Genomic DNA, 56,384 nt, shown 5'->3' on the forward strand with positions numbered 1-56,384 from the left:
GCGGGCGTCCAGTAGTCGCTCACCAAGACATTCAACCGTCCCCATAGCACGCGTGCCAGCGACAATCTACGCCGTCAACCACCAACTGAGATGACCTCTAAAGCAGTGGAGCAGCCCGGCCACACGAGCCGACAAGCTAGCCATCGCCTACCAGGCCGCACTCCACCTCGCCGGCACCCTTATCTGGACCGGACGCTGACCCAAAAGACAGAACCTAGGTCTGGGCCATGTCGACGAAGCGGGAGTAGTGGCCCTGGAAGGCGACCGTGATGGTCGCGGTGGGCCCGTGGCGATGCTTGGCGACAATGAAGTCGGCCTCGCCGGCTCGGGGCGATTCCTTCTCGTAGGCGTCTTCTCGGTGTAGGAGGATCACCACGTCGGCGTTGTCCTCGAGGGCGCCTGAGTCCCGGAGGTCGTTGATCATCGGCTTCTTGTCGGTGCGCTGCTCGGGGCTGCGGTTGAGTGTGGAGATCGCGACGATCGGCAGACGGAGTTCCTTGGCCAGGAGCTTCAGGCATCGGGCGATCTCGGAGATCTCCTCGTAGCGGGAGCCGAGCGGCCTGGTGCCGTAGGTGAGCAGGTGAACGGCGTCCACGACAATGAGCTGTACGCCTGCCCGGGCCTGCAGGTAGCGGCAGTGGGCGCGAAGGTCGTGGACGTTGGAGTAGGCGCCGTCCTGAATGTAGATCGGGGCAGCGCTGATGTCGGGTAATCGTCGGGCGAGGCGGGTCCAGTCCTCGTCGGTCATGGTGCCGGAGCGCATGTGGTGCAGGGCGACGCGGGCCTCGGCGGACAGCAGGCGCATGCCGATCTCGTTGCGGTCGGCCTCGAGCGAGAACACGGCGCTGGGCAGGGCGTGCTTGATGCTGGCGCAGCGGATGAAGTCAAGGGCGAGGGTGGACTTGCCCATGGCGGGGCGGGCGGCGACGACGATAAGTTGGCCAGGGTGGAGCCCGCCGGTGAGGGAGTCCAGGTCGGTGAAGCCGGTGGGCACCCCGGGCAGGGTTGCGTTGCGGCCGCCGGTCGCCTCGATCCAGTCGAGGGTGTCCTCCATGACATCGCCGAGCGGGCTGGCCGGTGGAAGCAGAGGGCGCCGGGTGGTGGCGGCGAAGATCTCCGCCTGTGCCTGGTCGGCAATGCGGTCGACGGCGTCCGGATCGGCGTCGGAGGCCAGATTCTCGATGTGGATGGCGGCGATCTTGGTGCGGCGCAGCATGGCCGCGTTCTGTACGCGGTCGGCGTTGGTCTGCCAGCTTCGGGCAGAGGAAGGCCCATTGACCAGGGCGCTGATGTAGGCGGATCCGCCAACCTTGTCGAGGTTGCCTTGCTGGGTGAGCCGGGCGGCTACCGCGAGCGGGTCGGTGGTCTCGCCTCGCCCGTATAGGTCGAGGATCGTCGTATAGATCAGATCGTGGGCGGGGCGGTAGAAGTCGTGCCCGTGGAGGGTGCCGACGATGTCGGCGATCGCGTCCTTGGACAGGAGCATCGCCCTCAGCACCCCCTTCTCCGCTTCAAGATCGTGCGGATGGTGCAGTGCAGCGTCGTTGTCGTCGCTGGTCACCCTGGTTTCCCCCCGAGTCCTTTTCCCAGATCCTGCTGCGCAGTACGCAGCATCGGGTCAGCGTAGCCGCGGCCCGGCACGCCTGATCACGGATTCGCCGTGCTCACTCGGCGAGGGTGATTTGCTCTGCTTCGCGTGGTAGCTGGCGTGCCTGACGGTTTAGGGCCGCCTCGATGGCGGGGTCGGGTGTCCCAGTTGTCGGCTCCGGTCGTGGTGTGCGTGGGCTGTCTGGCATCGGGGGCAGCGGCTGGAGCGTGGATGGGTCCCTCCGAACCAGATGAATTTGGCGTACGGTGCCCGCACCGAGCATGTCGTTGAGCTCTTGCATCAGACGGTCAGCCAGGAATCGGGTGTTGGTCAGCCAGGCCACAGAGGCACTCGCGAGGGTGAGCGTCCCGGTTTCGGAGTCGAAGGCGGTGGGGGTCACGTACTTGTCCAGAGGGCCGGCCACAGCATGCCAGGCCGGAAGCGGCGAGACTTCGGCCACGGCGAACAGGTCAAGCAGGACTCGTGCGAGGAGGACTGCTGAGGTTCGTCCCCGCACACGAGGGCGGCGTACGGTAGGGGTGCGTTCGGTGAAGCGGCCCCGCCGGGCGTCCTCGCGAGCACGGCTCAGGGCCACCAGCGCCAGATCGACGCGCGCCTCGATGCCCGGGTACTGCTGGTCGGTCAAAGTTCGACCCGGTAAGGCGTCGGGGCACCCCAGACCCGGACGACGTCGTGGTCGGTGAAGGCATACACCAGGCGGTAGGCCGCGGCTGCGTCCGGACTACGACGCAGCTGCTCGAGGTACTGCTCAGCGTCCCGCTCGCTCTGGCGGGGCGTGCCGCATAGCTGCCAGGACTGCCCGTTCCACATTTCGGGGATCCAGCGCTCCCGCGGCTGTGGCTGGTCGGCCCGGATGCGGTGCTGGGACTGCGTGCGCTTGGGGGACGCTTCGTCGTCCGTGCCGACGGAGTGCGGGGATGGTGTCAACGGCCCTGACCGTCGGCGGGTCTCACAGAGGAGACAGCCATCGAAGGCGTCCGGGTCGACGGGCCCGTTCGGGTGCTCGGGGCAGCGGGTAGTTGGCTTCGGGGTGCTTACCGCCTCCTCCAGCAGAGCGAAGGCCCGTTCGAGGTCTTGGCGGATCTCCTCCGTGTTCATGGCAGCGGCGTTGTCGTCGAGCCGTTGCCCGTGTTCACCAGCGACGCGGAGGGCCCGGCCCAGGGCGATGAGCTGGGCGTGGTTCACGGCGTCTCTCCTTCATGTCCGGTGCCGGACCGGCCTGGTCGGCGTTGTCTAACAGTGGGTCGGCTTCTGCGGGCTTGTCTCAGTCGTATGGCGCGCCAGAGTTCGCTCGCGCCATGGCTGGTGACCGGCTGAGTGTGGTGCAGGCCTGGGCAGCAGGCGTCGTGGACGATCTTGGCGTTTCCGTAGTCGCGGTGGTGCGGGCCTGGCCAGGCGATCCCGCCGGCGAGGTGGTAGACCTCGTCGGCGGCGAAGAACCGGGCCGGGTAGTCTCCCGGGATCAGCGCGATCCACGCCACCTCCGCTTCCGGTTCCCCGCTACCGACTACACGAGCGGGGTCCGGGCCGGCCTGAGGCCGGTAGACGTTCACGCCGTCGTAGTGCATGGTCCGGTAACGGTGCGTGGCCACCCCGCAGGCCGGGCACACCACGGTCAGCTTGCGCCCCCAAGGGGGAATGCCGTCATCGCCGAGTCCGGGCTGGGAAGAAACACTCACGCCCGATCAGCCTCCGATCCGTGAAGAAGCACCGGCTTAGCGGTATCGCCGAGTGAAGGCGGCCGAGCTGCGGTGCACCAAATGACAGGCTAGCGACCGCAGCTGACACCACGGCACTCGATCAACCAACCCGCTTCGGTGCCCGTCCGGCCTGCATCCGCGCCCGCTGGGCCCGCAGCAGCCCGAGTTTGCGCTCCAGCAAGTAGTGCGCAGTGCGCCGGCGGGCTTCCTCTGCCGCTTCCCCCGCGGCCCGATGACCGAGGGGGCGGCGGCGGAGCATGGTGTCGTACACGGCTTCGGCCTCGGCGTCGGCTTCCTCGCTCCGCAGCAGTCGGCTGTGCGCGCTCGCCCGGCGCTCGTCACGAATCCGTTCAGCCACCTCCCGGGCGGTGAAGGCCAGCAGCCTCTGATCGGTTGCGACTTGGCGTCGGCACACGTCATCGAGCAGCGCACGGGTGTCGGCTTCGCAGCGCTCCGACAGCGCGGCGATCTGTGCCGGGTCATCCAAATCCGCCCGCACGGCGACCGCCAGGTCGACCGCCTCTTGGACCAGATCGTCCGTACACCGCCGGCAGGTGCACTCCGGGCACAACCCCGCCGCACCCGGCAGACCGCACTCTACGCACGCGGCCGCCTGCCGCTGCAGCGCGGCAGCCTCCTCTGCTGCCCGGCGACGGGCGGCGGCCCTCCGCCGCATCTCCACCTCGGCCACCACTTGGTCGTGCCGCGCGCCTGCCTGCTCTGCCTCACGCTGGGTGTGCTCCCGCAGCCGCTCCTCGAGGACCTGGCGGCGCTCGCGCCCACCGAGTCCGGGCAGCTCCCGGTCGACCTCCGCCGCGATCTTCGCCCGCTGGGCACGCCGGATGTGGAGCACGTTGTTGCAGTTCTCGCACTCGGCGCCGGTGTCCAGCCGGATCCCGTCGTCGCATCGGGGGTCCGAGCATGCCTGACGCTGCGCAAGGCCCCGCCGGATCAGCCACGGGAACGGGCGGTCGACCAGGGCATTGCCGCCGGTTTCCTCCAGCCGGTCGGTGAGCCGGTCTGCCAGCAGCTGCGGCGACCTCTCCGGCCGTTCCAGCATGCCCGCCAGCCGCTTCACTTCCGCCTTCACGGCCGCCTCGACCTGGTCCTGCTGCCAGCCCGACAGCCGCTCCCACAGCCCCGCGACCGGCCCCAGAGCCACCCGCAGACCAAGATCAGCCGGAAGACCAATCCTCCGCTGCTGAGCCTTTCCACCACTCACGGCCTTCAACCGACCACCGGCTACAGCCCCGGCAGCACACCGCCCAGCACGCTGATTGACCGGGGACTCTTGCGGCTTTTCCCCGCGCAGCGGGCCGTCCTCGGCTACCGGCGCCGCCGACTTGCCAACGGCGGCCTGGTCGTCGGCGGCCTGGTCCTCGCGCACGCACGCGCGCTCCGGCCGACGGCCTTCAGCCCCACGGCCTTCGCCGGAAAAGCCACCAGAGAGCGCGAGAGAACCACCGGGAGTAACCCCAGAAGCGTGGGAAGCGTGGTGCTGTGCAGTTGCGGCGAGGTCTGTCGATCCGGCCATCTCGCCCTGCCCGGCGCCCTCGATCCCCGTCGTTACAAGGGCCTCGCCCGTCTCGCGGGACTCAGAATCTCCGGATGCAGTACCGGCGAGGTCTGAAATCAGAGCCTTGGCGACCCGGCGAGCCTCCCGCACGGCCACGCCGTGGGCCTCGGCAACCGGCACCAGGCGCACCCGCGACTGCGCGTTCAGGCCCGAGCCGGTCTCTTTGCGCACCACCTCTGCGACGCCGTGCTCCTGAAGACGCTTGAGCACCTTCGCCCCGGCCGCCGCCGTACAGCCCAACAGCCGCCCGACCGTTGCCGCCGGACGTCCCCGGGAGGTGTCCACCGACCCGGGACACAGCTGCAGCCAGCCCGCCGAACCCGTCGTCAGCACCATCAGCAGCAGCCCGAGCCGGTCCGTCGCAGCCGCCCGGCCTGTACGGCTGGCGAGCAGCCCGGCCGGGACCGGCGCCTTGTCTTTCGGCGCCCACCCCGGACCGAACAGCACCTCGATGAGGCTCAGCAGCACCGCCAGCTCCGAGCGCGACAGCGCCAGCGGGTGACGCCGGTCGCCGGCCTTCTGCGCCCGGTACATCGGGATCACCCAGCACTTCAGGCCCGTCGCGTGCCCGAAGCTGTTGGTCGCGACGTTCGAGCCGAGGATCCCGGCAGCGCGCAGCTCGGGCAGCACGGTGTGGGCGACCGTCGACTGCGACACCCCCAGCCACCGCCCGAGCTCCGCCGCCCAGATCGACGTCTCGAAGTCCTTGCGCACGTCCGCCTTCGCGGTCAGCACCACCGACGCCAGCCGCGCGCCGTCTGACGCACCGGCCAGTGCCGGGGACGTCACCAACGCGCGTACCGCCGCGAGCAGCCGGGCCCGCATCGTCTTCGATAGCTGGAGCGGGTTACCCAGCTCCAGCCGCGCGACCGGACCGGCCTGCGCCGGAACCGACCGCAGCCGACGACGCGATGCCCCGCCGGCGGACTTCGTACGCGGGCGGGGGAACGAGGCGGCCGACGCCGCCACGGCGCTCACCGGCCCACCCGGACGGACGAGAAAGAGATCATCTCGGCAGCCTCGCGCGGACCGCCTGTGGACAGATTCCGAGCAGTGGCGAAACCCCTGCTCGCTCCCGCCCGACGGGCAGGAACTTCGGATCGCGTCCCGTCCCACGGGACGGAGCCCCGGAGCGCTGCGGCGGCCGGCGCCGTCAGGAGAACATGGGCCCCCCTCTCGGTATAGGTGTCTCGGACCGGGGTCCGTGTGACACTCCGACCCCAAGAATCTTCGTGATCAATGCCGCGAACATGGCAAACAGGGTGAGCCAATCCCGTCACGCGGGAAGGGCGAAGGGCTCGAACCAGGCTGAATCGGACATGGTCGAGCTGACAGGGAACACCGATCTCGTGCACTATGGCGGGGACACCAACCTTCAATGGATCGCCCCGACCGCGACCAAGCCCCCGCCAAGGGGCCCGACCACGGCCGAGCGATCTGTACGGACGGAGCCCCGAGCACCGAACGGCCTGCCAAAGCCGCCGGAACCCGGGGTGACGCTGGTGGCTCAACAGAGGCCCCCTGCCAAAGGGGCTCCTAGAGAGCCGAGGTGGCCCGCTTGCCAAAGCGGACCGGGTGGACCCGCTTGCCAAAGCGGGGTTTTGCGAGAGATGAACCAGCTCCATGAGCTGGAGCCCAGAACCGGCGCCAACCGGGGACTGGGCGGCCGACCTGACGGTCGGCGAGACGGGCCGCGCGGGGCCACAGTGGATTGCAGTCCACCTCATTGGCGCGCGGCCGATGGCCGCTAGGTCATCCCGACCCCCTTTCGGAGGCCGGCGTCGTGCTGCTTGCATTCAGCTCAGCGACCTCGGGGAACCGCTCCGCGAGCCCCTTGAGTAGGTGGATGTAGACGGCGCGATGGGGCCGCCTGGGGTGGGTCTGGCCTAGCTCCCAGCGGGCTACGGCCAGGCGTTTCACACCTACGGCGTCCGCGACTTCCTGCTGAGTGAGCCCTGCGGCGAGGCGCAGCTGTTGACGCACGCGCGGCGTCGGCAGGACGTCGTCGAGGAGAGCGTTGACCCGCTGCATGGGATCCGCGTCGGACATGCCCCAACCTCTCATGATCACCGAATTCCTGAAAGATACACCACGGGATCGATCACGGGTAGCACGCATCGATACGCCGACAGGACGGTGAGCACTGGACCTCAACATGGCTTCAGGACCGAGGAGTAATAGGAGGCGAGCACAGCTTCCGCCCCAGAACCCTGCGCCGTCGTGACGCGTTGGAACTGGGCCGCCCGCAAGTCACCGGCGACCTGGACCCGAGGGTGCTGTTTGCCGGGAGGACAGTAGCCGTCCTCGCTCGAGATGAGACCGTCCAGGCCCGCTGGTGCGTTGCCCAGGTTATTCAGCACAGTCTTGGCGACGTAGGACTTGCGCTCTCCCTGCCGGTCCTTGACCTGCAAGCCCCACTCGTCTCCGTAGGCCATCGGCGACAGGGCGACGTGAGAGACAGGTACGACGCGCACGCGCTCGTCCCCCGCCACCTCGGCGATCTTGTAGTCATCCGCCGGCGGACAAAGGACGTGAAGCGTCGTTGAGGAGTGCGGATGGGTGCGGAGCCACGTTCCGAGGGGACGGTTACCTCCGAGGACGTAGGTCCGACCCGCCAGGTCTGCAGGCTTGGTGCGCCACAGCGGAGGAACTGACAAATGTGCAGGAGCGCTGATCCAGTCGGCATCGGGCGGAGCCAGGGCGGCCACGCCGGTAGCGACTACGATTACTTGTGCGCTCAGTGTGCGCCCGTCCTCGAGTACGAGCTCCGCCCGGTCGTCGTAGCCGCTGACGCTCGCCGCACGGGCCTGCATGACGGAGCATCGGGCACCCTGCTGTAGGCGATTCAGGTCGGCGGCAAGGGCTTCAGCAAGCTGGGAACCGGTCGACCAGTTGCCAGGGACGTTTTCCAGCGCCCCGATAGCATGCAGCTTGCCGCCTACTGCACCAGCCTCCACGACGACCGTTCGAAGATTCAGGCTGGCTGCCATCACCGCGGCCGCCACGCCGGACGGCCCCGCGCCGACTACCAGCACATCTGTCTTATATGGTTTGTTCATGTGTGGGCTCCCTGCGTTCCACTGATGCGGGACAAGGCAACCTCGCTCGTGACTAGTTGCTCAGCGCCGATGTTTCGGGAGGCGAGCAGGAGCGCGGCGTCGTGGTAGCGAACTCCGCCGGTGGAGGCACAAGCATCGGTGACGATCCACGGGCGGTATCCGGCCTGATAGGCGGCGACAGCGGAGTCGTATACGCATGCGTCTGTGTCGATGCCGCACAGCACCAGATCGGTCCAGCTCGCCTCGTGGATGGTCCGGGCGGCCTCAGGGGTGAACACCGATGACTGGTGCTTGTCGATGATTGCGGCAGCGCTGGCAGCAAAGGGGACCAGGTCAGCGACGAGGGCTTGTTCTTCAGGAGTACGCAATCGCGTCCATCCCGTGATCGTCTCGTACGGTGAACCGGGCTCGTTGTGGAACCGCGACAGCACCACGGGAGCGCCAGCTGCTTGCCAGCCTTCCACCAGCCGAACAACCGCAGGGATGATTCCGCGACTGTGCTGGTTGACAAAGCCCTGCTGCACATCAATGACCAGCAGCGCCGTCGATCGAGGGTCCACCCACTCCGCCTTCCACATCGCCATCACGGATTGCTGTCTCGGAGAGCGTCCTGGGCGGCGCGCAGCCGATCAGGAAGTTCGCTGGTGGCCAGAATGGCCTCGCGCATCACACGGTGTTGAGCGGTCTCAGTGGGGCGCGCGGTAGTGAGCCGGAAGTAGGCGCTGCGCAGAAAGCGCCAGCCGTAGGCAGCCGGCATCACCGGATCCCGGCCGTCTTCGATCGTGTGCAGGATGTGCGACGAGAGGGCCCAAAGGGCCTGCACGTCGAGTTCAAGAGCCACGACCTGACTCATGGTCAGAGCTCGCTCGTCCGGCTGCGGGTGATAGACGACACCGGACCAGCTGACGACGCCGCGGGAGACCCCGCCGTCGAACGTCACGGCCTCGGGGTGAGCCCAGCCTTCACGGAACTTCGCTTCCTCTACCCCCGGCCCGAGCGGCACCACATCTGCTGGATTCTGCCGATTGACCAGCACCGATGGCGTCGCGAGCAGCTGGAGAGCCGTATCCAGGCCAGCCCTTGACCAGGAATGTGTGCGCAGTTCGTAGGCCGACAGCACGTACTGCGGAGCGAGCGACTGGGCGCTCTGGCCCTTGTCGGCGCCGTGGCGGATCAGCAGGCGAGCCATCCACTCACCCACCCAGCCCGGCTCCTTCAGGTACGTGCGGTAACGCCACAACGCCAGCTCGGTCAACGACTTGAGACGGTGGTGCTCCTCGAGATGCACCACAGCGACACCGCAGGCGTATATGTGAACCGTCGACGACTGCGCGGAGTGATGGTCAACCGGCAGGACTCGCTGGTCCAAGCCGCCTGGTCCAGGCTCGCTTGGCGAACCCGCAGCGTAGAGAGGTGTACTGCACTCACCGAGGTACACCGGCAAGAACTTGTGGGAAACGACTGCGCATGGTGCCGGACGTGCTGCTGACTCCCCGTTGGGGGGAGCTGGCGTTCCACGCAGCGCTGCCAAACGGAGGCTGAACGCCTCCTGCTCAGCCGGGGTGCACTGGAGGAGAGCCGTGTCCAGGATCTGCGCCATCTGGGGACGACAGACGCTCGTCTTGTTCCGCTGCCAGTTCGAGACGGTCCGGGGGCTGATGCCGAGGCGACCGGCGAACTCGCGCACAGACGCTCGCATCACCGACCGCAACAGCAGCGCCTCCTCGCCTGTCCACCTGTCCACAGCGATCACTACACACCCCCTTGGTGGTCACCTTCCAGGTATCAACGGCGCTATTGCCACGCTGTTGCTACACCACTTCCACGGCCGGACATCTCGCTCAAGGCCCCTGCTGCGGATGCTGTTTCTTGTTGATTCACACCCGCAATCCCGGCCGGAGGAACCATGGCGATCCCGGGCACACCCCAGTGCCGTGCCCGCATCGACTCCTGCTTGCCGTCAGGCATCGAACTCGTAGTCCAGGACGTACGAGGCGGAGTCGAGGGTCATCTCGTTGACCTCAACAACTCGCTGGTGGGCGTCGAAGGCTGTCCGACAAATCTTCAGGACAGGGCGCTCAGGGGACATGCTCAAGGTGGCCGCTTCCTCAGCAGTGGGCAGCCGTCCGCGGATCTCCTCTCGGAAGCGAACCGGGCCGTGTCCGAGGTCAGCGAGGCGAGCGTAGGTTCCTCCCGGCCCGGTGTCGGCCTGGGTGATCGCAGATCCTTCCACCAGGGCATAGGGCAAGTACGAGGTGGCGAGCATGACCGGCCGGCCATCGAGGACGAAGCGCCGGGACCTGGCGCAAGCGGTCTCTCCAGCGTCCAGGTTGAGTATCTCGGCAATGTGCGCTGGCGGAACGACCTCCTGTACGGACACCTGGTCGACCGTCAGGGGCCGGTCTTCGTCAGCCGACCAGATCGACTTCCCGGCGCCCCATTGGTCGTGTGCCAGACGCTGGATGCCGCGTCGCCGGATAGGGCGGAAAGCCTGGACGAACACCCCCGCGCCCTTCCGAGCCTCGGCGAGTCCTTCGTTGGTGAGTGCGCGCAGCGCTCGCCGAGCGGTCATCACAGCGACGCCGTACTGCGGCGCAAGGGCGTTCTCCCCCGGCAGTCGATCACCGGGTCGGTAGTCCCCTCGCTCGATCGCGGCCTTCAGCTCGTCAGCGATCTGGAGGTATCTGGGCTGTTCAGAGCCTTTTCCGCCTGCCATGTGTCTCCTAACTTCGCTAGCGATCCTAAGGGCTTCGATGCTTAGCGTCAGCTACGGCTCGCGACTTACATAGCGCGGGGGGACATCTCTATCGAAGTGCTTGACATCGATAGAGAGATCGCGCACCATCGTACTGCAACTTCGATATCGAAGTTGCCCAGGTAGTCGTCCGCCCTTCGGGGCGGCCGGGGTTGAGAGCACCATCGAACTCCCCCGGAGCCTGACGGCCGCGACCACTGTGTGCACGTCGCAGCGCTGTGCGCTGTCTGTCCTGCGGGACGCCGGCCTTGTGCCGTGCGGCCCGGAGGGCGGAGAGAGCATCGCGACCCGCGCCCCAGCCACTCCGCCCGTGAGGAGTTCCGATGTCTACTTCGACCCTTGAGCGCACCGCCCGTCCCCGCCGGAGCCGGACTCGTTCCCGCACCGTCAACAGCCGCCCGGCGCTCGCCCTGTCCACCCTCCGACCTCACCAGTACGACCTGCGCCCCGCCTGCGCATCGCTGATCTGCCCCGACTGCAAGACGTGGGTGCCAATCACCGGCTTCCAGACCAAGAGCCCCAAGGTCGTGCCGCACGACACCGGCCGCGCGGGCAAGGACGCTTCCGCCCGCTGCCGCCTGGGCAGCAACCGCCTGGTCACCGTCGACGTCACGGTCAAGAAGTGGCAGGAGCGCCTGGAGGACGGCCACGCGGAGACCGGCCACCGCCGCCCGACCACCGTGCTGCGCAAGCCCAAGGCCGCGGTCGCCCCGGCCGTCAGCCAGATCGCGGCGCAGAAGCAGACGCCGGCAAATGGCGAGCACGGCAGCGACCGGCCCCTGTGGCTGCTGCGCGAGATGAAGTGGGCGGCGACCGAGTCCGCGGTTCGCGACGCCGACAACCGCCGCGCGCAGCTGCCCGACGGGGACGCGCCGCTGGGCGCGCCGCCGGTGCCGCTCAAGACGCTGCACCCCGAGCGCCGCGCGAGCTGACCCGCTCCAGACGAACGACGAAGGCCCCGGCCACCCCGCAAGAAGGGTGGCCGGGGCCTTGGCTGCTCGTACGAACAGCCTGAACAGCGCGACAGCCCCGGTGACTTGGAACCCCCCAGGGCTGTCCAGGACCTGATTCGGAGGACCTGATGGAGAACAGCATGGCATGCACCGCGCCGCAGCCGCAGGCCGGGATCATCGACGACATCGAGCGCGAGGACGACGCCAAGGGCTACGAGCCCGAGGACGCCGCCCGCGTCGACGTTGCTTTGGTCCTCGTTCTCAACACCGCGTCGGCGGCGACCGACTGGGAGGTGGCGGAGTGATCACCAGCCTCACCGACGCCGAACGCGAGGCGCTCTCGCAGAAGAACCGGGAGCAGAACAAGAGGTCGGAGGCCAACCGCCGATGAGCGCCCGGCCGACCGACGACCTGTTCGTCCGCTACATGCGCGCGTTTCAGGACTCCACCGAGCACACCGCCGCCTGTCCGACCTGCCAGGGCGAGACGCCGTGTGCGGAGGGGGCGCCGATCCACGAGCGGTTCGCCCGCCTCCAGGACGCCTACACCGCACGCCAGAAGCAGCAGCGCTGACCCCGGCCCTGCCCGTCGTCCCCGCGCCTTCCCAGCCGGGGCCGGCGGAGAGCGCCGGGAGCTCCCGCCCGCTCCGGCCGTCCGGCCGCCACAACACGCAACAGCCCCGGGGCGGCCACCCCGGGGCTGACTTCTTGCTCTGGACCTTCTGAGAGGCCCTGATGAATCGCGACTCCATCGTACGCACCAGCTACGCCCCCGACGCCGACTTGCCGGTCAACACCAACTGGCGTGAGGCCGGCGCCTGCACGCGGGAGGACCCCGAGCTGTTCTTCCCCATCGGCGACACCGGCCCGGCACTCCTGCAGATCGAGGAGGCCAAGTCGGTATGCCGCAGGTGCCCGGTCCTCGAGCGCTGCGCCTCCTGGGCCCTGGAGATGGGTGAGACCCACGGCGTGTGGGGCGGCATGAGTGAAGACGAGCGCCGCCACTTGAGGCGCCGGGCCGCCCGCGAGCGCGCCGCTACCTGATCCGCCCTGGCGGTTGCCTGATCCGCCCGCACCGACCGCTGAACCACGGCGGCGGGGGCGGGCGGTGAAGGGGAGCCGGACAGACCGGACCGACAGCCCAGGGAGGCACTGATGGGCACGACGACCGCCCAGCTCGACACCGTGACGACTGCCACCGGAACCCGGCTGCCGGGCTCGCTGTGTCGGCACACGCCGACCTGCCCGAGTGCCGACAGCCCGGACCGGGAGGCCGCACACATCATCGCCAGCCACCCGGAGCAGGGCTGGAGCCTGCTGTGCAACGCCGTGGTGGTCTTCGACGACACCGGCGACCTGCTCCCTGACGGCCGGGTCATCGCCCCTCACCGTCCCCTCGCGGGCACGGCCTGACGGCTGCCTGATCCGCCCGCACCGGCCGCCAGCAACAGCGCAGCCGGGTCGGGCGGTGACGGGGAGTCGGACAGTCCCGTTTCGCTCCCGCCCGGCGGGAGCCCCGGACAGTTTCGAGCCCGCCCCCAGCACTCCCCCGGCCCCGCCACCCGCACCGCGGGCGGCCGGCCTTTTCGTGTGCCCGGAGCGGGTAGGGCCGGTGCCAGTTTCGTGATCAACCGACCGCACCGACCGCCGTTTCGGGAACGCGCCGCCGCGTTTCGGGAGCAGCCCCCGCCGTTTCGCGCACGCCCTGCACGACCCCCTCTGGAGGCCCTCATGACCATCACTGACTGGCCGCGAACCGCGGCCGAACCCGACCCCGAGACGGGCGCACCGGCCGCCGTTTCGGGAACGCCTCAGCCGGTTTCGCGGACGACCGGCACCGTTTCGGATGCGCCGGAGTTCGTTTCGGAGACGGAAAGTGGAACCGGAACGGACCGCTCCCCGGCGAAGCTGACCGGTACCCAGAAGTGGACGGCCGGAGCGATCGTCGTTGCCGCGCTCGCCCTCGCGGGCATCGGCCTGTACCTGTCCTTCGAGCACGTTGCCCAGTTCGCCTTCAAGGAGCTGCGCTTCGGGTCGCTGGGCAAGGGCCAGCTGTTCGCGGTCGGTGTCGACGTCGGCATCATGGTGATGATCGCGGTCGACCTGCTGATGGCCTGGCTCAAGCGCCCCATCAGCTGGATCCGCTATCCGGTGTGGCTGCTGACGGCCGCGACCGTTGTCCTCAACGCCGCGTCCGGCGCCCCAGAGGGGGCCTGGAAGCTGCTGGACTACGTCGCGGCCGGCGCCCACGGCGTCGTGCCGGTCCTCTTCATCATGGTGGTGGAGCTGGGCCGTACCTCGATCGACCGCGTTGTCCGGCCTGACCAGGACGAACGCGACTCGATCCCGTGGCTGCGCTGGGTGCTCGCCCCGGTGGCCACCGCCCGGATCTTCCGCCGGATGCGGCTGTGGGGCGTCACCTCCTACCCGGAGATGATCCGCCGTGACCAGGAGCTCATCGCCTACGAGCAGTGGCTCAAGCGCAAGTACGAGGGCGACATCTCCGAAGCCAGCGAGGATGAGCTGCTGCCCATGAAGATGGCCCCGTACGGCTACACCGTCGCCCAGGCCCTGGCCATGCCCGACGAACAGGAGCAGGCGGCCCAGGAGCGGGAGGAGGAAGCCGAGCGCCGGCGCCTGGACGCGGAGACGCGCAGCGAGGTCGCCAAGGCGGAGTCGGAAGCCGAGCGGCTGCGCGCCAAGGGCAAGGTCGAGGCGGTCCGCGCGGAGGTCGATGGCCAGACCGGGCAGGCCCGCGCGCACGCCCGAGCCCAGGTTACCGCCGCTGAGCGGGCCGCCGCCCTGGAGCAGGAGGCCCTGGACAGCGCGGTGGCCGCCGAAGCGCGAGCCCGCGAGGCGGAGGCGGAGCGCAAGGAGGCCCAGGAGCGCGAGGCGAAGGCGCAAGCGGATCTCCGCGCGGCGGAGCTGGAGCGCCAGGCAGCCGAGAAGCGGAAGGAAGCGGCGGAGGCCGACAGGGTCGCCGCGGCGGAGGCACAGGCGATCGAGACCCAGGCCATCGTCGAAGCCCGCAAGGCCGCTGCCGAAGCGAACCGGCGTGCTGCCGAAACGGAGCGGGCCGCTGCCGAAACGCAACGCGCCGCTGCCGAAGCCGCCCGGAAGAAGGCTGAGGAGGAGCGCCTCGCGAAGGTCGCTCTCGCTGATGCTGCGCGTGCCGAGAAGGAAGCCGCCGAAGCCGAGCGGGCTGCTGCCGAAACGCGGCGGGCCGCTGCCGAAATCGAGCGGCGCGCGGTCGAAGCCGAGGACGTCGCGAAGCTCAAGCCGCGCGAGCGAGCGATCCGCCGGGTCGCCCGGATGATCCTCGCGGCCGGCGGCGACGCCGACCGGCTGCCGCTGGCCGACATCCAGCACGAGCTGGCGGTCACCTCGCCCGGCACCGCGTCGGAGTACCGCCAGGAGGCAGCCGAGCTGCTCGCCGGCGGCTACCGCCCCTGATCCACCGTCCGGCACACACCAGTGAGGGCCAGCCCGCTCGAATCGGGCTGGCCCTCGCTGCGACTGCCGGAAGCAGTCGACAGCCCCACCAGTACACCAGGAGGGAATCCCCGCCGTGAACAGCAACAACGACCCGAACTACTCCCCTCTGCGCGACGTCGCGCAGAGCCCGGAGGCAACCGCCCGGTACCTGGCCGACGTTCAGCGGGTCCTGCTGGACATCGGCAAGAACTTCGAAACCCTTGCGCACGAGACCCGTGTGCACCTGCGCGACACGCACGTGGAGGGCGACCGCTGGTACCACGCCAGGCTGCGCGCGATGCCCGTCGAAAAGGCCCTCGGGAACGTGCTCAAGAACCTGAACAACCTCACCGAGGGCCTGGAAAAGAGCGCCTATAAGCGCCGCGCTCACGACGAGGCCGTGGTGAATACGGCAAAGGAAAGGAAGGAAAAGGAGCTGGAAAGGCAGCGCAAGAAGAACCCGCAGCCGCTCCAGGCCGCACCGAATCCGCCGCAGCAGGGTGCACAGAGGCAGAATCTCGGCTATGGTGGCCCCACGTCGATTTACGACATGGGTCGGGAGTCGGCGTGAACCGCCCCCTCAGCAGCGCCGAACGCTCCGCACGGCGGCGCCAGAACTGGCTGAAGGAAGAGGCGACGAAAGCCCGCGAATCTCGCGGCGAGGCAGGGCAGATGGAATTCTGGCTCCGCCTGGCACGATCCCGATTGGCCAAGGACGTCAAAGCCGGTCGCGGCGACGTCTACTCCGGATTCGCGTTGATCTGCCGCCTGTTCATCACGGCGATGGACCAGCGCGTGGAGGGCAACGGACGGATCTGGAACGACCTGCTGCAGTACGCGGAGCAGGTCGTGGCGAAGCACCCCCCGCGTCACTGAACGTCACCAGCGAAGGCCCCGCCGGGCTCCGGCGGGGCCTCGCGCGCGTAAAGCGTGCACACGTGCACGTGCACACGCGTGCACACAAGAGCCCACGCTCTGTCAAGTCCCAGGAGGGAGGCGCACCATGTCCGATGAGGACGGCACAGGGACCTTGGTCCAAGGCCCCTGGAGCGGTGATTCCACGTACGTGCCACCGCCGATCCCGGATTACAGCGACACTATTCCGCCGCCGGAAGACATTCCCCCGGCACCCCCGGAATCGCCGGAAGAGACGACCATGGAACTTCCGGCGATTCCGGCCGCCCCGGACCCGTCGACGGCCCTGCGCTCCGAAGGAATTACGGCACCGGAAATCACCGAAGAAGACGGCGAATACGAGGAAGGCGAATACGAACAGCCTCGTTCTCTCGCTGACCGCCTCGGTGACTGGCTGGAATTCCGGCTCGAAAGGGCGCGGGCGCTCCATGAGAGCGAAGCGCCTTTCCGTGAGGCCGAGATAGCGCGGAAGGCTGCGCTGCTGGAGGGCCGCACCGCGCAGGAAGTCGCGCTGATGGAGCAGAACGGAAGGCTCCACGCCGCGATGATGAAAGCGAAGAGCGACAAAGCGGCGGCGCGCGGAAAAGCGGATGCCGACCGCGCGAAGTCGTCCGCTTCCGGCCTGGGGTCGGACAAGGGCCGTTCGAAGGCCGGCGGCGGGGGCGGGTCCTCGCGCGGCGGTGGCGGCACCGGGCCGTCCCGCACCAACTCCGGCTCAGGACCGAACCGGCTTGGGGCGTCGCGCGGCTCCAACTCCGGAAGCTCCAGCGGCCGTTCCGGCTCCGGATCGACCGGAGGCGGCGGAGGCGGCAAGGGCGGAACAAAGGGCCCTGACCGGCCCTCTGGCAGCCGTACACCCAGCTCGAGGCGAAACGGGTCATCCGGCGGCTCGAAAGGCTCTCAGACGGGCTCTGGCGGCTCCAGCAAGAACGGCAACTCCAAGGGCGACGGCGGCCGGGGCCAGAACGGCCCGGCGTCCAACGCCCGTGCCGAGCGGGCCCGCGGCCGCCAGGAGCGCGCCGGGATCCGGCAGTCCGGACGGCAGGAGCGGCGCAGCGCCGGGCACGCCGCCGACATCGCCGACCGGAGCAAGGACCGCGACCAGGCCCGCGCCAACCGGCAGCAGGCATGGGAGGACCGCCGGGCCAAGATGGCGGCGCGGAAGGCGAAGCGAGAAGCCGCCGCGTCGGCCACGCCGGGCCGCACCACGTTGGGCCAGGCCGTCGCGGAGGAAGCCCAGCGGCGCTTCGACAAGCGCCGCGCCGACGCGAAGGACGCGAAGGCGGGCACCGAGAAGGTCAGCCTGACCAAGGACAAGGACAGCGAGGACAAGAACACCAAGGACAAGGGCAAGGGCACCGACGGCAAGGGCGAGAAGAGCGCCAAGGACGGCCCTGACGGGGCCTCCAGCGCGACAAAAGGCGCCAGGTCGTCCGATGAGCCGGGCAAGGCATCAGAGGCCGGTGACGAGCCGTCTGACGGCTCGAAGAAGCGGCGCCGATTCCGGCGTCGTCGCACCGGTGCGACGGGACCGGCCGGATGGCGTGGACGCGCCCGCCGCACTGGCCGCACCGGTCGTACGGGCCGGGCCGGTCGGCGCGGCCGTCCGGCGGACGGCCCGTTCGGCGAGGAGGACTCCACCCCGACGGTGGAGTGGCCCGAGCACGACAGCCGCCCGCCCAAGTCTGCCGCGAAGGGCGCGGACGACATCGTCGACGCGGACATCGTCCCCGACGCGCCCGCGGCCGTGACCACCGGCGTCAAGGGCCTGCCGCCCGCTCCGGAGAAGCACACCGCACGGCCCGGCACCAGCCGACCCACCAGCACGGAAGGGAGCAGCGTGAGCAGCTCGGAGGTCAGCAGGCCGTCCGGCGGGGGCGCCTTGGGCGCCCAGCACCGGACGGACATCACGTTCGACCAGTACCTGATGGAGATGGCGAACATCGCCATCAAGGCCGCCTCCGACCAGGAGCGCGCCGAAGCCCTGATGGAGGCCCTCGCCAAGGTCGCCGACGCCCTGCGGGACATGGCCGCCGACCTGGTCGGCGACCACAACATCGACACCGCGGTGACCGACCTGATCGCCGATCTGGCCGACTCCGCGACCACCATGAAGGCGCAGGCCGAACGGTGTGCCGAGCAGTGCGGCATCGCCAAGGAGGCCGCCAAGCTCGCGGCCGTGATGGTCGCCCGGATCTACGGCGAGGACATGGCCGCCAAGGAAGACGCCGGCCGCAAGCACGCGTCGGCCGCCGCCCACCACGACTGAGCACGGGAGGAACCCCGCTTTGAGCAGCGACCTCGCACCCCGCAACACCAGCACGGCGCCCGCCGTGGCCGACGACGACAACCGGTACAAGGCAGTCCAGGCCAAGCTGGACAAGCTCGGCAAGGCCCTGGATGACGCCACCCTCGACCTTCTCGGACTGTGGCGCAGCATGCAGGAAAACGCCAAGCACACCGATGGCGTCGCCACGGACATCGAGAACGCCGACCTGGACCCGAAGTTCGTCGGCCTCACCGCCAACGTGGCCACCGCTCTGGACGGCGCCGCCCGGGAGGTGAGGAAGCTGTCCGACACCGCCCAGGAGACCGTCGACCTCACTCACGAGACCCGGCGCACCCACGCCAAGCTCTACGGCGCGCTGGACGACATCCGCTCCAACCGGCGCGAGAAGACGCCCAGGCCGGGCTTCTTCGACCGCTGACCCCGCTCCCTACCCAAACCCCCGCCACGGGCGGCCCCGCAGCTTTCGCGGGGCCGCCCGTGCTCGTTCCCGAAGGAGAAGCCGGTGACCACGCCGCGCAGTGTCGCGCTTGAGCGCCTGGCCTACACCCTTGCCGCGCCCGTGCTGGCCGTGGCCCCGAACCTCTACCCCGACAGCCCCGTCAACTCGGTGGTGCAGCTGGCTGGCGCCGCCGGGATCGGCGGGATCTTCCTGGCCGCCAAGAGTGATGAGACCGGTGCCGGACGCAAGATCCTGCGCTGGACCCCGCTGGTCCTGGCGGCCGCCGTCGACGTCGCCGCCGGGCACACAGGCGGCTTCGGCCCGTACTGGCTGGACGGGCTGCTCGCCGCCGGATGGGCGGCGGCCGGTTCCTTCGTGCTGCCGTTCTCCCGGCACACCCGCCGCCGTCACCGCCCCGCGCTCGCCGCCCCGGCCCCGCAGCCGGCGCCCGCCCCGGCCGCGGAGCCGACCGTGGCGCAGCCGGAGGACGGAGCCGACCAGCTCACCCGCGAGGCGCGGATGCTGTGGGAGCGCGCCGGGATGCCCGCCCGCACCCACGTCGTCAAGGCCACACGGCACACCGCCATGCGGCACGACCTCACCCTGCTGCTGCGTGCCTCGGAGACCGGGCGGCCGATCACCGGCCTCTCCCCCGAGATCGTCGGAGCCGCGTTCGGCGTGTCCGCGGCCGACGTCACCCTCAAGGACGTCGCCATCCAGCCCGGCCGCCAGGGCGGACCCGGCTGGATGGAGGCCCTCATCACCCCTGAGGCCAACGCCCGGCGGCGCACCAAGCCGACCGACCAGGAGCGCTGGATCGACCGGGTCGCTGGCCCCAAGGGCGGCGCCCCCGGCTCCGAGCTGGTCCACAAGACCCGCGACAACGAGCGCGGGGTGACCTTCTACCGGGCGAAGATGAGCGACTCCAACGAGTCGCCGCGCATTGACCTGCCCAAGGTCTGCCGTGCGCTGGACCTGCCCGAGGACGACTCCTGCGTGTTCGTCCTCATCGACGGCTCGGAGTTCCTGATCAGCGCGTTCGACACCCCGCCACTGTCCGCGATCTTCCCCGCCACCCGCGAGCTGCTCACCCCCGACGCCAAGGGCATGTACGTGTGCGGGTTCACCATCACCGGCCAGCCGGTGAAGACCATGGTGTACCAGCACGACAAGAACGCCCCCGCCCACGGCCTCACCCTCGGGGTCTCCCGCTCCGGCAAGACGCAGTTCTTCGCGATCAACATGGCCGCCCAGTCCCTCGACGGCCAGGTGGTGTGGCTGTCCACCGTCCGCAAGGACGAAAAGACCACCGTGCTCGGGAAGTACATCGACCGGCAGGGCTCCAACGCCCTGTGGATGGCCCGCTCCCTGCGGGCGGCCAAAGCCTTGTGTGAGATAAGGGCGGAGATGCCCTGGCCGCACGACGGCCAGCCGCACGACTACAAGCCGGGCGACACGCGCTGCCCCTACCGGCAGCTCAACGTGTACGCGGATGAGTTCATGACCGCCGCCCAGGACTCGGACTTCGGCGAGTCCATCCAAAAGGACGGCGAGGACCTCACGGTCACCGGACTGAAGTACGGCATCGGCTTCAACCCGGCCGGCCAGTCGCCGTTCGCGCACAACGGCTTCTCCACCGAGATGAAGGACAACCTGCGGCAAAACAGCCGCCCGGTCATCTTCAACATGGGCTCGCCCGGCGCCACCCGCAAGGCGGCGGAGGGCACCATGGAGAACGCCTACGACGTGCCGACCATCCCGGCCCGCTACTCCCGCAGCGAAGGCTCCGCGATCGAGCGGGCCATGCGCGGCGAGGCCGACCCGGAGAACGGCGTCTCCACCGGCGGCGTCGCGGTCATCGTCCTCGACAACGGCCGCGCCGTGCTCATGCGGTCGCTGTACGCCGACTTCGACACCGACCTCTCCCGGCTGTTCCCCGACGAGGTCAACCGGCTCACCGACTACGAGATCAGCGAGCTGGACAAGCGCGGCCTGTGGTTCGACTGGAACGAGCCCGTCAGGCCCGGCGAGTTCTGGCCCGAGCCCGACGAGGACGGCGACGACGGCGAGGGCCGCTCCCGCCGGCGCGGCGGCGGAGGCGGCGGCAAGGGCGGCAGCGGGCGCGGCTCCAAGAGCGGCAGCCGCCGCTCCGAACAGGTCGCCTCCCCCCGCCAGGCGCTGGAGGCCATCAAGAGCCTCACCGACGCCTGATCACACCCCCATCCCCCGGGGCCGGCCTGCCCGAGCGCCGCGCCGGCCCCACCCGACCCCTGTGAAGGAGCACCACCACCGTGGCCCTGTCCATCTCCGCCGCCGTGCTGCTGGGCATCATCGTCGTCGTCCTGATCAAGGGCGGCTACCTCCGCGTCGGCTCCGCGCTGGCCTGCACCCTGTTCGGGTTCACCCTCGCCGCGACCGGCCTGGCCCCGACCATCAACAGCGGCCTCGCCTCGCTCGCCGGACTGCTCTCCAGCCTCTGACTACGCCTCCGTCCACGGCGGGTCCGGGGTGTCGTTGAGTCCCTCGCAGTTCCAGCAGTCCCACTCAGAGGGGAGTTCCCACTTGTCGACCCAGAAGCCGACCTGCTTGCCCACCAAGTAGTTGTCCTCGCCGCACCACCCGCACTCGAAGACGAACTCCACCCCAGCCCCTTCCCCCGCGCTTGTTGGTCCGAGGATGCCCGGGGCGCGGATGCGGTGACACCTGAACGCCCAAACCCCCGCTACACAACGCCGAAGGGCGCCGCCGGACACCAACCGGCGGCGCCCTTCGGCGCCCCCTGCCTGGAGCCCCGATGTCCCATGCCTCGCTCTCCCCCGCCATAGACCACCCCGCCCCGCCGCCGGCAGAACTTTCCCTCGAGGAACGCCTCACTCTGGTGAACGCGGCGATGACCGCGCGCCTGGACGAAGCGGCCGTCGCCTACGAGGTCAACACCGCGCACATCCCCACCGAGCCCGTGGACCTGGCCGACATCGTCACCGTCCCGTTGACCCCGACACTCCAGGCGCCACCGGAGCCCTACCCGACCCCGGTCACCGCCCTTCTGCAGCGAGCCCACCACCGGCTGCTCACCGGCGGCTGGTGCTCCGGCGCCCTGGTCGACGAGGACGGCGCCCGCTGCATGCTCGGAGCCATCCGAGCCGAGGCCCGCGGCGACAGAGGCCTGGAAGCCAGCGCCGCCTCCGTGCTCCTGGACGCGATCCGCCGCGAGTTCGGCGACGACGTGGACTCCGTGCCGTCCTTCAACGACGCCCACGGATCGGCCCGCGTCCCCCTCCGCATGGTCGACCAGGCCGCCATCCTCGCCGACGCCCGCGGCCTCTAACCGCTCCGGGTCCCCTGCCTCGCGCCCGAACCCCGCCTGCCCGGGGGCCGGACGCGGGGGCAGGCCACCCGGCCGGACACCCACCAAGCGCACCACCGACTTCCCAGCCGAAGGAGCGAGGGCACCATGTCCCACAACGGCAGGCAGATGAACGGCCAGCACCGCCCGAACAGCATCCTCGACCAGTTCGAACTACCGCCGGCCAAGAAGAGCAAGCAGCGCCTGGCGCGGCTGCGCACCGCGTGGCGGGAGTCCTGGGAGGAGGGCGGCTTCCTCCACCAGCGGTGGGAGGAGATCGGCCAGGCCCGGCACGCCAGCTGGCACGAGGTCGCTGTCTGGATCAAAACGGCCGCGCTGTTCGGCGGACTCAGCCTCATCGTGCTGATGCTGGACGCCGCCGGCGACATCACCTCCGCCACGCTCAAGGGCCTGTCCAACGTCCCGGCCACCAGCCGCCAGCGACGGCAGCGGCCTGTGGGGCACGGTCGACCACCCCGTCCGCGTGTTCCTCGCCGACCAGGCCACGCACCTCGCCGTCGCCCCGGCCGCCCTGTATGCGTTCTGGCAGCTGACCGGGCTGCTCGGGCTGGTCGGCGGGTTCTTCGGTAACGCAGGCGCCCGCATCGCCTGGCTGCTGTTCGGGATCGGCAGCCTCGCCATGATCTCGTCCACCGCACCGGCCGGAGGCCGCGCCGCCGCCACCGGGCTCGCCGCCCTCATGTGGGCACTGGCCAGCATCTTCGCCCTGCGCGGCCTGACCCTGCGGCCCATCGTCCACAACCACCCGCCGCAGTACCAGGCCAACCCCGCGCTCCACCTGCACGCCACCATCCCCGCCCCCACTCCGGCGGGTGACGACCACGGCGACAACATCCACCCGCTCCAGCGCTGACCGGCGCGGTCGTGGGCCGCCGCATCTTCCGCACCGCCCGCTGACCTGACGCCCTGCCTGGTCCTCGCCCGCCCCGCTCTGGGGCCGGGCGAGGACCGGCCAGGCCGCCCGGCCGCACGTGGCGCCCCGCCGACACCAGCACGACGTCTGCGGGGCGCAGCGCTGTCCACCAACTACCTGGAGGAACCGCTCGTGCTCATTCCCCGCCCGCGCCGCCGGATCGGCCGGCCCCGCCCGCAGCGTCTCGGCCCCCGCTACCCGCACCGCCCCGACCGGCTGCCCGGCGCCTGGAGGGCGTGATGGTGTGCGTCGACGAGGCCGACCTGGTCGACGTCGACCTGTACGACGACGGAAGCTTCCCGGACTTCGGCTTCAAGCAGGCCCCCGGCGCCGTGGCAGTGCTCGCCGCGCTGCAGGGAGCTGGCCCCATACCGATGACCGGTCTCGCCACCCGCCGCCAGTTGCGGTCCATGGGCCTGAGCCCCGGCGGCCAGGAGCCCGTTGCCCGGCTCATCTGGCGCAAGGGCGGGCGCTGGGCGTGGCTGTACCGCGTCGACCTCGCCAAGCCGAAGCGGAAACCGACTCTGGCCCAGGAGCTCGCGCTCGACAAGGCCATGGCAGCTCGCCAGACATGTCCGCTGTGCAAGCGCCGGTACTTCGCGTGCCTGAAACGGGCGGTATTGCGTTGGATGCAACATACGGCGTCGGCGATGAAGAGCCTGCTGCCAGGTCGGATGGCACCCTATCCGGCGCTCATCGGGTAGCGGAGCAAGTCTGACCTGCCTGTCAGTCAGATTCAACGATGTTGCATTATAAGCAACATGAGTGATGCGCAGGGGATGCCGGGTGCCGCCCATCTGGTCCTGGCTCAAGGGGTGGTCCACCTCGATCCGGAGCCAGCTGTGTTCAACGCGATGCTGGAAGGATGGGCGAGGCAACAGCGGTCGCGGTTCTTGAACTTCGATGCCACGGTCAAGCCACGCCTGGCGCTGCTGAAGCGGTTCGCGGAGTACTCCAACCTCTATCCCTGGCAGTGGCAGCCGGGTGAGGTCGAAGCCTTTCTGGACTACTTGCGGGCGCGACGGCCGACCTTCGCGGTGTCGACAGCGCGCAACTACCAGAACGCCATACGGATGTTCTGCGACTACATCACTGACGAGCGCTACGACTGGCCCAAGGTCTGTTACGACTCCTTCGGACAGCAGCCCGTGCAGATTCTTCACGAGTGGAACACCATCACGCACAGCAGTGAGTACGAGGGTGGTCCAGGGCGACGGCCGCTGACTTACGACGAAGTGCAGCAACTCTTCGACGCTGCCGACGGCAGGGTCGACTCGATCCGCAAGCGGCGCCGCAAAGGAGCGCTTGCTGCGTTGCGAGACGCGATGGTCTTGAAGATCGTCTATGCGTACGGACTGCGTCGCCAGGAGACCTGCGGTCTTGACCTTGCTGACATGCGCCGCAACGCAAAAGTGCCGTCCTACGGCCGCTTCGGCGGAGTGTTCGTGCGCTACGGCAAGGCATCCAAGGGAGGACCGCCCAAGCGCCGCTTGGTGCTGACCGTGCCGGAGATGGACTGGTCCGTCGACGTTCTCGAGCAGTACTGGCACGAGGTGCGACCGTCGTTCTCGCCCGGCCGGCACCCCGCCCTGTGGGTCACTGAACGGCGGGGACGGCTGTCGCTCAGACGTCTGAACGAGGCCTTCGACACTGCTCGGCAGGAAGCCGACCTGCCGGAAGAACTCGACCTGCACTCGCTGCGGCACAGCTACGTGACGCACCTCATCGAGTTCGGCTATCCGGAGAGGTTCGTCCAGGATCAGGTAGGTCACGCCTACGCCAGCACCACGGCCATCTACACCGGCGTCTCGGACGACTACCGCAACCGGCTCCTGGAGCGCTCGCTCAAGGAACGCCACAGCGACCTGTGGGAGGAACCCGCATGATCCGCAAGATGGGCATCACCTGGCACCTGCGCCTCCGCATGGCCGAGAAGGGCATGTTCCAGACCACGGCCCTGCAGCCCCTGCTGGCCGAGCGCGGTATTCACCTCTCGCGTGAGCAGGTCTTCCGCCTGGTCACCGGGACGCCTCAGCGGCTCTCCACCGACACCCTCGCAGCTCTCTGCGACATCCTGGAATGCCAGCCCAACGACTTGATCGAGGTCAAGGCGGTCAACGCTGAGGTCCGCAAAGCCGCAGGTGAGACCAGCACCTCGCAGCCGCGTCCGCGCAGAACGACCGTCCGGCGGCCCGATCAGACGTGAAACCGCCGACCAAGACGGCCGCCGCCCTGAGCCGCATCCGACAGCACCTCCTGACAGCAGCCCCCGAACTGTCTGACGAGTCGCTCCACCAAATACTTGAGGACGCAGTGGTGCGCGGCAGTGCCGCTCTCCTCCTCGACGAGCATCTCCGTCAGCACCCCACGGCCCTCGCGGCGCCCGGAGGCCGGATGCCCGGTGTCTTGGTGCGGCTTGCCGACACGTTGATCAGCCACGGCATCCAGGGCGTCGTTGCGCCCACCTGCAGCTTCTGCGGCCGGGCCTCACGTCCCCTGGACCACAAACTTGAAGAGGGCAACGTCTGCAGCGGCTGCTATGCCCGTGCGAAGGCACCGCGTGCCGAGTGCTCGCAGTGCGGACGGCACATGCGGCTCGCGCTCCGACGTGGGGACGCTCAGCTGTGCGGAAGCTGCTACGGCAAATCCCAGCACGCGGAGTGCAGCCGCTGCGGCAGGCAAAGACGACCGACCGCCCGGATCACCGACGGGACGGTCCTCTGCCAGGGATGTGCACCCCGGCCGCTCCACCGATGCCACTCGTGCGGCGAGGACAGACCCGCCCAGGCCCTCACTCCCGACGGCCCGGTCTGCCGGCGCTGCTACCGGCCGCCTACACGCGTGTGCGGCATCTGCGGCCAGCAACGCAAGATCATCAGACGTGGCCGGGGAAAGACTCCCGACGTCTGCGTGAGCTGTTACCGGCTTCCGACCGCTACCTGCTCGCAGTGCGGCCGCACGCGGCCGTGTCTGAGGTCGTCTACGGACGCTCCGATCTGCGGACCGTGTCTTCCGAGGCAACCGCACCCCTGCGCTCTATGCAAGCGGCTCCTCCCGGTCCAGGCGCAGTGGCCACTGGGCCCCGTCTGCAACACCTGTTACACCCGGGTACGCCGCACGCCGAGTGCTTGCTCCAGTTGCGCCGCCGTACGGCCGCTCATCGGCCGTAGTCCTGATGGAGTGACGCTCTGCGGGCCGTGCGCTGGCACCGAACTCACCTACAGCTGCCGGGGATGCGGCACCAGCGGCCTGTTCTCCCGACAGGGCTACTGCACCCGTTGCGTCCTCGACCAGCGGTTGAACGAACTCCTCAGCACGTCCCCGAAGGGGATCCCCCCCCAGGTACGAGCTATTCACACGGCCCTCCACGGCGCCGACCGCCCCATACGGATCCTTCACTGGCTCAACCACCAGGGTGTCCCCGAACTCCTGACCCGCCTCGCGCGAACTGGTGCCGAGCTCCGGCATCACGACCTCGACGAACTGCCCGACACTCCGACCACCTCCTATGCCAGAGACCTGCTGTCGACCGCAGGGGTGCTGCCACAACGAAACGAGGCGGTCGAGCGCCTGCCTCGCTGGGCAGACGCCGTTCTCCGGGAGGTACCCGCTCATCACCGCCAGATAGTGAGCCCCTTCGCCCACTGGCACCTGATCCATCGCCACCGGCGCATGGCACGCGGACATGCTGGCCAGGCCGTCAGGGACGGTCACCGGCGCTCGCAGATCAGACGCGCATTGGAGCTGCTGACCTGGCTCGACGAACAAGGCATCGCGCTGCCGGACCTCAAGCAGACGAACCTCGAACAATGGCTGGTCAGCGGCCCTCCGAACCGCAGGGACGTCAGAGTTTTCGTCCTTTGGACCAACGAGCGCGGCCTCACCTCAAGCCTCGAAGTGCCGACCCGTTCCCCCGAAGACCCCGCAACCTTCATCGAGGATGACGACCGCGTCGAACAGCTCAGGCGCTGCGTCAACGACGCCACGCTCCCCCTCGACGTCCGTGTTATCGGCAGCCTTGTCCTGCTCATGGGACTGCAGGTCACACGCATTCTTGAACTGACCGTCGACGACGTCGTCATGCAGGATTCGGCTGTCCAACTGAAACTCGATGGAGGCTTCCTGACACTGCCACCACGGCTGGCTCACCTGGTCCGGCAGCAGCTCCATCACGCCGAGGACGCCTGGGAATCCAACCGTGCTGCCAGCACAATTCCGTGGTTGTTCGCCGGGTTGAACCCGGCCCGCCCCATCCAGTCGCAGTACATCTACCTGAAGCTCAGGCGGCTCGGACTGGGCGGCCTTGCGGGCCGCAACACCGCCCGTCTCGCGCTGGCAGCCGACGTTCCTGCCTCAATCCTTGCCGTTCTCACCGGGACCAGCATCGACAACGCGACGGACTGGGCGAACTTCGTCAAACGCAACTGGACTGACTACATCGCCAGACGCGCGCAGGACCGCCCATGAAGCACGCCTCCTTGCATCGTCTGCCTGTTCAGCGCATCCCGGGCAGACGACGCAACTCGTTGACCTTCATCAGCCGGGCGAGAAGGAGATACCCCACGGCTGTCGCCAGCGCCCCGGTAGCCAGTGCGACGGCCGTAGGCCACGTTCCACTTCCCAGGCCCGCACACGCACGCGCCGCAGCCCAACCCACCCCAGCAGCCGGGCCCGCGGCGCAGAACAGTTTCACGTAGGTGCGGCGCAGGCCGCCGTCGTCGATACGACCCCCAAGCCTCCTACGAAGCAGATGCGCGGTGAGTGCGAGCCCGGCCACGTAGGAGAGGGTGTAGGCGCCGGCCATGCCGACGACCGCCCAGCGGGCGGGCAGGAGCAAATGACACGCGGTGGCCAGGGCGATGTTCACGCCCGCGATCCACGCCGCCATGAAGAACGGAGTCCGGGTGTCCTCGAAGGCGTAGAAGCCGCGCAACAGCAGGTACTGGGCGGAGAACGGGATGAGCCCGAGTCCGAACGCCTGCAGCATGTACCCCAGCGGGCGGGCCGAGGCGGCGTCCGCCGCCCCGTGGGCGAACAGCAGCGAGGAGATCTGCGGGCCCAGGGCGAGGAAGAGGAACGCGGCGGGCACAATGACCACGCCGCTGATCCGCAGCACCCGGGACAGATCCGCGCGTAGATCCGGGATGCGCCCCTCAGCGACGGCCCGGCTCATACGCGGCAGCAAGGCCGTCACCAGGGACACCGTCACGATCGACTGCGGCAGCATCCAGATGGTCTGCGCGTAGGTGTAGGCCGAGTAGCCTGCGCCGGCCTGCGGCAGCTCCTGGTCGGCGGCATTGGCGTAGTTCGTGACCACCGTCAGCGCCACTTGATTGGCCAGGACGAACAGCAGCGTCCACTTCGCCGCATGGACGCTCTTGCCCAAGCCTGTGCCCCGCCAGTCGAACCGCGGGCGGAAACGGAAACCGGCTGCCCGCGCGAACGGAATCAGGGCCACGGCCTGCAGGGCGATTCCTGCCGTTGTCCCGATCCCCAGCAACTGCACTTGGTCGGCGGTGATGTCCTCCACCCGGTCGGGAACCGTCATCAGCCCCAGATAGGCGGCGAACATGCCGATCAGCACGACGTTGTTCAGCACCGGGGTCCACATCATCGCGCCGAACTTCTCTCGAGCGTTCAGCACCTGCCCGTAGATGCTGAACAGCCCATAGAAGAAGATCTGCGGCAACAGGAACCGCGCGAACGTCACCGTCAGCTCGAACGCCTCGTGACTGTCCGGGGTGTCTCGCATGTACAGGCCCACGATCTGCGGCGCCGCCCACACCGCCAGCGCCGTCCCCACACCCAGTACACAGACCACAAGCGTGACCAGACGCTGCTCGTAAGCGCGTCCGCCATCGGGCTGCGTTGCCCTGGCTCGGACCAGCTGCGGCACCAACACGGCGTTGAGCGCCCCACCGATCAATAGCGTGTACAGGCTCGTCGGCACTGTGTTCGCCGTGTTGTACGTACTGGCCAGCAAGCCCGTACCCAGCGCTGCGGCCTGCAGCACTTGGCGGATCAGTCCCGTCGCCCGTGACACCACCGTGCCAACAGCCATCAGCAAGGACGAACGAGCCAGTCCGCCCTTGTCCTTCTTCCGCCGGGCGGCATGCCGCCCCCTTGTCTGCTGCTCCTGCGGCATGGTCTGAGCCGCGGAGTTCGCCCCCTCCACCATGCCGTCAACCTATGCCCCAAGGTTCCCCGGCCCCAATTCGGCCGTCTGACCGCAGAGTTCAGCGAACCTTCCCCGGCCCGTGACCGTGGCCGCAGGAATACGACAGCCACGGAACAAGTGCTCTGCGCCAGTACCTCTCAAAACCTCGGCAGCTGCCTCGAATGCCACGACGGAACGCCAGCGGACCCCGGCAGCTACATCGCGCCCCCGGCCGCGCACCAGCTGGCCGCCTGATCAACCCCGACAAGGAGAACCCCGCACATGACGACCTCCACGGCTCCGCCCTCCGCCGTAGACAAGAACCTGGACACCGCCTGTACCTCGGTCGCCAGTGAGATCGGACGCACGGACGGCAAGGCGTCCTTACTGCTCGCCTTCAACGGCGCCGTGCTCGCCGGCCTCGCGTCCGTCGCCGACAAGGACCTGCCACCGGCCACCAAGGTGTTCGGCTCGCTCGCCGTGCTTGCCCTGGGCGCGGCCGCTGTGCTGCTGCTCCTGGTCGTCCGGCCCCGCCTGCGCGGCGACGACAAGGCGTCCTTCCCCTACTGGGCACGCCTGGACGAAGACGAGATCAGGGCCTGCATGGACGGCGACACCCGAGCCGCCCGCATCCGGGTCCTGTCCGTCCTGGCCGTCGCCAAGTTCACCCAGCTGCGGCGCGCGGTCGACCTGTCCCTGGCCGCTCTGGCCCTGCTCGCCCTGGCCGCCGCAGGCCTGGCGCTGTGACGGCGGCCGCGATGGCCCGCACCCGCCTGGAACGCGTCCGCGCCTCGGTCAACATCGCCGCCCTGGCCCTCCAGCAGATCCAGGACGACCTCACCGCCGACGACATCGACGCCCCCGAACTCGCCGCGATCCTGCGCGAACTGAGCGAGGACACCGACCCGCCCGGCGGGTTCCTGGCCTCCGTCGCGCAGCTGCTCACCACCGCCGCGCAGCGAGCCGAACGCATCGAGCCCGACCGCGACGGCGACGCCTCCTGCCCGCTGCACGAGGCCGCCGCCCTCATCACCGACAACGCCGGGCAGCTCCTGATCTGGGCCGCCCGCTCCCTCGACCCGCAAGGAGAACCCGTATGACCGCGCCGACGCCCCTGTACCCGGACTTGCCCAAGAACAGCCTGGTGGTACTGATCGGCGCCGCCGGGGCGGGCAAGTCGACGCTGGCCGGCACCTGGCCCGCTAGCCAGGTCCTCTCACTCGACGCCATGAGGTGTGCAGTCAGCGACGACGCCGGCTGCCAAGAGGCAACGGGCGACGCGGTGGACGTCCTGCACCTGATCCTGGAGCGCCGGATGGCCCGGCGGCTGTTCACGGTCGTCGACGCCACGAACGTATCCCGCGAATCCAGGCAGCCGCTGGTCGCCGCCGCCAAGCGGCACAACATGCCTGCCATCGCGGTCATCGTGGTCACCCCGGCTGACGTCTGTGTCGCACGGCAGGGACCGCGCCCGGCCAACCGCACCGTCCCGGAGGACACCGTCCGCGCGCAGCACCAGGCGATGGTCCACTCCCACCAGTCGCTGCGTGCGGAGGGCTTCAACGAGGCCCTGTTAGCCGACTCCCTGTACCGCCTGGAGCCGTTCCTGCAGCGGCTCTCGCAGGCCCGGGAGGCCGACCTCGGGAGCGACGGCAGCACCGGCTTGGGTGATCTGCTGCTGGTCCGCCGCTTCTTCGGCCCGGAGATCCTGCCGCTGTGGCGGTGGAAGCCCGGCTCGGACCTGGTGACCGGCCGGGACCGCGTCGCGGAGATCCGCCTCGGACAGCAGTACCTCACCCTGGCCTACCGCGACGACGTCGACGGTGAAGGCGACTTCGGCTTCGACGTCCTGCTGCCCTGCCCCTTCGACCCGGAGTGCGCCGGGCAGGCGTGGGCGCCGGTCTACTCGGTCACCGACCTGCACAAGGCGCTGACCGGAGCCATGGACAGCGACCCGGACATCGTCTGCACCGTCCACGGCGACGGCGTCGACCAGGAGGCCGCCGACCAGGACGACGACCCCCAGGGCCGCGCCGACCTGGAAGCGCAGTACGCCGACGCGGTCCGCGCGTGAGCCGCGCCGCCGACGCTTCGCCGCACAACCCCAACCCACAGGGCGCCGGCCGCACCCGGCGCCCGCCGTTATCCCAGGAAGGGCGTCCCGCCATGGGCATCACGATCACCTACACGTACGGCACCGCGCACAACGTCAGCGACACCAACCCGGCCCACGTCACCAGCTGCGACCGCTACCGGTTACCGCTGGTCGGCACCATCGCCCCGGGGAACCCCGGCTACGAGGACATGGTCGAGATGCTGCGGGAAAACGGCCACGACACCCGCCCCGAGGGGTACGGGCTGATCTTCCTGGAGTCCGAGGAATTCTCCGCGACGTATTTCGGGTCGATCGAGCAGATCGAGCAGTACAAGCGCGAGAACGTCGACGGCAAGGCGACCTTCGACGCTTCGCAGGGCGTCATACGCCCAGTGGCCCCACGGCAAGGGCTGGGATGACTTCCTCCCCCGCGTCTTCTGGAACCAGGCGCAGCGCGGTGGGATCGCGGACGGCGTCGGCCTCGTCACCGCCTTCGCGCACACCGAGACCCCAGGCGCTGAGGTCATCGTCTACGAGTTCGAAGGCACGTGGCTTCCCGGCGGCAACCCGGAGCAACTGGTCACCTACCACTGCACCGCCTGCCACATGGACACCTTCCACGACTGCGGGCACGTCCACGAAAACACCGGCCCCGACAGCCGCCGCTGGGCCGCCCGCCAGGCCCGCCAGCACATCATCAGCGCCCACCGGCACGGCGTCGGCCACGAGAACAGCGCCTGCCGCCCCAACAACGGCGAGATGCTCCGCGCCGTGAACGCGGTCGCCCGCGACATGTGGGGCACCACAGCCAACGCCCTCCCCGACACCGACGACGCATACTGCGCCACCAAGGGCCCCTGCTCGATCATCCGCGAACTCCGCGCCGGAGTCCGCCCGCCCGTCTACCGCGCCTGACCGCCGACGTGCGCACACCGACCAACACCCGGTTATCGAGCGGCCCCAGCCGCCAACACCCCTCCGTGGAGGACCGCATGGCCCACAAACCTGTCACCTGGTACATCACCACCCCCGCCGACGGCATCATCGAGATGTCCCGGCACGCCGGCACCCCGGTGAACCTAGCCGCCAACGTCGGCCAGTTCGTCGACCACCCCCAGCCCTGCACCAACCTGTGGTTCGACGAGAGCCCCTTCTCGTACTTCCGCATGGTCAACCGCGTCGGCGAGGCGCTGGAGGACACCGGCATCTGGCCCATCACCTGGCCCGTGCGGCTGTGGATCGTCCAGCCGCTGGGCGAGACTGGCAACTGGGGCCAGCGCCACTACCCCTACCGGCTGCTCTCCCACCGGATCCGCGTCCTCGAGGAGACCGACGCCCACCGCGCGCTCGGCGCCGCCGGCCGCGACGTCCTGGACGTCGTCCAGCAGCAGATCCCCGAGCAGGCCGTCCGCTGGGCTGCGGACTGGGACGCCGAGCCTGAGGGCATGCGCCAGCGGCAGTGGAACTGGGCGCAGTGCGGCGGCCGCGCCTGCGGCAGCGGACGGTGGGCGGAGTCGGTGGCCCTCACGACGTCGCACGCCCGCCGCGAGTCCGCCGCGCAGACCTGGATCGAGCACCTCGCGCGCCGCGCCGTCGACCAGGCCCTCGCCGACACCGACGCCAGCATGTACGCGTACAGCTACGCCTACGGCCGTGCCACCGGCCATGCGGTCGCTGCCCAGCACCAGGCCCGCTTCGACGCGTACGTCCTGGACGCACTCCGCGGCGTAGGCCTCGACTCCCCCGCCGCCGTCGCTGCCTGACGGGCTCTCCGTGCCGCCCCGGCCTTCCGCACCACGGAGGCGGGGCGGTCGCGGTGACCCCTCAAGCACTGGCACGGAGAGGAGATGGGCGTCATGCCGCGCACCGAGTTCTATGAGGTCGACGTCCCGATACACGACACCACCAACCCGGCCCGCAAGGGCGTGCACGTCTTCACCGGCGTCGCCGACTCCCCCGCCGCGGCCCTACGCCGCGCCCACGAGGTGTACGACGCCGCGCTCGCCGCGCACACGGCCGGACTCGAGATCCCCGGCAAACAGCCGGACAGCTGGGGAGCGCGCGGGCTTCGGCCCGGCTGGCAGATGGAGTGGCCCGCCGCGAAGGCCAGCCTCTGGCACAACCCCGTCAGCTGGACCAGCCGCAGCGACTTCGCGCTGTAGCTCCGCCCCGGGACAGCCGCACTTGCTTGGCGGCTTCGTCGGCTGCCCCGGGCCCATCCATCCCGCACGAGACGAGACGGAGAACCCAAGTATGCCGTCCCTCCTGCGCGTTCAGGGCCGGATCGGCCAGCGCACCCTCTTACTGACGGCCGCCGCCGTGCCATTGACCGGCTCGGTGCCGTCCATCAACGGCCGCCGCGTGGGGCGCTCCGGCACCGCGGTGTGGGGGCGAGCCGCATGAGCGTGATCACTCTCCCCGAAGGCGACTGGATCCGCGGCATCACGATCCGCCAGCCGTGGGCCACGTGCATCCTCGCTGGCAAGAACCCGGAGAACAGGCCGGTGCACTGGCCGTGGGAGGGCTGGGTCCTCATCCACGCCGGGAAGACGAAGCCGGAGTCCGCCGTGCTGCGCGACCCGCTGGTCGCCACCGCGATCCGCGGCCGCGAACTGCACCTGGGTGCGGTCATCGGCGTCGCCCGCCTCACCGGCTGCCACCCCGATCAGGGACCCGAGAAGTGCGCCAGCCCCTGGGCGGAGCGCGGCGCGCACCACCTGGTCCTCGCCGACGTCCAGGAGCTTGCCCTGCCCGTGCCCGCCACGGGCGCGCTCCCGGCCTGGAAGCCGAAGCCGGACCTGCTGGCGCAGGTGTTCCAGCAGCTGCCCGACTTCCGGCCGTGACCCGCACGGGACGCAAGAAGGAGAAGGCGCCGTTCGAGCCGGGCCTGATCCCGGCTCCCGGTGAGCTTCTCGTCTGGCGGGACGGCCAGCACTTCGACTGCTGGCATGACCTCCCCTGCACGCTGTGCGGCCAGCCCACGCCCATGCGCTCCCACTCCGGGGAGCCCGTGCATAAGGCATGCGCGGAGGGCTGGATCACCGCCAACCCCGTTGAGGCCCGCCTCGGGCGGTTCGCCTCCGACCTCGCGCCGAAGCCCAAGTCCAAGGGCCAAGGCGACCACGCCTGACCTCCACCTGGAGGAACTCCATGAGCAGCACCGACCGCGACGTCGACCACGCCCTCGCCTACCCCGAGCCGCCCCCCTCCCCGCTCTGGCATCGCCACGGCGCGAAGGCCCGGCCGCTGACCGATGCCCAGCGGAAGCGCAACCGCGAGCTGCTGGACATCGCCCAGCGCACCACCCGACCCCGCTCCCCTCGCCCCACCAAGCCCCTGGCGGAGGCCAACTGATGGACACCAAGCACTGCGCCGTCGACGGCTGGGTCGACGCGATACCCGTCCCCGGCCCGCGCATCGGGACCGCCACCTTCGACCTGATCGTCCGACCCGCCGACATCGACGCGCTCGCCGACGACGCCCCCCACACGGTCGTCACCTGCACCAGCGGAGACCCCCGCATCACGCACGAGCTGCTGAACGGCATACAGCCCGGCGACCTGCTGCGCGTCACCGGCACTCTGGTCCAGCCGCCGGCACCCGGCGAGCCCGCCCGGCTTACCGTCGACGCCCTGGAGGTCCTGGACATCGGACTCATCCCGGTCCTGCGGGGCATGGTGATGGACCGCTACGGCGACTACTGCGTCATCTTCGACGCCGACCGCGACCAGGTCCCCGTCTTCACCGCGCTCGGGCAGTGGGTCGGCGAGGCAGACAACCCCGACGCCATCGCCACCCTCATCGACATCCACGAGCGCGTGAACGGCGGTGACGCCTGATGGCCATCACCAGCACGCAGGCCACCCGGACCATCCTGAAGCGGTTCCCCGCCGGAGGCCCCCGCGGCTCCTGGCCGGCCGAAGAGTACGCCGCCCACCAGCGCGCCCAGGGCACCAACGCCCAGGTCGTCATGGACCTGCGCACCGACCAATTCCTCGTGGTCACCCACACCGCCACCCAGTAGCGCTGTCCCGAAGCCCGCCTCCCGGCCGGACACGGTGCTCCGCACGTTCCCGCCCTCCCTTCCGGCAGTCGGATTGAGGGGCCCGCACCCCAGGGTGCGAGCCCCTCAACATGTCGGGCTCACCTGGCCCTTGCACCCCCTCTGTTCCGGCGCGGGCACGCGAGGACCGGACATGCCGCCGCGCTCACCCACAAGAACTGCCATGCCAGCCCCGCCCTGCAGATCATTCGGCTCGGCAGCCCGACCCACGCAATCAGCAACTCACCGACACGAGACAAGGCAGCACCATGACGCTCATAAGCCCGAACACCGTCCTCGCTAACGCCCTGACGAACGTGGAGGACGTCCTCACCCCGCGAATCCACGCAAGCAAGCCGCTGGGCATCGCCCTGGTGGTGGGCACGCAGATCAACGGCGTCCCCCACGCCGGCACCTCACTCGTGCAGTCGATGGCGTTCGCCACGGCCGCCCGGCTCCGCGACCGCCACAGCCTGCCCGTGAAAGTCCGCTTCTCGGCACTGGACAACGCGCCGCACGAGCTGGTCACCGACCCGGAATCGGGGAACCGCTACCAGCGGGCCTACGCCCAAGCCCTCGGCACGGACGGCATCGCCCACCTGATCGGCACCCTCTACCAACCCCTGTTCGACGCCCTCTCCAAGCGGCTGGCCGTGCCGTACAGCGTGGAGACCTACTCGCAGCAGCAAGCGACCGGTCCGTTCCGGCAGACGTGGCTGCGAGTGCTGCCGCGCCTGGACGCCGCAAGCCTCTGGCTGGCCCCCTCCACGGGAGTCCCGCACCTGCGGGTGCCCTGCCCGCACTCCTGCGGCTGGGCGGAGAAGTACGCACAACGCACCCGCATGGAAGACGCCGGCCGCGGCTTCGCGCGCGTGTCGGCGGTCTGCCTGCACCACGGCCCCTACACAGTCACCATCACACCCACCGGCGGCGGCTACCTCGACCTCGCCACGCTCTACCGGAACATGATCAAGGAACTCGCCGCGCTCGCGGAGGCCGACATCCTCCAGGTGATGGTCAAGGGCACTGACTGGATGCCCGGAAGCCTCCTGGTCGACGGCGCGCTCCAGGCCGTTGGCCTGACCCGGGGCCAGTTGCCCGCTCGGCTGTTCTGCCCGATGATCGTCGCCGAGACCGGCGCCAAGCTCTCCAAGAGCCTCATCCGCTCTGGGGAGGCGGCATTGCCCGCGGGCGCCGAACCGTGGATGCTCGACACCCGGAAGTGGCCCGGCACCGTTGGGGAGTTCGCGAACCGCCTGCTGCACCTGGCGGGACTGCTGCTGTCCCACCCCCGGCACTTCTTCCGCTCGTACTCGGCTGCGGAGCTGTCGCGGCTGATGTCCTTACCCGCAGGGAGCCCGGCTACATGAGCACCACCTCAGCCCGCGTCATCGAGCTGAACCTGTACCCTCAGTACTTCGATCTCGTGGCCGCCGGCCGCAAGACCCGGGAGGTCCGGGTGAAGTACCCGAAGTTCGACGGCCTGGCGGTCGGTGACCTGATCCGGTTCGCAGTGAAGAACACCGACCGGTCGTGCATGACGCGGGTGACACGCGTTGCCGAGTACACCTCGTTCGAGGAGCTCCTGGACGCCGAAGGGCCCTCCCAGGTGAACCCCGAAGCGACGCGTGAGGAGCAACTGGCCAACATCAGGCGCATCTACCCGCCGGACAAGGAACGGTTGGGGTGCCTGGCTATTGAAATCGAGCTCGTCGACTAGAGCGTGTCTCTTTGATGGGTTGGTCAGTTGATCGGATGTGTCCGTCCGATTAGTGATCACCGATGCGATGTGGGACCGGATCGAGCCGCTGATGCCGGCCGATCCGGTCCGCTGGCGGCGATGGGCCGACCACCGCCGCACGCTCGAGGCCATCGCGTGGAAGTACCGCACCAACTCGCCCTAGCGAGACCTTCCCCACGAGCTCGGCTCGTTCCAGACCGCTCACAAACGGCTGATCAGATGGGCCGTCGACGGCACCGGGGAGATGATCCTCGCCGCCGTCCTGGCGGCAGCGGACACCGATGACGACCTCGACTGGACGGTGTCGGTGGACTCCACGGTCGTCCGGGCCCACCAGCACGCCGCCGGAGCACGCAAAAAGGGGCGGCCCGCCCGGGAGAGCCAGCCGATCACGCGCTCGGACGCTCCCGCGGCGGGCTGAGCACCAAGGTCCACCTGGCCGCAGACGGCCGCGCACGGCCCCTCGCAATCACCGTCACCGCAGGCCAGGCCGGTGACGCACCCGCCTTCGAGACGGTGATGTCCCGCATCCGCGTGCCCCGCACCGGCCCGGGCAGGCCCAGGACCCGGCCCCTGACCGTTCTGGCCGACCGCGCGTATTCCTCACGTGCCATCCGCAGCCACCTGCGGCGCCGGGGCATCCGTGCGGTCATCCCACAGCCGTCCGACCAGGTTGGCCACCGACTGCGGCGAGGGCGACTCGGTGGCCGCCCGCCCGGCTTCGACAGCGAGGCGTACAAGCAGCGCAACACCGTCGAGCGGTGCATCAACCGCCTCAAGCAGTGGCGCGGCCTGGCCACACGAACCGACAAGCTCGCGATCGCCTACCAGGCCGCACTCCACCTCGCGGGCATCCTCATCTGGACCCGACGCTGACCAAGGAGACAGAACCTAGCCCCACATACGAGGCCCCTGGCCGACCCTCGCTTGAGGGGCGGCCAGGGGCCTTGTGCGTTCCGGACCTGTCGACCACCTGATGCGGTCTAGCGCATCACAGCCGGCTTTCAGCCGAGATCGACCATCTTGACCGTCAGAGCGGCCGCCTACCGCCCGGAAGGCGATGCCTCTGTGCCCGAGTGAGGGGCAGACTTAGGATCACGGAGATGACCAGGCGTTTGTCATGCTCAAGGAGCTCTCATGGCTGAGCTTGTCCGGCAGCAACACCTTGCTGCGGATGTGGGGCATCACGGCTTCGGGCTTCAGGAGTCCGATGACGGTGACCTCCCCGTCCCCTTCCCTGACGACTTCAAGCAGGGCGTGTTCCTGAACGACTTCCCGGGGCGTCTCGACATCTACAGCGGCGGCCACACACATACCGCTGCGGTCACCGTAGAGGTCTGGGACGGGGAGCCACCCCAGCAGGATCCTCCCCGTTGGGACGAGCAGGCTGAGGCCCTCTTCGAGTCGACCAGCGGTGAAGTGGCCGTGTGGTCCATGGACTTGGGGCGCGCCGATGATGTGATCACGCTTGCCGATTCGGGGGGCTCCTGGCGGGTCCGGGTGAGCTGTGCCGGACGCAGGGAAGCTGCGGCACTGTCGGAGCAGGAGGGCACGGGCGAAGGCGTGGAGAAGTACCTCGTGCAGTTCTGGCCGGCAACGACCTGAGCGCCGTCCAGGGGCGGGGGCGCTCGCAGTTCGGCGCCCCCGCCGTGGGCCCGTCAGGAAACGATCTTCACGATGAAACCGTCTTCCATTCCGTCGATGACCCGGTTCTTGGCGTAGAAGCTGAGCAGCAGGCTGCCGCCCGCACCGTTGTCTGCTTTTGCGATGGGCTTCACGGAGAAGTTGAACTTCTTCGCGTCCGCGTCGTAGTCGTGCTCCGCGGCACCCTCATAGGTGGTGGCGAAGGGGTACTCGTCGCACTCGCGCGTGCCACCGTGCGTGTAGCCGGCGCCCCAGTATCGCTTGCACTGCTTGATCGCCGCCTTGCGGTTGTCGTCCTTACGAGTCTGGTTGACCAATCGGTGCAGCGGCGTGTCGGGCGTCTGACCGGGCACCTTCTTCGCTGACATGTACGGCTTGGTGTCCTGCGGCTTCGTGAACGCCGTCTTGATGTGCTGCGCCGCAGCCCGCTCCTCGGCGCCGGCCTTTGCGCTGTAGTTCAGCATGCCGATGTAGGCGAATGAGGCTGCGCCTCTCTTGTCAGGGTTGCCGCCGCCGGTGGAGTTGGCCAGGTACTTGGCGGCGTCCCAGCGCGGCGGCAGGAAGAACAGGTCCCCCTTGAGGTCGCCTGTGATGTTGGCGTTGGGTGGCGGTGTGATGGTGATGGACGGCTGGTAGATGGCGGCGATCAGGTCGGTGCTGCCTTGACTGCCCTGTCCGGGCTTGGCGTTGACGGTTTCGTTGAAGGAGCGCAGCACCTTGAGTTCGGCGAAGGTCTTCGTTCCGGGCATGTTGCCGCCCCTGGTGTAGCGGACCGTGGACGGCCAGCTATTGGGCATCTTCCCCTTGGTGCCGATCTTCATCGCGGGAGCCTCGGTAGTGCCTTGCGATTCCATCTCGGTGAAGTAGTACTTGAAGTTGATCGTGCGGCTGTTCTTGGCGATCGTTCCCACGACCCGCACGTTGAACATACTCACGCCTGAAGGCCTGCCGTTGACGAGCCAGGTCTGCACGAACGAAGCACCCGAACAGGCCGCGAACCGGGACGTGAAGTAGAACTTCGTGTCGGTGCCCAGGCCCTTCTTGCACTCGTCGAGCGTCATCGTGCGGGCCGGCTCCGGAGCCGCAATCATGGGCGTCAGCGAGGCGGTTGAACCGACGGGTGTGGTGCGTGACGGCTGGGTCGCCAGCCGCGCGTACGACGCGGCAGGGCCCACCGTCTCGTGCGGCAACTGCGCGATCGGCTCCGCGTGACGGGCAATGTCCCGCAGACGGTCCATGCCGCCCGCGCTCTGCAACTCCTCGAGCGATGGCGTCGCCGAACCAAGCGGCAGGACGTACGACTCAACCTCGAGATCAGGCGACGCGTCTGCCTGCGCCAGGGACGGCATGGCCGACAACAGGGCGACCGCAGTCACCATGGTGAGCGCCTGTCTGCTGGCATGCCTGAGCCACGGTATGTGCATCAAGAACCCCCGAACGTATGCGAATCGAATCAATGATCCGAACATGTGGTCGAGGAAAGGTCTATCCGGTCGGGTGATTGTAGGCACGGGCGACACGCCGGGCTTGACGCGATCACGACGCCGGTTGGCCGAGATCGCTTCTGTCCCGTAGCCGGCGTGGACGACCTTGCTCTACTCGGTCACTGACTGCACCAGCACTCACGGGCGCTATGAACAGCGCCCTGGAGTGGCAGCACGCTTTCCGGATTCGGGAGCGGCCACGGGGCGAGTCACGCATTGGGCGGCCCAACCCCCGGCTTCTTCCCCAGGACGACCTGCTGGACCGGATCGCTGCGTGGCGCAGACATTGGCCCGCGACCTGCCGATGCGGCCCGCGGGACTTGTCACCGTCCAGTCGGCAGCGATTGAGACCGGGAGCGCCACCCGACGAAGTGTTCTGTTCTGAGCCACGTCGTACCAGGCAGCGGGACCGCGGCTTCTACCGTCCGCCCGGGCCATCAAGGGCTGCTGCGCGGAACCAAGTTCGCTACTGCTGATGACATGGGCAGGGACACCCGGTCCCTGCACAGATCCCTGCGCGATAGGCACGGTCGACCAACCCTCGCTCCTGCAGGGCATGCAGCAGCCTGCCGAAGCCAGAGGTCGAGTCCCCGTCGGACACCTCTTGGGCAGACGCCTCGGCGAACTTGCGACGCGCGATGGCGAAGCCACAGGCGTACTCGGCTACGTGCCACGCAACGAGTGCATCCAGGTAGTCGACCGCCTTGTTCCTCGGATCACTGGAGCGGACAACACCTCGTACTAAGGCTGTACGGCCGGCTTCGATCCGTTCAAAGCACCACAGCAACGTGAAGTAGGAGGTCAGGGCCTCGCTCCAGTCCACAGGAGCCGGCGAGGAGCCGAAGCCGCCGTAGTGAAGGCTCCCGATGACCTTGCGGGCTGCAGCCACCTCGCCGGTGGTCAGATCATGGTGCAAAGCGCGAGCACCTTCGAAGCGTGCCCGTTGTTGCTCAGACCGGAAGGCGACAAGGGCGACGACCACGGCTGCTAACGCCAACGCCGTGGAGGACACCCCCGCCAGAGCTGACCACTCGTCGGCTCCCATGCATGCCTCTTCTCCTGAGAGGGGCCGCTCCCCCGGGCGACTTCTGCATCGGACCCATTCCTATCCGTCCTCGCCCAGCGCCATGCGGGCGCAGTTGGTTCTCCGCCGGGAACATCTCCTCAAGTCGAGAGCCAGCTCGAGGCTCGCTCGGCCAAGCTTCTGCCCGTAGGTGGCTCCCAGCCGCTGGCGGCAGCTCCCAGAGCTCTGGCTATTGCGCCGCAATAGAAGGGGGCTGCCTGCTTCCTGGCGTTGCCGAGCCGCAGTACGCCTGTCCCCGGCGACGAAGCAAGTCCGCATGACCTCCTCGTCTCGACGTGCCTCGTCCGCCCGCGTAGAGAGGTGTTCTGGTCTGGACTGAGCGTGAACGTCTCACATGCAGAGTCACCGCAGCCCCCGGCCCGGCGAAGGCTTGGGACGGGCCAGTGGCACCGCGGGTAGGCGGCTTTGGCGCGCCCAGCCCGTTCGAAGCGTCCCGCAGTCGAGAGGGGGGCTATTACGCCGTAATAGCTCCCCGGCAGGCATGAGCGCTCCCTGACGGCCCAACAGGTAGTCAAACTAACGCCTCAATGCCAGCAAAGGATCATGAACGTTAGTATGGTGTCCCCCATGAGTTCGCCAGCCACCTCCAGCGACCGCGAGAAGGTCGTCTCCAAACTGCCGGGATGGCTCCGGCAGAACCTCAAAATCAGAGCCGCCCAGCACGGCATCGAGATCCAGGCCGCAGTCGAGCAAGGCATCACCGACTGGTGCAACCTGGCCTCCTCCCCCACCCAGGTCGACACCGCCGGCGCCAGCTCCTTTTCCACCTTCCTCCCCCACGGCCACTGGGAAGAGTTCACACGCACAGCATCCGACCGCCGCGTCTCCCTCGCCCAAGGCCTCGCCCAGTCCGTCCAACTGTGGCTCGACACCCACCCGGCACCTGACGTCGAACGGCCCTCCATCACCCGGCGCATCATCGTCTGCAACCAGAAAGGCGGCGTCGGCAAAACCGCCATCACCGCCGGCCTCGGCGAAGCACTCGCCGAAGACCCCAACGCACTCCACGCCGTACGCGTCGCCAAGGCCCTCGCGAAAGCCCTACGTGCCAGCGAGGTGCACGAGGAGCACGACGGGCAGGAGGCAGATCCACTCGACGTGGAAAACCTGCCCGGGCTGGGGCAACGCGTGCTGCTGGTCGACTTCGACCCCCAGTGCCACCTCACCAATCAACTGGGCGCCTCTCCTCTGCCGATGAACGGCGACAGCCTCACCAACCATATGGCAGGCGACGCAAAGGGCGACCTCCGAGACCTCATCGTCTCCATCGACGAGGAGGCCTTCGCAGGACGGCTCCACCTCCTGCCCGCCTGCAACGACGCCTTCCTCCTCGATGTGCGCCTGTCCGCAGTGCGCGCCCGCGAAGCCGCCCTGGAGCGCGCCCTCGCCCCCCTCGAAGACGACTACGACGTCATCGTCGTCGACTGCCCACCCAGCCTCGGCCTCAGCATGGACGCCGCCGCCTACTACGGACGCCGCCGCGACGGTGAGGCACCCGGACAATCCGGCGCGCTGATCGTCGTCCAAGCTGAAGACAGCTCCGCCGACGCCTACGACCTGCTCACCACACAGATCGACGACCTGCGCGCCGACCTCCAGGTCGACATTGACTACCTCGGCATCGTCGTCAACCTCTACGACTCCCGCCGCGGCTACATCGCCACCTCCTCCCTTCAGGGATGGGTCGACATAAAGGACCCGCGAGTCGTCGGCCTCATCGGTGACCTCAAGGAACAGAAGGAAGCAGTACGAGTGAAGAAGCCCCTCCTGTCATACGCACCGAAATCGCAGCAGGCGATCGGCATGCGCGCACTGGCACGGGAGGTGTCGTGAGCAAGGCCAGCCAACTGGGAGTCGGCCGATTCGGCGGGGGAGCGCGGCCTGTCAGCGCCCGCCGACAGGCCGTCGCAGCAGCGACCGGCGTGCCAACCGAAGGCGTCGCACCTCCCACGGAACTCCCCCCACAGCGGATCAGCCTCAACCCCGACAACCCACGCTCCAGCCTCGGAGACCTCACGGATCTCGCAGGCAGCCTGCAGACCCACGGGCAGAAGCAAGCGATCACGGTCATGAACCGCGACGCCTACATCAAGGCCAACCCGGAACGAGAAACCGACCTCGAACCGGACACCACCCACGTTGTCATCGACGGCAGCAGCCGACTCGCCGCCGCACGCGAGGCCGGCCTCACCACCATCAAGGTCATGGTCAGCGACGACCAAGGCGCCAACTCGGAAGAACTACTCGAAAGCGCCCTCGTCGCCAACATCCACCGCCAAGACCTGTCAGAGCTGGACGAAGCCCGAGCTCTGCAACGACTCCTCGCCATCCATGGCAGCCAAACCGCTCTGGCGAAGAGGCTTCATCGCTCCCAGGGGTGGGTGTCACAACGACTCTCTCTGCTCAGCCTCACCCCTGAACTTCAGGCCCGTATTGGTGAAGAGCCCATCGACCTGCTACGTGCCGTCGGAAGCAAGCCACCTGAACAGCAGCAGACGGTGCTCGAAGCGCTCAAGCAGGAACGAGCGCGCAAGGACGCCGAGAAGCAAGGACGCAAACGCAAGAAGCAGGCCAAGACCGATGCTCCGGCCACCCAGGCGGCAGAGAAGGCCGACGGCTATTACGGCGTAATAGAAGGTGACGGGTCGGATGAATCATCCACCCCCTCTCCGAGGCGCGAGGCTGCTGACGATCCGGCACGCACGGGGGAGGGTGCGCCAACTCTTCCCGTGCAGTCCACCGCGGCTGAGGCCACAGCTGGGGGAGGGGAGCGGCAGCCCAAGCGGTTCCCCTATGAGGACGGTGAATCCGCGGCAATGTACTTGATCCGCAAGATGCCGCCGGATGAGTTCGACAAGATGCTGGACGAGCTCATCAAGCACAGGGAAAGCCGGGCAGTCTCTGCAGGTTGACCTCATCATCCAGGCCGTGGCCTTCTCGTCGCTGGGGCCAGTCTCCCGCTGTGAGCAGACTGGCCCCCGCGCTGGCTCGGGTGCCGCTCGAGGCGCATCTGGGCAAGCCTTAGACGACACAGTCGTGTGCTTCGTCGCATGGCGTGGTCCGACCAGCGGACGAGGGACCGACGACTGCGCCCGTCATGGAGGAGCGACCATGAAGTCCACATGGGCCGGGCCCCGCACGGAGTGCGGCATGGAGCGCGGTGATTCCTCGCCGTTCACGGTAGCTAGATGTATTGATCACGAGCGTTGTTGACAGTCACGGGTCTTGATCATGGCGAAGACCTCCGGTGTGGTGGAGCTGTCTTGGACTGCACCGCACGGAGGTCTTCGTGTCCCACCGTAAGGCCCGGTTGACCGTCTTCGGGAGACGGCTGCTGGTCGAACGTGTCCGCTCAGGTCGTCCGGTCGCACACGTGGCGGCTGAGAGGTCACGGACCCGCAGGGGCCTGTGGCCGACGACCTGGACGCAAGCCTCACCGGCCTGGTGCCCGCTGATGGCGGGACCGTCGAGGTGACCACCGGGATCCACACCGGAGACGTCTACGTCACGGTCGAGCCGTACGCTCAAAGCCGGATACGGCCCACGGCTGGGAGGAGATTGCTGAGATCTCATGCCATCCCTGTCCGGGGAATTGTTCCTGACGCCCTTCATGGACGATCCGGCCGATCTGCCCTCTCTGGCCTTGCAGGGCCCGGGCTCGTACCGGCTACGCGTCAACGCGCGTGGCAGAGACAGGGCAGTGGACCAGACGGTGATCGACGAAGTGGTCGAGTCGTACCTCATCCAGAGCTGGCCCGTCGCTGACGTGGTCGGGCAGGACGCTCTTCTGGTGAAGGCGCCCGACGCTTACGGGGCCCAGGTACGAGCCCAGCCGGCCAATGACACCATCGTCATCGACCACGAGGACTCACTCGATACCCCGTCCGGCAGGGAACGTGACATCCTGCGCCGGGCTGAACGCGGCGACTACTCCTGACCCGCGATGATGCGCGTCTTTGGTTGGGGCGGCAGTCCCGCCTCAACCGAAGAACACCTTAGGCGCTGATGCGCTGCGATGGCAGCCTGGGCGTCTTCGCCTCAGCGATCCCCCCGGCCAAGAGCCGAGGCGGGCTGCACAGCGGGGCCGGGCCTGGGGCTGGACGGGGTCGTTTCAGCCGTGGAAGTTGATGTATCCGTTGCCGTCGGGGTCGTCGTTCCGGTGACAATGAGGACGGGGGGATCGGCGAGTTCGGGGGTGTGCATGTTCGGCAGGTGGCTGGAGCAGGAGCCGGTGGAGCAGCCGGGGGGCGAGCTGCACTACGAAGCGCTAGTCGAGTCTGGCGAGCTCGGTGACGAGGAGCTGATGGATCAGCTCGGCCACGATGTAGCCCGTAACTACCTCAACCCGAGCGAGCTCGCGCTTGTGTTCGACGACCTGGGATCCCCGGAGGTCGCCGACTATCTCCGCGTCAACAAGTTCCCCACCCGGGTTGCGGTGCGGCACGGTGACTTCGGAGAGATCGTCACCGCTGCCTTGTACCGAAGGGTGCGTCGCTGGTGTGTGCCGATCCTCAAGCTCCGCTACAAGCAGACCCCGAATCAGGCCGTACAGGGCACGGACGTGTTGGCCTTCCGCTTCCGCCAGACGCCTCCGGTGATCGCCGTGCCCGAGGTTAAGACCCGCGCTACCCGCAAACGCGACCTGGGGAAGGAAGCGTACGACAGCCTGGAGAAGGTCCTCGTCCGCCTGGACGAGAGCATTCACTTCGCGATGGTTCGCTGCGCCGAACGCGACCACCAGTTCCTGGTACGCCATCTCGCCGGCCTGCTGCGCCGCCCCAGGGAGCGGGTGGTGGAGCGGCACATGGTCTTCGTGCACGATGCCTTGGCCTGGAAGGACGATGTCGTCGACGTCCTGGCCGGCGTGGTGACCCAGCGCACCGAGCTGACGGTCGTCAAGATCCGCGGACTCCAGGACTTCGTGACCCGCGTCTACCAGGCCGCCGAAACCGGCTCCGGCCCCCGCCAGCCCGAGACCAGCGAGGACACCGCGGCGTGAAGGACTACGACGGCACCATCCACCGGCTCGGCGAGGAAGTCTTCACCGACGGCGAAGCTGGCCCCCTTTTGCGCGCCCAGCTGCGCTCGCACGTCCTGGGTGACCAGATCAGCCTGGAAGGCGCCCCCGTCGCCTACACCTACGACCTCGACAGCATGCGCAATGGCCTGACCCTGGCCCGACTTGGCCAGCTCACCCGCACCCCGCGCGAACGCCGAGCCGATCCCGGCCCGCTGACCGAGATCGCCGAGGCGTACGCCGACCTCGCCGACCGCCATCAGGCCACGGACCCGCGGCGCGTGGAGCTTCTGGCGATCGCCTCGACGATGTGGAGCCTGGCTGGCTACCAGGCCAACGCCGCCACTCTCGCCGCCGCCTTCACTCGCGAAGCACGGTCCCTGTTCGCCCGCGGCGAGCTCGAGGTCTTCGAGACGCCGACCACGGCCGCTCCGTACCGGATCGCCGAATTGACCGGTGCCGTACTGCGCCGCGACCTCGACGAGGTCGCGCGCCTGGGCCAGCAGACTGCCGACGACCTTCCCGTCCTGGGACAGCGGCTGTTGGGGGAAACCGCCGAAGGACAGGCTGATGTGGCGGACGCCGCCGTACTCGCCGCCTACGGACTCACCGGTCGCGCCGCCCGCAACCTCGCCGCCCTGTGGCGCACCGGCAGCCGGGCCGCCGGCCACGCGGCCGTCGCCGATCTGCGCAAGGCCTCCTCCATCCTGCTGGACGCCTCGGTGGCCGACACTTGGACACTGATCGACTCCCTGGCCCACGTCGCCGAGGACGTCGTCGCCACCTCGCCCTGGCTGCTGCTGCGCCGCGCAGCCACCTGGGGCCGCCTGTGGGAGCGCTACCTCAAGGCCCTGATTGTCGCCGAGCGGCCCGTCATCCAGGTGTGGCCCTCTCAACGCGCCGCCCTGGACGCTGGCTTGGTCGACGCCGCCGCCCGGAACATGGCGGTGACCATGCCCACCTCGGCGGGCAAGACCCACATCGCCGAGTGGGCCATCCTCCACGCCCTCGCCCCCCGGCCAGGCGACGAGAACCGCTGGTGGCTCGTCTCCCGGCTCGCCGTTTACGTCGTCCCCACCCGCGCCCTTGCCGCACAAGTGGAGCGCCACCTGGCCGAGAGCCTCGAACTGCTCGGCATGAGAGTCTCCTCGCTCTTCGGCGGCGCCGAGCACATCCGCTACGAGATGCAGCTCCTGGACTTCACCGACGTCCTCGTCGTCACCAGCGAAAAGCTCGACCTGCTGCTGCGCAACATGCCCGAGCTGACAGCGCGTCTTGCCCTGGTCCTCGTGGACGAGGGTCACGCCATCGACCGCTCCGAGCGCGGCCTGCGCTTGGAGATGCTGCTGACCCGTATCCGCCGTACCGCCCCAGCCGCCCGCCTCCTGCTGCTCTCCGCAGTCCTGCCCAACGGCGAAGACCTCGCCCGCTGGCTCGACCCCGACGCGGACGCCACCAACCTCGCCAGCACCAACTGGTCGCCCTCCCGCCTCCGGACGGGCGTCTTCTCCTGGCGCGGCCGAGAAGCCGACGGACAACAGGGTGCCATCGACTACGGCAACGGCGGCACAGATGAGTTCTTCCTTCCCCGCGTCCTGACCCGGCACAAGAAGCGCGTCAACCTCTTCCCCAGCGCTCCCAAGGACGTCGCCGCGGCCCTGGCCCTGCACTTCGACCGGCTCGGCCCCGTCCTCATTGCCCAGCCCACCAAGATCAAGGCCCGCGCCGCCGCCAAGGCCCTGGGCGAAGCACTGCAGAAGGAGGGCGCGCCGAAACTCGGCATGACGGACGGCTCCTTCAACGCCGAGGTCGCCCGACGGCGCCTGGAAGCCTCCGCCGAGATCGGCCGGCATATCGGCAACAGCCACGAACTCACGATCATGGTCCTCGGGGGCTACGCCTACCACCACGCCGAGGTCCCCCAAGCCGTCCGCGCCTGCCTCGAGCGCGCCTACCGCAACGGCGCGCTCCGTGTCCTGTGCGCGACCAGCACCCTGTCCCAGGGCATGAACCTGCCCACCAAGACCGTCCTCGTCCCTGACACCTGGCGCGGCCAGAACGACAGGGTCAGCGTCCGCGACTTCTGGAACACCGCCGGGCGGGCCGGCCGCGCCGGCCAGGAGACCGAAGGCCATGTCGTACTGATCGCCAAGGACTCCAGCGCCGCCCAGGAACTGCGCCGCCACTACCTGGACCGGAACAGGATCGAACCGGTCGTCTCCACGCTCGGCTGGCTCTACTACGAGCTCGTCATCGCCCGCCTCGGCCACCGGCCCGACGTCGGCGAGGACCTCACCGCGCTGGACCTGGCCGACCCCGCCGACGGAAAACTAGCCGAGTGGGCCGACGGACTCGACATCCAGCTCCTGGCCCTGCTCGCCGAGGACGTCGTCGACACCCCCGACCAGCACCTCCTCGAGCAGGCCGCCCAATCGCTCCTCGGCGACACCCTCGGCGGACACCAGCTCGGGGCCCAGGAATGGTCCCTGGCTCCGCTGGCCCGCTTCTCCGCCCGCCGCGTCGCCGCCATCGCCCAGCGCCTGCCCGACCGGCCCGCACGCGCCGCGATCGTCCGCTCCGGCCTCAGCGTCCAGGGCGGCACCGACGCACTCGCCGCCGCCGAGCAGATCCAGACCGCCCTCGACGTACGCCCCGAACTACTCACCGCCGAGTACTGGCCCCACCTGCAGCGACTCATCCTGACCCTCGCCACCGAGGTGCACGAAGTCCAGCGCAGCATCCGCCAGAAGAAGGTCGCCGCCCCCGCGCTCGTACCCCTGGCCACCGACTGGATCGCCGGCGTCCCGGCAGCCGACCTCCACCAGCGCCACCAGGGCAACCTGCTCACCCCCGACATCACCGCGACGACCAGCGCGATAGACAGGATCATCGTCCAAGACCTCGCCTGGGTCGTATCCGCGCTGCTCCAGCTCCTCGAACTTCGCCGCGGCGTCCCCGCCGAGGGCCACCTGGCCGCACTCCCCGCGATGATCAAATACGGGGTCGGCAGCCCCGCCGCCTGCTACGCCTCCAGCATCGGCATCCACGACCGCGCCACCGCGACGACCCTCGCCGCCAACTGCCCCTACCCCGAGCCGACCTTCCGGCAGTTCCTCGACTGGCTCAGCCAGCTCACCACCGACGAGATCACCACGCTCACCGACCCCGACACGGCCCGCCTCCTCATCCGCAGCACCGAACGCCGAAGCCCCCGCGCCACCCAGGCCGCGATCCTCAGCGGCACCGGGACCTTCACCTGCCCCCTGCGCGGCGTCCGCCACAGCGGCAACGACCTCCACCTCACGCAGCTGTCGGCCGGCACCCTCCTCGACCTCGTCCGCGACCCCGGCAACGAGGCCGACCCGAACGCCATCCAAGTCCAACACCAGGGCGTCTTCCTCGGATGGATCGCCCGGGAGATCGCCCGCCCCCTCGCCCTCGCCCTCGACGAGGACCCCGCACCCCACATCTACGTACAGCTCACCACGGACGCCCGCTCGATCGCACAGCAGGGCGGAGCCGACCAGCTCCACGGCCACAACGCGGTCACTCTGACCATCACGCTCGCCCCCCGGTAACACCCCTCGCAGCACCCAGCTCGGCGCCTTCTGTACGTCCCGACGACGGGCCGCTTCGTGCTGGGGAGCTGCCGGTGCCGGAGAGCGATGACATTCGCTTTCGGCTCGGGGCCGCTTCCCGCCCGGCGGGCACCTGAGAAGAAAGTCCGGCTGCTGCTCCCGCCTGGCGGGACGTACTACTGGTCAGCCTTTTCTTGCAGGTCAGGGCCGTGTGGCGTGGTCTGCATGACAGTGGATATCAAGGTGATCCGGGCCGGGCAGATGTACCGGTACTACCTGCGCGAGACCGTTGTCGGTGACGGTCGGCGCCCGGCCCGCACGCCGCTGCGCGAGGCCCAGGAGCAAGCCAGTGTCCCGGTCGGGCGATGGATGGGCCGGGGACTTGCCGTGCTCGGACTGGCGCCGGGGGAGGAGGTCACCGAGGCGCAGCTGCGGAACTTGTTCGGCGAGCGGGGCCGGCACCCGTACGCGGGCCGGATCGAGGCCGACCGGCTCGCCAAGGGCGCGTCCCCGAAAAAGGCGTTCAAGGTCGGCGCCCTCGGTCGCCGGGTGCGGTGACCGGTGTCGACTTCGTCTTCCGGCCGCAGCCGACGATCTACCTCCTGTGGGCGCTGGGGGATGAGGAGACCCGGCGGGTGATCGAGGCCGCGCACGAGCGGGCGATCGAGCGGGTGCTGGAGTGGATCGAGGACGAGGTCGCGGTGATCCGGTACGGGAAGGACGGCATCTACCGGGTGCGGCCGCCCGGCGGTCTGGTCGCCGCGCGTTTCCACCACTACGAGGCGCGCTCCGGCCGGCCCTTGCTCCATGACCATCTGCTTCTGTCCGTGAAGGGGCAGCGCCTGGACGGGAAGTGGGGCTCGATCCACACCACGGCCCTGCACGAGAACACCGTGGCCGCCTCCGCTCTCTACAACGAGCTCGTGGCCGCTGAGGTCTGCGAGGCGCTGGGGCTGGCGACCGAGCCGCGCACCGTCACCCCGGGGCGCCGGCCCGTGATGGAGATTGCCGGGGTGCCGCACGTGCTGATCCGCTGGACCTCCCGGCGCAGCGACCAGATCGCCGCCTGCCTCGAGGACCTGGAGCACGAGTACGTCACCGCCGTCGACGACGACGCCGAGCTGAAGTTCCTGCCCGTGGTCTCCGAGCGGGCCCGCGCCAAGCTGAACCAGATGGCCGCCCGCAGGACCCGCCCGCCCAAGCAGAAGACACGGCCGCTCGCGCAACTGCGCGCGTGGTGGAAGACGAGCGCGATCCTCACCTCCGGGGTGGCCGTCGACGTCATCACCTCCCTCCTCGAGTACGCCCGTGCCGCGGCTGCGGCGATCCGGGCCCGGGTCGCCGCCGTGGTCGATGTCGCCCTGGCGGCCGTCGACGTCACCGCGACGGTGTTCGTGATGAACGAAGGCGGCCGCTTCCACCGCCGGCACCTGCTCGCCGAAGCCCGCCGCCACCTCGCCCTCGTCCTGCGCGGCCGCCGCCGCGACCCCGTCCTGGACGACCAGATCGTGGCCGCCGCCATCTCCACCCACTGCCTGGACATCAGTGAGCCGAAGACCGTGCGCGGCCTGGAATCCGGCTACCGCCTCTACACCGCCCGGTGGGACCTGCCCGACCTCCCCGCCCGACGCCGCCCACCCACTCCCGCTCCCGACCCGGACCGGCAGCCCCCGGCCGACCCCGGCGAGCCGGCGGCGCCCCGCCCGCCGGGCCAGGACGTGGGGGAGTGGGAGATCCCCCGCATCCCGCTCCAGTACGACCGTGCCGTCCTCGCCGGTGCGGTGGTGCGGGAGAAGCTGCACACCACCACGGCCGCCGCCGTGCGGGGCCGGGCGTACGACGTCGTCGCCCACCAGCAGGCGGCGATGCCCGAGCAGCTGCTCGCGCCCGAGCCGGCCGACCCCGAGCACGACGACCAGGAGCAGAAGCCCGGCCGCCGCGAGGCGCTGGACATGACGGCGCTGCGGGCCCTGCGGGAATCGCGCACGGACGTCGAAGCCCTCGATGTCACCGCCGAACGCCTGCGCCACCTCCAGGACGCGTTCAGCGAGGCGGCCGACCGGTCCCACTCCACGATGAATCGCTACACGCGCCGCGACGACACCGAGACGCCGCACCCGGTGCGCCGGGACGATCAGCAGGCGCACCACCCGCAGGATCCGGGACCGCACCGCGGCCGGGAGACCGGCCACTGAGTGGACCCGATGGTGCGCACCCGGTGCGGTGGTGCGCACCGACGACGCCCGGCTCCACTCCACTGAGCCTTCGCCAACCTGAAGCAGCAGGTCAGCGATGTGGTGTGACCAGCTCTCGAAGTGCTCGCGCTGGTCGTGGGTGGCTGTCTGCGGAGTAGATCGTCTGACAGAGCCGGACGGTTCGCTGGTTTCTACTCGCTGGGGTCAGGCGGCCATTTACGATCCGATGCATGGATCCCGAGCTGCTGGAACGGATCACCGCGCGGCGTGCGGAACTGGATGAACTCGAAGCACAGCTGGCCAAGCAGCTGGCGGAGGTGCGGGCCGAGCGAGACGAGCTTACTGTCGTCGAACGGGTTTTTGAGCGGGTGAGCGAACAGATCGCTGATGAGCGCGTCTCGGCCACGTTGGTGCCCGCGCAGGTGGGTGGGCGGGCGGTCATGCTGATCCCACACCGCACCTCCGATATGGAGGAGAACGTGCTTCCGCCGGACTACCAGCGCATTCTCGCCGCCGTGCGACAGGCCGCTGGACCGGTCATGGCTCGGCAGGTCGGCGAGATGCTGGGAGTGGACGTCAACATCCGATCCAAGCTGGAACCGCTGCGTGGAAAGCTGGTCAGACTCGTCGACCGGGGCTGGCTGCGGAAGCTACCCCGGTTCACCACCCGCCTGTGACGGGCTGCCGCTGATCACGTACTTCGCCCCATCCGACAGATCGTTGCCAGCGGATGGGGAGCCGCTCGGCTCTCCTGCTGAAACTCGCGATAGAAGTTGCCCATCACCGCGGCGACCGGTGCGTAACGGACAAGGAGCGCCGCGACCGACGCGGGAACCCCCTCTGGGGGCGCCCCTTGGGCGCACGCGTTCACAAACGTTTTGCGTTCTTCCGGTGTGTGTCCGTAGAGAGCGACGGCCAGCCAGTTCATCAGGTGGGTGACGGCATAGCACTGGTCGTAGGTGCGGTGCTGGTCGAAGAAGTCGGCCTCGTCCCGTGTGAGGTCGAAGCGTGAGGAGATCGCGAGGCCGTAGTCGGTGAAGAAGAGCCGTCGGCCGTCGGTGAGGATGTTCTCGAAGTGGGCGTCGAAGTGCAGAAGTCCGCGGGCGTTCATGAACGAGATGCCGGCTTTCAGCTCGTCGTCGACCATGGCGCAGGCCTGTTCGGCCGCCTCGTCACCGGCCCCGATCTGGACGCCCAGCCAGTCGTGCAGGTTCTGCGGGATGTACTCCAGGAACAGCACAAGGCTCGCCGTGGAATGCTGGAGAGCTTCGATCCGTCGGCGTACCGCTGATCCGCCTCCCCAGTAGGCGACAGCTCGGTCCACATCGGCCAGTTCCTCGGGCAGCGGCTGGCCAGAGTCTGGGATCACCCGCCAGTGGTACATCAGAGGGAAGCCCTCGTAGTCTCCCGCGACCACCCAGTTCGTCGTCATGGTGTGCGCGGCCAGCTCCCGCCAGGCCCCGAACCCCGGGCCGCCGATGGTGCCGATGCCGTAGTGGCAGAAGGCCGGGAGTCCGAACAGATTCGCGGTGGAGTGAACATGCTCCGGCCGTCGCTCCAGATCGGTCAGCCGTACCTGCTTGACGAAGACCCGGGTTCCCTCGACCTCCAGCAGGACCGTCGTCCCACCGATGCCCGACCCCAGCGGTGCGCCGGCGTCCACAAACTCGCGCAGACTGCGGTCACTGCGCAGCGCCAGCGATGTGGAAACGGCGCCGTGGGCGGCCAGACGAGCACCGCGGGACATATCAGGGCCCTTCACTCACTCCTCCAACCGTGCCCCGCCTCCTGTTCAACGGCTCCAGCAGACGCCGGGACGGGGGCCAAAGACCACCCTCCCACGCAGAGCCGGTGAGAGGCGGCGTAACTGGAGGTGCTGAAGGTGGGGTTGAGGTCGTATGACGAAACCCGAAGAGCCTGCCGAGAATCCCCACGCACTGACTTACCAGTGCTGTCTATCGCTGTCCACGCGTACCGTCAGCCACCTCGCCGGTCTGCTGCGACGCCATCTGAAGCTGATCCGGTCCAGGTGGCGGATCCTGCCGCCTGGAAGGATCGCGGTGATCGTCCTGGCCGTGCTGCGTCATGACCAGCGCTTGGCCGACATGGCTGGCGGCAACAACGTGTCCGAGTCCACCGTTCGCCGTTGGCGCGACGAGCTGATCGGACTGCTTGCCGCGCAGGCGCCGCGGCTGGACCGTGCCCTGAAGAAGGTCGTCAGGCAGGGTGGGGAGGTGGTCCTGATCGATGGCACCCTCATCCGCACCAGGCGCCGCACCGGGAAGGCCGACCGGCGGAACTATTCCGGCAAGCACCGCAGCCATGGCCTGCACTTCCTCGCCCTGACCGATGAGAACGGGCGCCTGATCTGGATATCCGCTGCCCGGCCCGGCAGCACCCACGACAACACTGCTGCCCGTCACGACCACATCCTGGCCCACCTGCGCGCCGCCGGCCTCGGAGCGCTGGCCGACCTCGGCTTCCGCGGCCTGGACAACGACATCCTCGACCCTGTGATCGTCACCGGCTACATCGCCACCCGGACCCACAAGCTCACCCCGGGGCAGAAGCAAGCCAACAGGGTCCTCGCAATCGGACGGGCACCAGTCGAGCACGGCTTCGCCCACCTCAAGAACTGGCGGATCCTTACCAAGCTCCGCACCGATCCCGCTCGCGCCACCCGCCTCCTGCGTGCTCTGCTCGTCCTGACGAACCTCGAGATCAACCGCTGACGGACGATCTTCTCCGCGGACTCCCGCCCACGACCAGCACGAGTACCCCGGGGACCGGTCACACCAGTCCTTTGAACTGGAACTTCAGGTTGGCGGAGGCTCACTGCACGGCGCGGGCCCACTCCAGGTGTTCGTCGCGCATGGTCTCCAGGGTGGCTCGGGTGTCTCCGTGGTCGTCGGGGTCGGGGATGACGTTCTCGACGAAGCGGATGATGCTGCGGGCGATGCCCAGCACGGCCGTGGTGGGGGAGTCGCGCGTCCAGTCCCGCAGGGCGGACAGCAAGATGCATCCGACCTCGTCCAGGGCGAAGGAGTCCGCGTGCGGCTCTCCGTCGCCCAGGACTCCCGTGACGGGGAAGACGATGTTCTCGGCGAGCCGCAGGAGCAGGAAGGCCAGCTCTGGAGAGGCCGGCGTGCGGTCGGAGACGTAGTTCCCGCCGCCCATCTGGAGCGCCAGGAGGTAGTCGAAGCCCTGCTCCACCTGGTCGGGCGTCAGCGGCGTGCGGGACGGGAACGGGTACGGCATCAAGCTCTCCTCACGATGGCCGCCGCGCGACTCGCGGCGTGCTCATCGCATGGTTGGCGGGCGGGCCTGTGGACAGAGATCAGAGATTTTCCCCGCTCAAGAGAAACCGGCGAATCGGGGCTGCAAGGGCCAAACCGGGCCCCCTTGTCCATGGTGGTCGGGCCGACCATGAGCCCGACCCTGACCCCTTGTCCACCTCTGCTACCGCCCCGACCATCACCATGTTTCTCCTTGACCTGGCCACGGTTAGACCGCGGACAAGGGGGCCCCCTGCACGCTGCTCCCTCGAGTCCCGCCCGCCAGGGCGGTCTGAAGCGAAGGAGCCGCTGCGATGACCACGCACCGACCCCCGGCAGGCGCCCGGCGTGCCCGCCCCGACCACGGGCCCGACCACCGGCGGGCAAGCCTTCCTGGCTTCCTGCGGTGCGCACTTGGGAGGCCACTGTGGAACCCACTTTGGTGCCCGGCACCGAGCCGGACGGAGATAGCCGAGGTCAGCACGCAGATACGGGCGCGCGCCGCGTTGTCACAACCCTCTTATCTGCTCCTGAACTTTGAAGTGATGTCCATGGAGGAGGAGATCATCGGGTTCGGGGGCCGGGTGCCCTTGGCGGCCGGGCGCGGCCGGCGCTCGGCAGGTGGCCGCGCGTGCCAGACGACGGGGAAGGAGCGCAGCTGATGGCGGTCAAGCGTGAGGAGAACCCGGCGGGGTCGTCGAACAACCTGCGCGGTGACGTGCTGCGTGTGCTCGGAGTGCTGAAGGTCGCCACGGTCGAACAGATCCAGCAGGTCTCAGCCCCGCACCTGAGCTACCGGCACACCGACAAGCCGACCCCGTCGAAGCGGAAGCAGGCTCGTACTGCCTCGCACACCGGGGCGTTGTCCGATCTGCGCAAGCACGGCCTGGCGGAGAACGGCGGGCAGCTCCCGGGCGGGGACAGGCTGCGCAACCTCACCCCGATGGGCCTGAAGGCTGCTGCTCGCGAGTTGGGGCGGCCGGTGGGGGAGATGGGCAACCCGGCCCGCGGCGCGGGCCGCAC

Annotated in this window: 58 protein-coding genes and 4 pseudogenes (1 of these 62 running past the window's edge); 46 read left to right on the forward strand and 16 right to left on the reverse strand. The window is 69.0% G+C overall.

Annotated elements, in window-relative coordinates; translation table 11 throughout:
- Window positions 1–97 precede the first annotated feature (97 nt).
- Window positions 98–199: pseudogene (locus Q5694_RS32490) on the forward strand (IS5/IS1182 family transposase); the annotation flags it as partial.
- A 15-nt stretch (window positions 200–214) separates the two neighbouring features.
- Here the strand turns inward: Q5694_RS32490 and dnaB are convergent.
- The 10 genes and pseudogenes from dnaB to Q5694_RS32540 all read right to left on the reverse strand — a co-directional run.
- A pseudogene (gene dnaB / locus Q5694_RS32495) lies at window positions 215–1,525 on the reverse strand (replicative DNA helicase); the annotation flags it as partial.
- Between the two features lie 139 nt (window positions 1,526–1,664).
- Window positions 1,665–2,234 carry a DciA family protein gene (locus tag Q5694_RS32500; RefSeq protein ID WP_333937107.1) on the reverse strand — a complete coding sequence of 190 codons (570 nt, stop codon included), beginning with the start codon at window positions 2,232–2,234 and terminating at the stop codon, window positions 1,665–1,667.
- Window positions 2,231–2,794 carry a hypothetical protein gene (locus Q5694_RS32505; RefSeq protein ID WP_333937108.1) on the reverse strand — a complete coding sequence of 188 codons (564 nt, stop codon included), beginning with the start codon at window positions 2,792–2,794 and terminating at the stop codon, window positions 2,231–2,233. Before Q5694_RS32505 ends, Q5694_RS32500 begins: the two co-directional genes overlap by 4 nt.
- On the reverse strand, window positions 2,791–3,288 hold the full coding sequence (locus tag Q5694_RS32510) for a hypothetical protein (protein ID WP_333937109.1): 498 nt from the start codon (window positions 3,286–3,288) through the stop codon (window positions 2,791–2,793). Before Q5694_RS32510 ends, Q5694_RS32505 begins: the two co-directional genes overlap by 4 nt.
- Window positions 3,289–3,409: 121 nt before the next feature.
- The gene (locus Q5694_RS32515; RefSeq protein ID WP_333937110.1) at window positions 3,410–5,863 is read right to left on the reverse strand and encodes a hypothetical protein; all 2,454 of its coding nucleotides are present in this window, start codon (window positions 5,861–5,863) and stop codon (window positions 3,410–3,412) included.
- 774 nt (window positions 5,864–6,637) lie between these two features.
- On the reverse strand, window positions 6,638–6,934 hold the full coding sequence (locus Q5694_RS32520; RefSeq protein WP_333937111.1) for a helix-turn-helix transcriptional regulator: 297 nt from the start codon (window positions 6,932–6,934) through the stop codon (window positions 6,638–6,640).
- Between the two features lie 101 nt (window positions 6,935–7,035).
- A complete protein-coding gene (locus tag Q5694_RS32525) occupies window positions 7,036–7,944 on the reverse strand; it encodes an NAD(P)/FAD-dependent oxidoreductase (protein WP_333937112.1) in 909 nt (302 codons plus the stop codon).
- Window positions 7,941–8,531: an isochorismatase family cysteine hydrolase gene (locus Q5694_RS32530; RefSeq protein ID WP_333937113.1), complete on the reverse strand. Its 591-nt coding sequence runs from the start codon at window positions 8,529–8,531 to the stop codon at window positions 7,941–7,943. The genes Q5694_RS32525 and Q5694_RS32530 overlap by 4 nt, the downstream gene beginning before the upstream one ends.
- Entirely contained in the window at window positions 8,528–9,235 is a 708-nt protein-coding gene (locus Q5694_RS32535; RefSeq protein ID WP_333937114.1) for a hypothetical protein, read from the reverse strand. The genes Q5694_RS32530 and Q5694_RS32535 overlap by 4 nt, the downstream gene beginning before the upstream one ends.
- A gap of 669 nt (window positions 9,236–9,904) precedes the next feature.
- Window positions 9,905–10,660 carry a GntR family transcriptional regulator gene (locus Q5694_RS32540; protein ID WP_333937115.1) on the reverse strand — a complete coding sequence of 252 codons (756 nt, stop codon included), beginning with the start codon at window positions 10,658–10,660 and terminating at the stop codon, window positions 9,905–9,907.
- Window positions 10,661–11,022: 362 nt separating this feature from the next.
- Here Q5694_RS32540 and Q5694_RS32545 point away from each other — a divergent pair, with 362 nt between their 5' ends.
- From Q5694_RS32545 to Q5694_RS32600, 12 genes are all read left to right on the forward strand, one after another.
- Window positions 11,023–11,631 (forward strand): hypothetical protein, encoded by a 609-nt coding sequence (locus Q5694_RS32545; protein WP_333937116.1) that lies wholly within the window; start codon window positions 11,023–11,025, stop codon window positions 11,629–11,631.
- 161 nt (window positions 11,632–11,792) lie between these two features.
- A complete protein-coding gene (locus Q5694_RS32550) occupies window positions 11,793–11,957 on the forward strand; it encodes a hypothetical protein (RefSeq protein ID WP_333937117.1) in 165 nt (54 codons plus the stop codon).
- A gap of 82 nt (window positions 11,958–12,039) precedes the next feature.
- On the forward strand, window positions 12,040–12,225 hold the full coding sequence (locus Q5694_RS32555; RefSeq protein WP_333937118.1) for a hypothetical protein: 186 nt from the start codon (window positions 12,040–12,042) through the stop codon (window positions 12,223–12,225).
- 161 nt (window positions 12,226–12,386) lie between these two features.
- Window positions 12,387–12,695 carry a WhiB family transcriptional regulator gene (locus Q5694_RS32560; RefSeq protein ID WP_333937119.1) on the forward strand — a complete coding sequence of 103 codons (309 nt, stop codon included), beginning with the start codon at window positions 12,387–12,389 and terminating at the stop codon, window positions 12,693–12,695.
- Window positions 12,696–12,872: 177 nt separating this feature from the next.
- Window positions 12,873–13,064, forward strand: a complete 192-nt coding sequence (locus Q5694_RS32565) for a DUF5999 family protein (RefSeq protein WP_333937164.1) — start codon at window positions 12,873–12,875, stop codon at window positions 13,062–13,064.
- A gap of 318 nt (window positions 13,065–13,382) precedes the next feature.
- Complete coding sequence (locus Q5694_RS32570) at window positions 13,383–15,104, forward strand: DUF2637 domain-containing protein (protein WP_333937120.1); 1,722 nt, start codon at window positions 13,383–13,385, stop codon at window positions 15,102–15,104.
- Window positions 15,105–15,219: 115 nt separating this feature from the next.
- Window positions 15,220–15,696, forward strand: a complete 477-nt coding sequence (locus Q5694_RS32575; protein WP_333937121.1) for a hypothetical protein — start codon at window positions 15,220–15,222, stop codon at window positions 15,694–15,696.
- Window positions 15,693–16,001: a hypothetical protein gene (locus Q5694_RS32580; RefSeq protein WP_333937122.1), complete on the forward strand. Its 309-nt coding sequence runs from the start codon at window positions 15,693–15,695 to the stop codon at window positions 15,999–16,001. The genes Q5694_RS32575 and Q5694_RS32580 overlap by 4 nt, the downstream gene beginning before the upstream one ends.
- A 127-nt stretch (window positions 16,002–16,128) precedes the next feature.
- Complete coding sequence (locus Q5694_RS32585) at window positions 16,129–18,309, forward strand: ATP/GTP-binding protein (protein ID WP_333937123.1); 2,181 nt, start codon at window positions 16,129–16,131, stop codon at window positions 18,307–18,309.
- A 19-nt stretch (window positions 18,310–18,328) separates the two neighbouring features.
- Complete coding sequence (locus Q5694_RS32590; RefSeq protein ID WP_333937124.1) at window positions 18,329–18,748, forward strand: conjugal transfer protein TraB; 420 nt, start codon at window positions 18,329–18,331, stop codon at window positions 18,746–18,748.
- An 84-nt stretch (window positions 18,749–18,832) separates the two neighbouring features.
- Complete coding sequence (locus Q5694_RS32595) at window positions 18,833–20,980, forward strand: chromosome segregation protein ParM (RefSeq protein ID WP_333937125.1); 2,148 nt, start codon at window positions 18,833–18,835, stop codon at window positions 20,978–20,980.
- 80 nt (window positions 20,981–21,060) lie between these two features.
- Complete coding sequence (locus Q5694_RS32600) at window positions 21,061–21,249, forward strand: hypothetical protein (protein ID WP_333937126.1); 189 nt, start codon at window positions 21,061–21,063, stop codon at window positions 21,247–21,249.
- Here the strand turns inward: Q5694_RS32600 and Q5694_RS32605 are convergent, their stop codons facing one another.
- Entirely contained in the window at window positions 21,250–21,411 is a 162-nt protein-coding gene (locus Q5694_RS32605; protein WP_167381345.1) for a hypothetical protein, read from the reverse strand.
- A gap of 152 nt (window positions 21,412–21,563) precedes the next feature.
- Here Q5694_RS32605 and Q5694_RS32610 point away from each other — a divergent pair, with 152 nt between their 5' ends.
- The 6 genes from Q5694_RS32610 to Q5694_RS32635 all read left to right on the forward strand — a co-directional run bounded on the left by Q5694_RS32610 (window position 21,564) and on the right by Q5694_RS32635 (window position 27,516).
- Window positions 21,564–22,097 carry a DUF6197 family protein gene (locus Q5694_RS32610; RefSeq protein WP_333937127.1) on the forward strand — a complete coding sequence of 178 codons (534 nt, stop codon included), beginning with the start codon at window positions 21,564–21,566 and terminating at the stop codon, window positions 22,095–22,097.
- 502 nt (window positions 22,098–22,599) lie between these two features.
- A complete protein-coding gene (locus Q5694_RS32615) occupies window positions 22,600–22,989 on the forward strand; it encodes a hypothetical protein (protein WP_333937128.1) in 390 nt (129 codons plus the stop codon).
- 299 nt (window positions 22,990–23,288) lie between these two features.
- Entirely contained in the window at window positions 23,289–23,753 is a 465-nt protein-coding gene (locus Q5694_RS32620) for an RRQRL motif-containing zinc-binding protein (RefSeq protein WP_333937129.1), read from the forward strand.
- Between the two features lie 57 nt (window positions 23,754–23,810).
- Window positions 23,811–24,935 carry a tyrosine-type recombinase/integrase gene (locus Q5694_RS32625; RefSeq protein WP_333937130.1) on the forward strand — a complete coding sequence of 375 codons (1,125 nt, stop codon included), beginning with the start codon at window positions 23,811–23,813 and terminating at the stop codon, window positions 24,933–24,935.
- The gene (locus Q5694_RS32630; protein ID WP_069812404.1) at window positions 24,932–25,255 is read left to right on the forward strand and encodes a helix-turn-helix domain-containing protein; all 324 of its coding nucleotides are present in this window, start codon (window positions 24,932–24,934) and stop codon (window positions 25,253–25,255) included. The genes Q5694_RS32625 and Q5694_RS32630 overlap by 4 nt, the downstream gene beginning before the upstream one ends.
- A 1,532-nt stretch (window positions 25,256–26,787) precedes the next feature.
- Window positions 26,788–27,516: a hypothetical protein gene (locus Q5694_RS32635; protein ID WP_333937131.1), complete on the forward strand. Its 729-nt coding sequence runs from the start codon at window positions 26,788–26,790 to the stop codon at window positions 27,514–27,516.
- Between the two features lie 28 nt (window positions 27,517–27,544).
- On the opposite strand, the gene murJ is transcribed toward Q5694_RS32635, so the two are convergent.
- Window positions 27,545–29,227, reverse strand: coding sequence for a murein biosynthesis integral membrane protein MurJ (murJ, locus tag Q5694_RS32640; protein WP_333937132.1), 1,683 nt, complete (start codon window positions 29,225–29,227; stop codon window positions 27,545–27,547).
- A gap of 261 nt (window positions 29,228–29,488) precedes the next feature.
- Here murJ and Q5694_RS32645 point away from each other — a divergent pair, with 261 nt between their 5' ends.
- From Q5694_RS32645 to Q5694_RS32720, 16 genes and pseudogenes are all read left to right on the forward strand, one after another.
- Window positions 29,489–29,953 carry a Pycsar system effector family protein gene (locus Q5694_RS32645; protein ID WP_333937133.1) on the forward strand — a complete coding sequence of 155 codons (465 nt, stop codon included), beginning with the start codon at window positions 29,489–29,491 and terminating at the stop codon, window positions 29,951–29,953.
- Between the two features lie 11 nt (window positions 29,954–29,964).
- Complete coding sequence (locus Q5694_RS32650) at window positions 29,965–30,306, forward strand: hypothetical protein (protein WP_333937134.1); 342 nt, start codon at window positions 29,965–29,967, stop codon at window positions 30,304–30,306.
- On the forward strand, window positions 30,303–31,280 hold the full coding sequence (locus Q5694_RS32655) for an ATP-binding protein (protein WP_333937135.1): 978 nt from the start codon (window positions 30,303–30,305) through the stop codon (window positions 31,278–31,280). Before Q5694_RS32650 ends, Q5694_RS32655 begins: the two co-directional genes overlap by 4 nt.
- Before the next feature lie 92 nt (window positions 31,281–31,372).
- Window positions 31,373–31,720 (forward strand): hypothetical protein, encoded by a 348-nt coding sequence (locus Q5694_RS32660; protein ID WP_333937136.1) that lies wholly within the window; start codon window positions 31,373–31,375, stop codon window positions 31,718–31,720.
- 187 nt (window positions 31,721–31,907) lie between these two features.
- Window positions 31,908–32,216 (forward strand): hypothetical protein, encoded by a 309-nt coding sequence (locus tag Q5694_RS32665; RefSeq protein ID WP_333937137.1) that lies wholly within the window; start codon window positions 31,908–31,910, stop codon window positions 32,214–32,216.
- A 77-nt stretch (window positions 32,217–32,293) separates the two neighbouring features.
- Window positions 32,294–33,064, forward strand: a complete 771-nt coding sequence (locus Q5694_RS32670; protein ID WP_333937138.1) for a hypothetical protein — start codon at window positions 32,294–32,296, stop codon at window positions 33,062–33,064.
- A gap of 93 nt (window positions 33,065–33,157) precedes the next feature.
- A complete protein-coding gene (locus tag Q5694_RS32675) occupies window positions 33,158–33,463 on the forward strand; it encodes a hypothetical protein (RefSeq protein ID WP_333937139.1) in 306 nt (101 codons plus the stop codon).
- Between the two features lie 237 nt (window positions 33,464–33,700).
- Window positions 33,701–34,144, forward strand: a complete 444-nt coding sequence (locus Q5694_RS32680) for a hypothetical protein (RefSeq protein ID WP_333937140.1) — start codon at window positions 33,701–33,703, stop codon at window positions 34,142–34,144.
- The gene (locus Q5694_RS32685) at window positions 34,141–34,431 is read left to right on the forward strand and encodes a hypothetical protein (RefSeq protein WP_333937141.1); all 291 of its coding nucleotides are present in this window, start codon (window positions 34,141–34,143) and stop codon (window positions 34,429–34,431) included. Before Q5694_RS32680 ends, Q5694_RS32685 begins: the two co-directional genes overlap by 4 nt.
- Window positions 34,432–34,451: 20 nt before the next feature.
- A complete protein-coding gene (locus Q5694_RS32690) occupies window positions 34,452–34,655 on the forward strand; it encodes a hypothetical protein (protein WP_333937142.1) in 204 nt (67 codons plus the stop codon).
- Entirely contained in the window at window positions 34,655–35,140 is a 486-nt protein-coding gene (locus tag Q5694_RS32695; RefSeq protein WP_333937143.1) for a hypothetical protein, read from the forward strand. Before Q5694_RS32690 ends, Q5694_RS32695 begins: the two co-directional genes overlap by 1 nt.
- Complete coding sequence (locus Q5694_RS32700; protein WP_333937144.1) at window positions 35,140–35,325, forward strand: hypothetical protein; 186 nt, start codon at window positions 35,140–35,142, stop codon at window positions 35,323–35,325. Before Q5694_RS32695 ends, Q5694_RS32700 begins: the two co-directional genes overlap by 1 nt.
- Before the next feature lie 287 nt (window positions 35,326–35,612).
- Window positions 35,613–36,713 (forward strand): hypothetical protein, encoded by a 1,101-nt coding sequence (locus Q5694_RS32705; RefSeq protein WP_333937145.1) that lies wholly within the window; start codon window positions 35,613–35,615, stop codon window positions 36,711–36,713.
- Window positions 36,710–37,063: an ASCH domain-containing protein gene (locus tag Q5694_RS32710; protein WP_333937146.1), complete on the forward strand. Its 354-nt coding sequence runs from the start codon at window positions 36,710–36,712 to the stop codon at window positions 37,061–37,063. Before Q5694_RS32705 ends, Q5694_RS32710 begins: the two co-directional genes overlap by 4 nt.
- A gap of 67 nt (window positions 37,064–37,130) precedes the next feature.
- Window positions 37,131–37,960: pseudogene (locus tag Q5694_RS32715) on the forward strand (IS5 family transposase).
- A 261-nt stretch (window positions 37,961–38,221) separates the two neighbouring features.
- Complete coding sequence (locus Q5694_RS32720) at window positions 38,222–38,689, forward strand: hypothetical protein (RefSeq protein ID WP_333937147.1); 468 nt, start codon at window positions 38,222–38,224, stop codon at window positions 38,687–38,689.
- A 53-nt stretch (window positions 38,690–38,742) separates the two neighbouring features.
- Here Q5694_RS32720 and Q5694_RS32725 read toward each other — a convergent pair whose 3' ends face one another.
- Together Q5694_RS32725 and Q5694_RS32730 are read right to left on the reverse strand one after the other, a co-directional pair.
- Entirely contained in the window at window positions 38,743–40,107 is a 1,365-nt protein-coding gene (locus Q5694_RS32725; RefSeq protein ID WP_333937148.1) for a NucA/NucB deoxyribonuclease domain-containing protein, read from the reverse strand.
- A 571-nt stretch (window positions 40,108–40,678) separates the two neighbouring features.
- Window positions 40,679–41,257, reverse strand: coding sequence for a hypothetical protein (locus Q5694_RS32730; RefSeq protein WP_333937149.1), 579 nt, complete (start codon window positions 41,255–41,257; stop codon window positions 40,679–40,681).
- 606 nt (window positions 41,258–41,863) lie between these two features.
- On the opposite strand from Q5694_RS32730, the gene Q5694_RS32735 reads away from it, so the two are divergent.
- The 9 genes and pseudogenes from Q5694_RS32735 to Q5694_RS32775 all read left to right on the forward strand — a co-directional run bounded on the left by Q5694_RS32735 (window position 41,864) and on the right by Q5694_RS32775 (window position 52,763).
- Window positions 41,864–43,129 carry a ParA family protein gene (locus Q5694_RS32735; protein ID WP_333937150.1) on the forward strand — a complete coding sequence of 422 codons (1,266 nt, stop codon included), beginning with the start codon at window positions 41,864–41,866 and terminating at the stop codon, window positions 43,127–43,129.
- Entirely contained in the window at window positions 43,126–44,208 is a 1,083-nt protein-coding gene (locus tag Q5694_RS32740) for a ParB/RepB/Spo0J family partition protein (protein WP_333937151.1), read from the forward strand. Before Q5694_RS32735 ends, Q5694_RS32740 begins: the two co-directional genes overlap by 4 nt.
- Before the next feature lie 377 nt (window positions 44,209–44,585).
- Window positions 44,586–44,720: pseudogene (locus Q5694_RS32745) on the forward strand (IS481 family transposase); the annotation flags it as partial.
- Window positions 44,721–44,867: 147 nt separating this feature from the next.
- The gene (locus tag Q5694_RS32750; RefSeq protein ID WP_333937152.1) at window positions 44,868–45,233 is read left to right on the forward strand and encodes a hypothetical protein; all 366 of its coding nucleotides are present in this window, start codon (window positions 44,868–44,870) and stop codon (window positions 45,231–45,233) included.
- A 264-nt stretch (window positions 45,234–45,497) separates the two neighbouring features.
- Window positions 45,498–46,295: a hypothetical protein gene (locus tag Q5694_RS32755; RefSeq protein ID WP_333937153.1), complete on the forward strand. Its 798-nt coding sequence runs from the start codon at window positions 45,498–45,500 to the stop codon at window positions 46,293–46,295.
- Entirely contained in the window at window positions 46,292–49,891 is a 3,600-nt protein-coding gene (locus tag Q5694_RS32760) for a DEAD/DEAH box helicase (protein ID WP_333937154.1), read from the forward strand. The genes Q5694_RS32755 and Q5694_RS32760 overlap by 4 nt, the downstream gene beginning before the upstream one ends.
- 225 nt (window positions 49,892–50,116) lie before the next feature.
- Entirely contained in the window at window positions 50,117–50,449 is a 333-nt protein-coding gene (locus Q5694_RS32765) for a relaxase domain-containing protein (protein ID WP_333937155.1), read from the forward strand.
- Window positions 50,446–52,086 carry a MobF family relaxase gene (gene mobF / locus Q5694_RS32770; protein WP_333937156.1) on the forward strand — a complete coding sequence of 547 codons (1,641 nt, stop codon included), beginning with the start codon at window positions 50,446–50,448 and terminating at the stop codon, window positions 52,084–52,086. Before Q5694_RS32765 ends, mobF begins: the two co-directional genes overlap by 4 nt.
- A 230-nt stretch (window positions 52,087–52,316) precedes the next feature.
- Complete coding sequence (locus Q5694_RS32775) at window positions 52,317–52,763, forward strand: hypothetical protein (protein ID WP_333937157.1); 447 nt, start codon at window positions 52,317–52,319, stop codon at window positions 52,761–52,763.
- A gap of 14 nt (window positions 52,764–52,777) precedes the next feature.
- On the opposite strand, the gene Q5694_RS32780 is transcribed toward Q5694_RS32775, so the two are convergent.
- On the reverse strand, window positions 52,778–53,833 hold the full coding sequence (locus tag Q5694_RS32780; RefSeq protein ID WP_333937165.1) for a protein kinase family protein: 1,056 nt from the start codon (window positions 53,831–53,833) through the stop codon (window positions 52,778–52,780).
- 151 nt (window positions 53,834–53,984) lie between these two features.
- On the opposite strand from Q5694_RS32780, the gene Q5694_RS32785 reads away from it, so the two are divergent.
- Window positions 53,985–54,818, forward strand: a complete 834-nt coding sequence (locus Q5694_RS32785; RefSeq protein ID WP_333937158.1) for a transposase family protein — start codon at window positions 53,985–53,987, stop codon at window positions 54,816–54,818.
- 100 nt (window positions 54,819–54,918) lie between these two features.
- Here the strand turns inward: Q5694_RS32785 and Q5694_RS32790 are convergent, their stop codons facing one another.
- The gene (locus tag Q5694_RS32790) at window positions 54,919–55,344 is read right to left on the reverse strand and encodes a hypothetical protein (protein WP_333937159.1); all 426 of its coding nucleotides are present in this window, start codon (window positions 55,342–55,344) and stop codon (window positions 54,919–54,921) included.
- A 678-nt stretch (window positions 55,345–56,022) separates the two neighbouring features.
- Between Q5694_RS32790 and Q5694_RS32795 the strand changes: the two genes are divergently transcribed.
- Window positions 56,023–56,384, forward strand: the beginning of a protein-coding gene (locus Q5694_RS32795; protein WP_333937160.1) for a replication-relaxation family protein. The gene runs 1,261 nt beyond the window's last position; the window shows 362 of its 1,623 coding nt (coding positions 1–362); the start codon lies at window positions 56,023–56,025; its stop codon lies beyond the right edge, outside the window.

Source organism: Streptomyces sp. AHA2 (genome assembly GCF_036857595.1).
GTDB lineage: Bacteria > Actinomycetota > Actinomycetes > Streptomycetales > Streptomycetaceae > Streptomyces.

Excerpts from the sequence above, each read along its gene's own strand:
- Q5694_RS32520 (WP_333937111.1), bottom strand. The coding sequence starts at position 6,934 with ATGTCCGACGCGGATCCCATGCAGCGGGTCAACGCTCTCCTCGACGAC.
- Q5694_RS32525 (WP_333937112.1), bottom strand. The coding sequence starts at position 7,944 with ATGAACAAACCATATAAGACAGATGTGCTGGTAGTCGGCGCGGGGCCG.
- Q5694_RS32540 (WP_333937115.1), bottom strand. The coding sequence starts at position 10,660 with ATGGCAGGCGGAAAAGGCTCTGAACAGCCCAGATACCTCCAGATCGCT.
- Q5694_RS32545 (WP_333937116.1), top strand. The coding sequence starts at position 11,023 with ATGTCTACTTCGACCCTTGAGCGCACCGCCCGTCCCCGCCGGAGCCGG.
- Q5694_RS32550 (WP_333937117.1), top strand. The coding sequence starts at position 11,793 with ATGGCATGCACCGCGCCGCAGCCGCAGGCCGGGATCATCGACGACATC.
- Q5694_RS32555 (WP_333937118.1), top strand. The coding sequence starts at position 12,040 with ATGAGCGCCCGGCCGACCGACGACCTGTTCGTCCGCTACATGCGCGCG.
- Q5694_RS32560 (WP_333937119.1), top strand. The coding sequence starts at position 12,387 with ATGAATCGCGACTCCATCGTACGCACCAGCTACGCCCCCGACGCCGAC.
- Q5694_RS32570 (WP_333937120.1), top strand. The coding sequence starts at position 13,383 with ATGACCATCACTGACTGGCCGCGAACCGCGGCCGAACCCGACCCCGAG.
- Q5694_RS32585 (WP_333937123.1), top strand. The coding sequence starts at position 16,129 with ATGTCCGATGAGGACGGCACAGGGACCTTGGTCCAAGGCCCCTGGAGC.
- Q5694_RS32610 (WP_333937127.1), top strand. The coding sequence starts at position 21,564 with ATGTCCCATGCCTCGCTCTCCCCCGCCATAGACCACCCCGCCCCGCCG.
- Q5694_RS32620 (WP_333937129.1), top strand. The coding sequence starts at position 23,289 with ATGGTGTGCGTCGACGAGGCCGACCTGGTCGACGTCGACCTGTACGAC.
- Q5694_RS32625 (WP_333937130.1), top strand. The coding sequence starts at position 23,811 with ATGAGTGATGCGCAGGGGATGCCGGGTGCCGCCCATCTGGTCCTGGCT.
- Q5694_RS32630 (WP_069812404.1), top strand. The coding sequence starts at position 24,932 with ATGATCCGCAAGATGGGCATCACCTGGCACCTGCGCCTCCGCATGGCC.
- murJ (WP_333937132.1), bottom strand. The coding sequence starts at position 29,227 with ATGGTGGAGGGGGCGAACTCCGCGGCTCAGACCATGCCGCAGGAGCAG.
- Q5694_RS32645 (WP_333937133.1), top strand. The coding sequence starts at position 29,489 with ATGACGACCTCCACGGCTCCGCCCTCCGCCGTAGACAAGAACCTGGAC.
- Q5694_RS32650 (WP_333937134.1), top strand. The coding sequence starts at position 29,965 with ATGGCCCGCACCCGCCTGGAACGCGTCCGCGCCTCGGTCAACATCGCC.
- Q5694_RS32655 (WP_333937135.1), top strand. The coding sequence starts at position 30,303 with ATGACCGCGCCGACGCCCCTGTACCCGGACTTGCCCAAGAACAGCCTG.
- Q5694_RS32660 (WP_333937136.1), top strand. The coding sequence starts at position 31,373 with ATGGGCATCACGATCACCTACACGTACGGCACCGCGCACAACGTCAGC.
- Q5694_RS32665 (WP_333937137.1), top strand. The coding sequence starts at position 31,908 with ATGGACACCTTCCACGACTGCGGGCACGTCCACGAAAACACCGGCCCC.
- Q5694_RS32670 (WP_333937138.1), top strand. The coding sequence starts at position 32,294 with ATGGCCCACAAACCTGTCACCTGGTACATCACCACCCCCGCCGACGGC.
- Q5694_RS32675 (WP_333937139.1), top strand. The coding sequence starts at position 33,158 with ATGCCGCGCACCGAGTTCTATGAGGTCGACGTCCCGATACACGACACC.
- Q5694_RS32680 (WP_333937140.1), top strand. The coding sequence starts at position 33,701 with ATGAGCGTGATCACTCTCCCCGAAGGCGACTGGATCCGCGGCATCACG.
- Q5694_RS32690 (WP_333937142.1), top strand. The coding sequence starts at position 34,452 with ATGAGCAGCACCGACCGCGACGTCGACCACGCCCTCGCCTACCCCGAG.
- Q5694_RS32695 (WP_333937143.1), top strand. The coding sequence starts at position 34,655 with ATGGACACCAAGCACTGCGCCGTCGACGGCTGGGTCGACGCGATACCC.
- Q5694_RS32700 (WP_333937144.1), top strand. The coding sequence starts at position 35,140 with ATGGCCATCACCAGCACGCAGGCCACCCGGACCATCCTGAAGCGGTTC.
- Q5694_RS32705 (WP_333937145.1), top strand. The coding sequence starts at position 35,613 with ATGACGCTCATAAGCCCGAACACCGTCCTCGCTAACGCCCTGACGAAC.
- Q5694_RS32710 (WP_333937146.1), top strand. The coding sequence starts at position 36,710 with ATGAGCACCACCTCAGCCCGCGTCATCGAGCTGAACCTGTACCCTCAG.
- Q5694_RS32720 (WP_333937147.1), top strand. The coding sequence starts at position 38,222 with ATGGCTGAGCTTGTCCGGCAGCAACACCTTGCTGCGGATGTGGGGCAT.
- Q5694_RS32725 (WP_333937148.1), bottom strand. The coding sequence starts at position 40,107 with ATGGTGACTGCGGTCGCCCTGTTGTCGGCCATGCCGTCCCTGGCGCAG.
- Q5694_RS32730 (WP_333937149.1), bottom strand. The coding sequence starts at position 41,257 with ATGGGAGCCGACGAGTGGTCAGCTCTGGCGGGGGTGTCCTCCACGGCG.
- Q5694_RS32735 (WP_333937150.1), top strand. The coding sequence starts at position 41,864 with ATGAGTTCGCCAGCCACCTCCAGCGACCGCGAGAAGGTCGTCTCCAAA.
- Q5694_RS32750 (WP_333937152.1), top strand. The coding sequence starts at position 44,868 with ATGCCATCCCTGTCCGGGGAATTGTTCCTGACGCCCTTCATGGACGAT.
- Q5694_RS32755 (WP_333937153.1), top strand. The coding sequence starts at position 45,498 with ATGTTCGGCAGGTGGCTGGAGCAGGAGCCGGTGGAGCAGCCGGGGGGC.
- Q5694_RS32765 (WP_333937155.1), top strand. The coding sequence starts at position 50,117 with ATGACAGTGGATATCAAGGTGATCCGGGCCGGGCAGATGTACCGGTAC.
- Q5694_RS32775 (WP_333937157.1), top strand. The coding sequence starts at position 52,317 with ATGGATCCCGAGCTGCTGGAACGGATCACCGCGCGGCGTGCGGAACTG.
- Q5694_RS32780 (WP_333937165.1), bottom strand. The coding sequence starts at position 53,833 with ATGTCCCGCGGTGCTCGTCTGGCCGCCCACGGCGCCGTTTCCACATCG.
- Q5694_RS32785 (WP_333937158.1), top strand. The coding sequence starts at position 53,985 with ATGACGAAACCCGAAGAGCCTGCCGAGAATCCCCACGCACTGACTTAC.
- Q5694_RS32790 (WP_333937159.1), bottom strand. The coding sequence starts at position 55,344 with ATGCCGTACCCGTTCCCGTCCCGCACGCCGCTGACGCCCGACCAGGTG.